This is a genomic window from Pseudomonas sp. TSO6 (genome assembly GCF_056098905.1).
Genome location: NZ_JBLZWV010000032.1, coordinates 1 through 55,407, shown reverse-complemented (window position 1 = coordinate 55,407; position 55,407 = coordinate 1). Strand labels below are relative to the sequence as shown.

Genomic DNA, 55,407 nt, shown 5'->3' with positions numbered 1-55,407 from the left:
TTGCTGACGCTGGATATCGGCCAGGCGCATCAACCCGCCCAAGCGCTGCGCCCGGCCCTGACCACGTACCCCAACCGCTACCCAGCCATCCTCACAGGAGGCACGGCGCACCACCACCGGTCGGCCGCTTGCCAGCACGTCCTGTGCCCACTGCGGCGCATCGGCGGGCAAGCCCGACACGGGCATCCCCCACAGCAGGTCGTGCGGCCTTGGCGCGTTCATCTCAAGCGCCCTGCCACTGGCGGCGCAGCTGTTCGCGTACCTGGCGCGAAGCGCTGCGGTTTTCACCCGCCAGCCGCGACGACAGGTCGGTGGTGCTACCAATATCGCGCACCGCTTCTGCCAGGCAGGCACGCACCTGGGCAATGTCGGCAGCGCTCGGTGCCTCGGCGTTATCCACTGTCAGCCGGCGCCACAGCAGGCCCAGCGAGGCGTAGCTGGCCAGGTCGTAGGCCATGGGGGGCACGTCGGCGGCCAGGGCCTCCAATTGCTCGACGCTGCGCAGGGTAATCCGCGCCGCAGCCGCCTTGCCCATGGCGTGCACCATGACCCCGGCATCGTCCAGGGCGATCAGGCGCTGGGCCTGGTAGCCGTGGGCAAGGAAGGCACCGGACATGGCCTTGCCGACCAGCAGACCGATCACCGGGTGCCCGGCCAACCGGGCCTGGGCGTAGGCTTGCACGGCACCGGCCAATGCCTGGTGAATGCCCAACGCCTCCTCGCGGCGGCCGTAGGCCTGACTGGGCACGTCGATAACCGCGACAATGGCCCGCTTCTGGCCGTTGCGGTCAGCCTCCACCGCCTCGCTCACCGCCTTGGCCAGGCCCCAGCCTTCAAGCAGGCCGACCTCGCCCGAGCGGGCACGGGGGAATGGGTTGTCGGCATCCGGCACCACGGCGATGAAGCGCGCCAGGCGGTTGTCCAGTTCGCCGTCGATCACCCGCAACGACGCGGGGTAACCTGGCAGGGCTTGCCCGCCGGCCAGGCCCGGCAGCCAGTTCAAGGCACGGTTCATTGGGCTTCTCCTTGGTAAAGGGCGCGCACGGCGGCGGCATCCAGTTGCGGGCAGTCTTCGCCCAGCCGGGCCAGCCGGTCGAGGAACCAGGCGTGCTGGCTGGCGCGGTCTTTGGAGGGTGTGTCGAGCAGTTGCAGCAAGCGTTCGCGCAGCGCATCGATATCATCGGCCACATAGCCGTCCACCAAGCCGCTGGCATGGCGTTGTTCGCCGCCGGTCAGGCTCCAGATGAAGGGGCGGTCCTTGGCGTCGTATTCGTCGATGCCGGCCTCCTGTTCGATCACTTGCGGGCCGTTCAGGCCCAGGCGTGCTTCGCGGGTAACCAGCAGGTGGCTGCACAGGCCCGCAGCAATGGACATGCCGCCAAAGCAGCCCACCGAACCTGCGATCAGGCCGATCACCGGCTGCAAGGCCCGCAGCTCGACAATGGCCGCCTGGATTTCGGCAATCGCCGCCAGGCCCAGGTTGGCTTCCTGCAGGCGCACACCACCGGTTTCCAGCAGCAACACGGCGCAAGTGGGGATGCCATGGCGGTTATCTTCGATGGCCAGTTCCAGCGCGCCTGCAATCTTGGCACCGCCCACCTCGCCCATGCTGCCCCCCTGGAAGCCACCTTCGATGGCCGCGACCACAGCATGGCGCCCATTCAGCCGGCCCTTGGCGATAACCACACCGTCATCGGCCTGAGGCACGATGCCCTGGCGCGGCAGCCAAGGCGACATCAGCCGGTCGAACGGGCCCAGCAACTCCCGGAAGCTACCTGGGTCTAGCACGGCACGCGCCCGCTGCCGGGCGCCCAGTTCGACAAAGCTGCGGCTGCGCAGCAAGCGTTCGGTGTCAGTCATGGGCAATCTCCTCGAAGCCTTGCTCAAGGCGCAGGCGCACAACGCCCGGGGTGGCGCCAAAGTCATGGATGTCGATGTTCACGGCCGGCCACGCACGGCCCTCGAACAGGCGCTGGAACAGCTGCGCCCAGCGGGCGCCACTGCCGTTGACCGAGGTCACCACCTGGATGTGCAGGCTGCCGGCAGTGCCAGGCTCAATCAGCACTTCGAGGTCGCCGGAGCTGACGCAGCCCACCAGCGTGCGGCCGCGGCCCGGTTCGGCGGCGGGGAATTGAAAATTCAGGGTTTCCATGTCACAGGCTCCCGGCTTTGTCGAGGAACAGGCAGGCGGCCAGCAAGTCGGCGGCGCCGCCCGGTGAGGCGTTCAGGTGCAGCAGTTGCCGGTCCAGCTGGCGCAGTTGCCGGCGCCCCGCCAGTGTGGCGCTGCCGCCTTCGGCAAGTACGGCGCGGGCACCTTGCTGGACGGCAGCCAGCCCGGCCGGGCCGCTGCGCCAGAGCACGCAGGTGTCGCTGAGCACGCCCATGATCGCCAGTAACGCGTCGAGCCGGGCGTGCTGCTCGCTGGCACCGGCGGCGCGGCTGCGCTGCAGCTGTGGCAGGCCGTGGCCGATGACGGCGGGGAAGCCTTGCTGTGCCTGTTCGCGGGCGCCGCCGCTGCCGTAGCGGTGGCGGACCTGCAAGCCATGGCTGTGCTGGTGCGGCATGGCCGGGTCGTCGAACAGCGCGATGCGCCCGGCGCGCACGGCCAGGGTAGTGGCGTCGACCTGAGGGGCCAGGGCCTTGGATGCAACCAGCAAGCCCAATGCCCAGATCGCGCCGCGGTGGGTGTTTACCCCGTGGGTGGCGGCAAGCATCGCGGCCTCGCCTTCACGGCCGAGCTGGCCCAGTGTGGCGCGCAGGGGTTGGCCAACCTGGCCGATGGACTGGGCGGCTTCAGCCATATTGCGCAGGCATGGCCACAGGGCCAGGGCCGATGCGTGCATCAAGGTCAGGGTCATGTCTTTGTGGGCGCCGTTGCTGCGGCGGTCGACCAGCCCGGGTTTGGGGGACAGGTCGGCTTCGTCGATCAGGGCTTCAACGGCCAGGTCGGCGAGGTGGTCGGCCAGGGAGATTTCGGTTGCCTGGGCTGGCCTCTTCGCGGGTGAACCCGCTCCCACAGGAACCTGGGGGAGCTCGAGAAAGAGTGCTTTCATCACCAGCTCCTGAACCGGGCAGGCGGGTTGTAGAGGCCGCCGGACCACTCGACCAGGTCGGCAATGCTGCGCGCGGCCAGCAGCTCGCGGCTGGCGTCGGTGCGGCGGATGCCCAGGTCCTCAGGCAACGCGATCAGGCCTTGCTGGCGCATGCGCAGGGTGTCTTTCGGGTCGTGGCGCAGGCCGATGGCGGTAACCCCGGCCACGGCGGCAATCATCTGCTGGCGTTCTTCCAGGCTGCGGGCCTTGTACAGGTAGGCAATGCCCTCCTCGGTCAGCAGGTGGGTGACGTCATCGCCGTAAATCATCACCGGCGCCAGCGGCATGCCGGCCTTCCTGGCCACTTCCACGGCATCGAGGGTTTCCACGAAAGTGGGCTTGCCGCCTTCCTGGTAGGTCTCGACCATTTGCACCACCAGCTTGCGCCCGCGCTCCAGCAGGGTTTCCGGCACGGTCATGTCGAGCCAGGCCGGGGTAGCGTGGCGCCGGCCACGCGGGTCGTGGCCCATGTTCGGCGCACCGCCAAAGCCGGCCAGGCGGCCGCGGGTCACGGTCGAGGAATGGCCATCGCCATCCACTTGCAAGGTGGCGCCGATGAACAGGTCGACGGCGTATTGCCCCGCCAGTTGGCACATCATGCGGTTGGAACGCAGCGAGCCATCGCGGCCGGTGAAGAACACATCCGGGCGCTGGGCGATGTAGTCCTCCATGCCCAGCTCGGTGCCGAAGCAATGCACGCTTTGCACCCAGCCGGTCTCGATGGCCGGGATCAGGGTCGGGTGCGGGTTGAGCGTCCAGTTACGGCAGATCTTGCCCTTCAGGCCCAGAGACTCGCCGTAGGTGGGCAAGATCAGCTCGATGGCGGCGGTATTGAAGCCGATGCCATGGTTCAGCGACTGCACCTGGTGTTTTTCGTAGATGCCGCGAATGGCCATCATCGCCATCAGCACATGCACCGGCTTGATGTGGCGCGGGTCGCGGGTGAACAGCGGTTCTATATAGAAAGGCTGGTCGGCGACCACCACGAAATCGACCCAGGACGCCGGGATATCGACCCGTGGCAGGTCATCCACGCGGTCCACCAGCTGGTTGACCTGGGCGATGACGATACCGTCGCTGAACGCGGCCGGCTCCACCAGTGCCGGGGTGTCTTCGGTGCTGGGGCCGGTGTACAGGTTACCGTCACGGTCGGCCATGAAGCCGGCCACCAGAGTGACGTTGGGGATCAGGTCGACCAGCAGCCGCGAGTACAGTTCGATATAGGTGTGGATGGCACCGACTTCGAGCAGGCCATCTTCCAGCAACTGGCTGATGCGCAGGCTCTGCGGGCCGGCGAAGGAGAAGTCGAGCTTGTGCGCGATGCCACGCTCGAACAGGTCCAGGTGCTCGGCGCGGCTGACGCTGGGCATGATCATGTGCAAGTCATGCAGGCGTTCGGGGTCGACCTTGGCCAGCGAGCGTGAAAGGAAGTCGGCCTGCTTCTGGTTGTTGCCCTCCAGCACCACCCGGTCGCCCGGGGCCAGCAGCAGTTCGAGGGCTTCGACGATACGCTCGGTGGGCAGCACCACGCCGTCGGCGAGGTGACGTACCCGATCAAGGCGGCGCTGCTTTTCGGCGCGCCGCCGCGACCATTGCGGCGGTGGATTCTGAGTTATTGTCATGGTGGCTCCACAGGTTCGCTGTCGTGGAAGCCACCTTAGGGCTGCGTTGCCTGGCGGATCAATCAAGCTGCCGGCGCTTTCGTTACGGTCAGGTTAATGAATTGCCTCGTGGGACAGTGGCCTAAAGCAAAAATGCACGATGCCCCTGCATAATTGTCGATTGTGCAAGGCAAATTCGCATGACAGGATCCTGCGATCCTCCAGCGAACTCCAGACTTCACTTGGAAAATCAATAACAAAGCAGGGAGAACGCAATGACTGCGCAAGCTATTACCTCGGCAACCGATCATGTACTGGCCGAGGTCCGCAACCAGGTCGGCCACCTGACCCTGAACCGCCCCGCCGGCCTCAACGCCCTGACCCTGGACATGGTCCGTAGCCTGCGCCAGCACCTCGACCAGTGGGCCGAAGACCCGCAAGTGCGCGCCGTGGTGCTGCGCGGCGAAGGGCCCAAAGGCTTTTGTGCCGGGGGCGATATCCGTTCGCTGCACGACAGTTTCAAAGCTGGCGACACGCTGCATGAAACCTTCTTCGTCGAGGAATACGCCCTCGACCTGGTCATCCACCGCTACCGCAAACCCGTGCTGGTGCTGATGGACGGCTTCACCCTTGGCGGCGGCATGGGCCTGGCCCAGGGTTGCGACCTGCGTGTGGTCACAGAGCGCAGCCGCCTGGGCATGCCCGAAGTCGGTATCGGCTACTTCCCCGATGTGGGCGGTAGCTACTTCCTGTCACGTATCCCCGGCGAACTGGGCATCTACCTGGGCGTCAGCGGCACCCAGATCCAGGCGGCCGACGCCTTGTACTGCGGCCTGGCCGACTGGTACCTGGCCAGTGACCAACTCGCCGCCCTTGACCAGGGCCTGAAGCAACTGAACTTTGGCGACAACCCGCTGAAGGACCTGCAGAACCTGCTGGCCACGCTCGGTACCCAGGCGCTGGAAGATGCACCGCTGGAAAAACTGCGCCCGGTCATCGACCACTTCTTCGCCCTGCCCAACCTGCAAGCCATTGTCGAGCAATTGCGTGCGGTCAGTATCGGTGACAGCCATGCCTGGGCCGTGGGCGTCGCCGACCAGCTGGAAAGCCGCTCACCGCTGGCCATGGCGGTTACCCTGGAGATGTTGCGCCGCGGTCGCCACCTTGGGCTGGAAGACTGCTTTGCCATGGAGCTGCACCTGGACCGCCAGTGGTTCCAGCACGGCGACATCATCGAAGGCGTGCGCGCCCTGATCATCGACAAGGACAAACAGCCTCGCTGGAACCCGCCGACCCTGGCCGCGCTGCAACCGCAGCGGGTTGACCAATTTTTCGAAGGCCTGTGAGCCCGGGAGTACACAGATGCAAGACCTGGAACTGAGCGAAGAGCAGATCATGATCCGCGACATGGCCCGGGACTTTGCCCGTGGCGAGATCGCCCCGCACGCCCAGGCCTGGGAAAAGGCCGGCTGGATCGATGACGGCGTGGTGCGCAAGATGGGCGAACTGGGCCTGCTGGGCATGGTGGTACCGGAGGACTTCGGCGGCAGCTACACCGACTACGTCGCCTACGCCTTGGCCGTGGAAGAAATCGCCGCTGGCTGCGGCGCCACCGGGGCAATGATGAGCATTCACAACTCGGTAGGCTGCGGGCCGCTGCTGGCCTACGGTACTGCCGAGCAACAACAGCAATGGCTACCGCGCCTGGCCAGCGGCGAGGTCATCGGCTGCTTCTGCCTGACCGAGCCGCAGGCCGGCTCCGAGGCGCACAACCTGCGCACCCGCGCCGAACTGGTCGATGGCGAGTGGGTAATCAATGGCGCCAAACAATTCGTCAGCAATGCCCGCCGCGCCGGCCTGGCCATCGTATTCGCGGTGACCGACCCGGAGCTGGGCAAGAAGGGCCTCTCGGCGTTTCTGGTGCCCACCGACAACCCGGGTTTCAAGGTGGACCGCAGCGAACACAAAATGGGGATCCGCGCCTCCGACACCTGCGCGGTCACCTTCGACAATTGCCGCATCCCCGCTGCCAACATCCTTGGCGAGCGTGGCAAGGGCCTGGCCATCGCCCTTTCGAACCTTGAAGGCGGCCGTATCGGCATTGCCGCCCAGGCGTTGGGCATCGCCCGCGCCGCGTTCGAGGCGGCGCTGGTCTACTCGCGCGACAGGGTGCAATTTGGCAAACCGATCAACGAGCACCAGAGCATCGCCAACCTGCTGGCCGACATGCAGGTACAGGTGAACGCCGCACGTTTGCTGATCCTGCATGCCGCCCGCCTGCGCAGCGCCGGCAAGCCGTGCCTGTCGGAGGCGTCGCAGGCCAAATTATTCGCTTCGGAAATGGCCGAGCGGGTGTGCTCGATGGCAATCCAGGTGCATGGCGGGTATGGCTACCTGGAAGATTACCCGGTGGAGCGCTATTACCGCGATGCGCGGATTACCCAAATCTATGAAGGGTCGAGCGAAATCCAGCGCATGCTGATTGCACGCGAGCTGAAGCACTATCCCCTGTAGTACGGCGGTCCCCGTCTGTGGGAGCGGCCTTGTGTCGCGATTGGGCCGCAACGCGGCCCCACGATCTGCTCCACACTCCGAAATCGCTGGGGCCGCTTTGCGGCCCAATCGCGACACAAGGCCGCCGATCTGCGATTCAGCGCCAGTACCGCGAATCATCCACCACCTGCGCATGCCCCTCGAACACCGCCGGCAGCTGCTCCTTGAGGTAATCGATCCACGTACGCACCTTGGCATCCAGGTAGTGCCGCGACGGGTACATCGCATACAGCGCACTTTCGCGCAGCCGGTATGGCGCCAGCAGCCTGCACAAACGCCCTTGCTCGATCGACTGGCTGGCCGTATAGAACGGTAGCAGGCCTATGCCCATGCCCAATTCACTGGCCACCAGCATGGCGTCGGCAACGTTGGTGGAGAAGTTGTCACTGGGTGCGATCACGCACTGGTCCACACCCTGGGGGAATACCCAGTCGCCTTCATACATGGGATACGCCATGCGCAGGCAGCGGTGCGCATGCAGGTCCTCGGGGCGCTCAGGCACGCCATGCCGCTCCAGATAGCTGGGCGCTGCGCAGGGGATACTGAAGATATTGCCAAGCGGGACGGCAATCAGCTGGGAGTCCGGTAGCGCACCGTCCACGGTGATCACCACGTCATGCCCTTCGGCCAGCGGGTCAGGATTGCGCTGGGACAGCGTCAACTCGATCACCACTTCCGGGCACAGCGCGTTGTAGCCGGCCACCAGCGGCATCAGCAACAGGCCCAGGCCGTGCGGGCAATGCAAGCGCAGATGGCCGCGAGGCGTGAGGTGCGCACCGCGCGCTTCACCCACCGCCTCTTCGGTCAGCAGCATGATCTGCCGCGCGCGCTCCAGAAACCGCTCACCCGCCTCGCTCATGCGCAGGCGCCGGGTGGTGCGGTGCAGCAGGCGGGTCTGCAGCTGGTTCTCCAGCTCGGCAACGATGCGCGAAACCTGGGCCGCGGAAATATCCAACGCATTGGCGGCCGCAGCGAAGCTGCCACATTCCACCACACGGGCGAAGGTACGCATGGCATGCAGCATGTCCATGAGGGTGTGCTCCTTGTTCAGTCTTATTCTTGCGTTACAGGCAGGAATCTATCACGGACTGGCCCATTTATTGTGGATGACCAATGAATACATCATTAGTCATACATTGAAGAAAAGGAGCCTGTCATGAAACGTTCGATCGCTGTCCTTGCTGTTGCCGCCACCCTCGCCTCGTTCGGTGCCTTTGCCGATGCGGGCAGTACGCAGCCAACCAGCAGCAATTATGAATACGGCATGCCGCTGGATGTGGCCAAAGTGATCTCCATCACCCCGGCCAGCAACGCTGCCGACTGCCAGGTTGGCACTGCGCACATGGTGTACGTCGACCACCAAGGCCAAAAACGCGAAATCGACTACCGCGAAATGGGCAACTGCTCGCAGCAGTGAGTCAGGCGAGTACCTGGGTGATCCAGCCCACCTGCTGATTGAAATCGTCGATTTTCGCCTGAGGCACCGCATCGCGGGCCCGTTGGAAATTGGCCAGGGTCTGCTGCTTCTGCCGCAGCATGCGCCGCCACTTGACCAGAAATGCCTCGCTTTTCTCCTGCATCAACACCGGGCCGAAGTACAGCTGTTCAGCGCTATACACCACCCTGCCCGGCTCGGCGACGATGATTTCGTAGTCGAAGCGGTTTTCCCGTAGCAGCTCTTCGCTGACGATCTGGTAACCATTGCCCGCCAGCCACTGGCGCAGCTCGCGCTCACCGCCATTGGGCTGCAGTACCAGGCGCGTGACGCCGCCAAGGCGCTGCTTGCCGGCCTCGAGGATCTCGCACATGGTGTCGCCGCCCATGCCGCAGATGCTCACCACCGAGATGCGGTCTTGCGGCTCCACCGCTGCCAGGCCATCGGCCAGGCGCACGGTTAACCGGTCTTGCAGGCCGTTTCTGCGCACGTTGCGCTGGGCCGAGGCAAACGGCGTCTGCGCCACCTCGCCCGCCACCCCCGCCTCGACCACACCCCGCAGCATCAACGCTACCGGCAGATAACCATGGTCCGAGCCGATGTCGGCCAAGCGGGCGCCCTGCGGCACATGTGCAGCCACGCGCTCCAGGCGCCTGGACAAAGTCTGTTCGTTCAAAATGTGCCCCTGGCTTTGCAATGGGGCGCGATTCTGACGGCGAACGCCGCGCATTTCAAACACCTGGGCGCCCTCGACCGGACCCGCCTGCTCGCGTAGGCTTGCCGTTTTCCTTCCGTAGCAAGGCAAAACACACCATGGCACATGCAGACATCATCTACACCCCGGACCCGGACGCCGAGTCGATTTCGTCCGACGTCGCCGAGTTCAACGGCGTGCTGGTCACCACCCAGATTCCGACCCACGCCGATGGCAGCCTGGAACTGGGCGGCATCGTCGAGCAAAGCGAATGCACCCTGCAGGCGCTGAAAGTGGCGCTGGAAAAGGCCGGCAGCGGCATGGACCGCGTGCTGCACCTGACCATCTACCTTACCGACATGGCCGACCGCGCCGCGTTCAACGAGGTGTACCAGCGCTTCTTCAGCAAGCCATGGCCGGTGCGTGCGGCCGTGGGTGTGGCTTCGTTGGCATTTGAAGGCATGCGCGTAGAAGTCACGGCGATGGCTGCCAAGCGCTGAGCTACCTGCAAGGGCCCTATCGCCGGCAAGCCAGCTCCCACCACGACCGCAACGGCCTCAAGCCCTATGCAATTTCTGTGGGAGCTGGCTTGCCGGCGATAGGGCCGGTAAAAGCAATACACCTCCCGGCACCCCGATGGTGCCGCCAGCCCGTTTCGCCGCTACAATGCCCGCCTAAACCGTGGCAGCCCGAAAATATAACGATATGTCCCTTCCAAAGAATCACCTGGAACTGCTCAGCCCTGCCCGTGACGTGGCCATCGCCCGTGAAGCGATCCTGCACGGCGCTGACGCCATCTACATCGGCGGCCCAAGCTTTGGCGCACGCCATAACGCCTGCAACGAAGTGGGCGAGATCGCCGAACTGGTCGAGTTCGCCCGCCGCTACCATGCGCGCGTGTTCACCACCATCAACACCATCCTGCACGACAACGAGCTGGAACCCGCGCGCAAGCTGATCCATCAGCTGTACGATGCCGGCGTCGACGCGCTGATCGTGCAAGACCTGGGGGTGATGGAGCTGGACATCCCGCCGATCGAGCTGCACGCCAGCACCCAGACCGACATCCGCACCCTGGAACGGGCCAAGTTCCTCGACCAGGCCGGTTTCTCCCAGCTGGTACTGGCCCGTGAACTGAACCTGCAGCAAATCCGCGCCATCGCCGCCGAAACCGACGCCGCCATCGAGTTCTTCATCCACGGTGCGCTGTGCGTGGCATTCTCCGGCCAGTGCAACATCTCCCACGCGCAGACTGGCCGAAGCGCCAACCGTGGCGACTGTTCGCAAGCCTGCCGCTTGCCCTACACCCTGAAGGATGACCAGGGTCGCGTGGTAGCGTTCGAGAAGCACCTGCTGTCGATGAAGGACAACAACCAGACCGCCAACCTGGCCGACCTGGTCGATGCTGGCGTGCGCTCGTTCAAGATCGAGGGCCGCTACAAGGACATGGGCTATGTGAAGAACATCACCGCCCACTACCGCAAAGAGCTCGACGCCATCCTCGAAGGCCGCCCGGAATATGCCCGTGCGTCCAGCGGCCGGACCGAACACTTCTTCTTGCCCGACCCGGACAAGACCTTCCACCGCGGCAGCACCGACTATTTCGTGACCGACCGCAAGGTCGACATCGGTGCCTTCGACTCGCCAACCTTCACCGGCCTGCCGGTGGGTGTGGTGGAAAAGGTCGGCAAGCGTGACATGCAAGTGGTGACCGAAGTGCCACTGACCAACGGCGACGGCCTGAACGTGCTGGTCAAACGCGAAGTGGTGGGTTTCCGCGCCAACATCGCCGAACCACGTGGCGAGTTCGAGGAAGACGGCCAGAAGCGCTACCGCTACCGCGTCGAGCCCAACGAAATGCCCGAAGGCCTGCACAAGCTGCGGCCCAACCACCCGCTGTCGCGCAACCTCGACCACAACTGGCAGCAGGCCCTGCAACGCACCTCTTCCGAGCGCCGTGTTGGTGTGGAATGGCATGCTGTACTGCGCGAGCAGCGCTTGATGCTTACCCTTAGCAGCGAGGAAGGCGTCAGCGTGCAGGTGGCCCTGGACGGCCCGTTCGGCGAGGCCAACAAGCCGCAGCAGGCCCTGGACCAGTTGCATGACCTGCTCGGCCAGCTGGGTACCACGATGTACCACGCCAGCAGCATCGAACTGGACGCGCCGCAGGCGTACTTCATCCCCAACTCGCAGCTCAAGGCCCTGCGCCGTGAAGCCATCGAGGCGCTGACCGAGGCGCGCATCAAGGCGCACCCGCGTGGCGGGCGCAAGGCCGAAACCACGCCGCCGCCGGTGTACCCCGAGTCGCACCTTTCCTTCCTGGCCAACGTGTACAACCAAAAGGCCCGCGACTTCTACCACCGCCACGGCGTGCAGCTGATAGACGCGGCCTACGAGGCCCATGAAGAGCACGGTGAAGTGCCGGTGATGATCACCAAGCACTGCCTGCGCTTCTCCTTCAACCTGTGCCCCAAGCAGGCCAAGGGCGTGACCGGCGTGCGCACCAAGGTGGCACCGATGCAGCTGATTCAGGGTGATGAAGTGCTGACCCTGAAGTTCGACTGCAAACCGTGCGAAATGCATGTGGTCGGCAAGATGAAAAGCCACATCATCGACCTGCCAACCCCAGGCAGTGCGGTGGCCCAGGTGGTGGGGCACATCAGCCCGGAAGACCTGCTGAAAACCATCGTGCGCGCGCCACACTGACCCTCGGACAGTTCAGTCAGCGTATCTGATGCTTGTGCAGCAAGCGGTAGAAGGTGGGCCGGGAGATCCCCAGCACCTTCGCCGCTACGCTCATGTTATCGCTGTGCCGGTTAAGCACATCGCACAAGGCCTGGCGCTCGGCCCGCTGCTTGTATTCCTCTAGCGTGCCCAGCGGCTGCTGCCCTTGGTCCAACATCTGCAGGCCCAGGTCCTGCGCCTCGATCTGCCGGCCTTCGGCGAGTACCAGGCCACGACGCACCCGGTTGGCCAGCTCGCGTACATTGCCCGGCCAGTCATGCCGGCCCATGGCCGCCAGGGCATGGTCGCTGAATGAACGCGGCCGGCGCCCGGTTTCCAGGCTGTAGAAATGGGCAAAATGGCTGGCCAGCATCGACAAGTCACCATGTCGGTCCCGCAGGGGCGCGGTCACCACCTGCAACACGTTCAGGCGGTAATACAGGTCTTCGCGAAAGCGCCCCTGTTCGATGGCTTTTTCCAGGTCCACGTGGGTGGCGGCCAATACCCGCGCATCCACCGGAATCGGCTGGCTGCCGCCCACCCGCTCGATGTGCTTTTCTTGTAGAAAACGCAGCAGATTGGCCTGCAATTCCAGCGGCAAGTCACCAATTTCATCCAGGAACAACGTGCCACCATGGGCGGCTTCAATGCGCCCGGTCTTGCGCTGATGGGCACCGGTGAAAGCGCCCTTCTCATGGCCGAACAGTTCGGACTGGATCAGGTGCTCGGGGATTGCCCCGCAGTTGATGGCGACGAACGGCTGGTCGCTGCGTTGCGACTGCCGATGCAGGGTGCGGGCCACCAGCTCTTTGCCCGTGCCGCTTTCACCACGGATCAGCACCGGCGACTCGGTGGGCGCCAACTTGCCCAGCAACTTGCGCAACTCGCGGATCGGCCGGCTTTCGCCAAGCAGTTCGTGGGTCGCGTCGTCCACCTTGGCGGCCCCTTTGCCACGCAGGCGGGCCATGCCGAACGCCCGGCCAAGGGTGACCTGCACGCGGGAGACATCGAATGGCAGGGTGTGGAAGTCGAAGAACCATTCGCAGACAAAATCGCCGACGGCCGGCATGCGCAACTGTTCGGCGCTTAACACCGCGATCCATTCGGTATTACTGCGCTTGATCATGTCCTTGACCGCGTCCGGGTGCCTGAGGTGCGAAGCCTGCAAGCGCAACAAGCCGACATCACAAGGGTGATCGAGCGCGGCACCGAGCACGCAACTGTCCACATCCCAGCCTGCGCTACTCAGGCCTGGCAACAATTGGTGGCAGTCGTCGCAGGGGTCGACGATGAGCAAACGACGTTGGGCGGCAGGCTGCAGCATGACCGTTCCTTGGCGCCAGTTTTTGGTTTTATGAAGTAAAACAGCAAGTTGTGGCGCCCGTTTAACAGTAGCAACGAAGTTGACGGTGCCCACTACCGTCTGTCTGCTGACGCATTTTTTTACAAAGTGCCACGGGAATTTTCGCACTTTATCGACATCACATGGCGGCGCAGGAAGAACGGATTCAAGCCTGACAAAAAATTTTACACCTAATGTGTGACTTGCCCAGGGACAACGAGCATCAGTACACATAACCCCGCGCTGCACTTCGCGACCATTGAGGCGACTTTAAAGCAACGCGGAATCACTTCGATGTTTGGGACCATAGAGAGACCGAACCATGAATGCCCCGCTCCGTGTCAACGAAGCACTGCTGATTGCCGACCACGCCTTCGAACCTTTCCAGTGCGTAGCCTGGGATGCACCCAACGGTACTGGTGAGCTGAGCCTGGCAGTGATCGACCGGACCAACACCCGCATCGGCAGCAAGCGAGTGTCTTCGAGCACCTACTCCGACCCTGCCCAGTGGGCCAGCCTGATCGAAGAAGTGCGCGCCGAACTGTGCGAAAAAGGTTACGACCTGCAACCGTGGTCAATGCCAAAGTAACATCGCCTGGCAAACCAAGTGCGTGCAATGCCACGCACTTGTTCAAATGCAAAGTTGCTGTTCTGGCAACTTCCACTATTGCGACACAGTGTCGCATCCATGCTGTTCAGTCCACCGCCTTGAACTGCTGCAAGTGCTGGTAATCGGCCTGCAGTTGTTCGGCCAGGCGTTGCGCGCGCCCAATACGCACCGGCGCCAACTCCATATCCACCACCAATGTTGTACAGGGCATGGGTTGTAAGGCGTTCCAGTGCTGAAGGCGACCATCGGTAAACACCAGGCAGCGTACCGCTTCATCCGGATGGGCGCGCTGGCGTGCCTGTAGCCAATTCCGCGCCTGTTCCAGTGCCGCGATCAGCGGCGTACCGCCCCCGGCGCCCAACGCCTGCAGCCACGGCTGCAAGGCCGCCGAAGCCTTCAGGCCATGGCGCTGCCACTGCGGTGTGCGCCCGCTGGCGGTCAGCAAGGCCAGGCGGGCGCGCTGGCGGTAGGCCTGGTCGAACAGTGCCGCCAGCAGCCCTTTGGTGTGTGCCAACGCCTGATGGCGGCGGGTCGAGGCCGAAGCGTCGACGATCACCAGCCACAACTCTGCCGGTTTGGCCCCGCGTTGTTGCCAGCACAGGTCCTGGCGTAGCCGTGGCCGCCCTTTTAGCAAGGTCGGCAGCCAGGCCACGCGGCCGCTTGCCGCACTGCGCGGGCGACCACGGCTGGCACCGTTCTGCTTGCCTGCGCCCGCTTTGGCATCCGCCCCTTTTGCAGGTGGCCGGGGGATGCTCAGGGCTTTTTTGCCCAGTTCGGTACCTCGCGGCGTGCGCCGCTGGCCACGGGTTGCGCCGGCAATGCCCCCCAGTCGCCCTGCCCGGCCTGTTCACCCGCGTTGCCTGCGCTTTGCTGGCCGGGCTGCTGGTCAGGCGGCTGCGGCGCCGACGGCGGGTTGGCCTGGGGCGCAACGCGGCGGCGATGGCGCAAGGCGAACTCGGCCACCGCCTCGACATCCACTTCTTCGATGGCCGCAGCACCGCGCCAGGCGCAGTGGGCGCGCGCAGCACGCAGCCACACAAGGTCGGCGCGCAAGCCATCGACACCGGCGGCGTAGCAGCGTTCGGTAATCCAGGCCAAGGCCTGGTCATCCAGGGCAATGCCGGCCAGGGCGTGGCGCGCCGCCTGGCAGCGCTCGCGCAATTGCGCCTGGGCTGCTGCCCATTGTGCGCAAAAGGCCTGCGGGTCACTGTCGAAGGCCAGGCGGCGGCGAATGATCTGCTGACGAGCTTCAGGCTCCGGCAGGCCTTCCAGGGCCACGTTCAAGCCAAAGCGGTCGAGCAACTGCGGACGCAGCTCGCCCTCTTCCGGGTTCATGGTGCCGATCAGCACGAAGCGCGCACTGTGCCGGTGCGAGATGCCGTCGCGCTCAACCCGGTTAGTGCCGCTGGCAGCCACGTCGAGCAACAGGTCGACCAAGGTGTCGGGCAGCAGGTTGACCTCATCGACATACAGCACGCCACCGTCGGCCTGGGCCAGCACGCCCGGGGAAAACTGCGCCTTGCCCTGCCCCAGCGCGGCATCCAGGTCGAGGGTGCCGACCAGCCGTTCCTCACTGGCACCCAGTGGCAAGGTGACAAACGGGCCTTCGCCAAGCAGGTCGGCCAGGCCACGGGCCAGGGTGCTCTTGGCCATGCCACGCGGCCCTTCGATCAGCACGCCGCCGATTTTCGGGTCGATGGCGGTCAGGCACAGTGCCAGCTTCAGGTAGTCGGCACCGACCACGGCGGCCAGCGGAAATTGCACGGGTTCACTCATTTCAAGCCTGTTCCTCGCCGTCGAGCAGTTGTTCCTCAAGGGCTTCGCGGTAGTCGCCCGGCGCCTGCCACAGCCCGCGCTGCTGGGCCTCCAGCAGGCGCTCGGTAAGGTCACGCAGGGCCTCGGGGTTGTGCTCGCGCATAAAATCGCGGGTAGCCGGGTCGAGCACGTAGGCATCGGCCAGCCCCTGGTAATGATGGTCGTCGATCAGGTGCGTGGTGGCATCGAAGGCGAACAGGTTGTCGACCGTCGCCGCCATCTCGAAGGCGCCCTTGTAGCCATGGCGCTTGACCCCGTCGATCCACTTGGGGTTGAGCGCACGGGCGCGGATCACCCGGTTCAGCTCTTCCTTGAGGGTACGGATGCGGGGTCGGTCTGCCTGGCTGTGGTCGCCGTGGTAGCTGGCCACCGGCGCCCCGGACAAGGTTTCTGACGCCGCCAGCATGCCACCCTGGAACTGGTAGTAATCGTTCGAATCGAGCAGGTCGTGTTCGTGGTTGTCCTGGTTCTGCAGCACCGCCTGCACCTTGGCCAGGCGCTGCGCGAACTGGGCGCGCGCCGGGGTGCCGTCGTCGCTGGCGCCGTAGGCGTAGCCGCCGTGGTTGAGGTAGACCTCGGCCAGATCGTCGCGGCTGTGCCACAGGCGCCCGTCGATAGCGTTCTGCACCCCGGCGCCATACGCACCAGGTTTGGCGCCGAACACCCGCCAGCCTGCCTGGCGCGCGGCCTGCTCGGCGCCTACGCCTTGCGCTTGCAGCGTGGCACGCTCGCTGCGTACACGGGCGGCCAACGGGTTGAGATCATCGGGCTCGTCCAGCGCGGCCACCGCCTGCACGGCCGCATCGAACAGGCGGATTAGGTTGCCGAAGGCATCGCGGAAAAAGCCCGAAACGCGCAATGTCACATCCACCCGCGGGCGGTCGAGCAGGCTCAGCGGCAGTATTTCAAAATCGTCAACGCGCTGGCTGCCTGTGGCCCACACCGGCCGCACGCCCATCAGCGCCATGGCCTGGGCGATGTCGTCGCCGCCAGTACGCATGGTCGCCGTGCCCCACACCGACAAGCCAAGCTGGCGCAGGTGATCGCCGTGGTCCTGCAGGTGGCGCTCGAGGATCAGGCTGGCCGAGGCGAAGCCCAGGCGCCAGGCCGTGGTAGTGGGCAGGTTGCGCACGTCCACGGTATAGAAGTTGCGGCCGGTGGGCAGCACGTCGAGGCGCCCACGGCTGGGCGCACCGCTGGGGCCGGCAGGCACGAATCGCCCGGCCAGCGCCGCCAGCAGGCCACTCATCTCAGCAGCGCCGCAGGCATCCAGGCTGGGCGCCACCGCTTCGCGCAAGGCCTGCACCACGTCACGCACCGGCTGCCATTCGCTCGATTCAGGCAGCTGCAGGGTGCCTCCCAGCGCTTGCTCGATCACCTGCTGCGCCAAAAGCTCCAGGCGCTCGCGGGTATCGCCACAGGTGCGCCAGGGCTCACTGCTCATGGCCAGAAGCTGCTGAGGGCGTGCGCCCTGCCAGGGCAGCCCAAGCTCGCAATCGAGCGGATCAAAGCCTGGCACCAGTGCCTTGGCCAGGGCCCGCAGCAGGCTGGCATTACCGCCACGACCGTCGCCACGCTCAACCCGCAACAGCGCCAGCAGCGTGTCCAGGCGCAGCCGCCCTTCTGGCGATTGGCCAAACACGTGCAGCCCATCGCGAATCTGCGATTCCTTCAGGTCGCACAGATAGGTGTCCAGGCGCGGCAGCCAGACGGCGGCATCGTCCAGCTGCCCTTCCAGTTGCAGCTCACGGTCGATGTGGTTGACCTTGACCAGCTCGAGGATATCGCGCTGCAACTCGCGGGCACGCCGCGGGTCGAGTAGCTGCGCTTCGTAGAACTCGTCGGCCAGTTGCTCCAGGTGGCGCAACGGGCCGTAGGTTTCGGCGCGGGTCAGCGGCGGCATCAAGTGGTCGATGATCACCGCCTGGGTACGGCGCTTGGCCTGGGCGCCCTCGCCCGGGTCGTTGACAATGAACGGGTAGATGTTCGGCAGCGGGCCAAGCAGCGCGTCTGGCCAGCACTGCGCCGACAAGCCGACGCCCTTACCGGGCAGCCACTCAAGGTTGCCGTGCTTGCCGACATGGATCACCGCGTCGGCGGCGAACGCGTGGCGCAGCCAGAAGTGGAACGCCAGGTAGCCGTGCGGCGGCACCAGGTCGGGGTCGTGATACACCGCGCTGGGGTCTACCTGGTAACCCCGGGCGGGCTGGATGCCGACGAAGGTCAGGCCAAAGCGCAAGCCGGCCACCATCAGCCGGCCGCTGCGGTACATCGGGTCCTGCTCGGGCGGCCCCCAGCGCTCCAGCACTGCCTGGCGATTGGCCTCGGGCAAGCGCTCGAAGGCGGCCTGGTAGTCGGCCAGGCTCAGGCTCTGGGCGCAAGGGCGCTGGTCGAGGTGGTCAAGGTCGTTGGTCACGCCGCCGAGCAGTTGGTGAATCAGTTGCGTGCCGCTGCCCGGCAAATCGGCCAGCGGATAGCTTTCGGTCTGCAGCGCCTTGAGAATGTTCAGTGCGGCAGCGGGCGTGTCCAGGCCAACGCCGTTGCCAATGCGGCCATCGCGGGTCGGGTAGTTGGCCATTACCAGGGCCACGCGCTTCTGGGCGTTGGGCAGGCGCGCCAGCTCGACCCAGCGGCGGGCCAGCTCGGCGACGAAGTCCATGCGCTCGGGGTGGGCGCGGTAGCACACCACGTCGGACTGGCTGCGCTCGCTGCGCCAGGCCATGTCCTTGAAACTGACCGGGCGGGTAATGATGCGCCCGTCCAGTTCGGGCAAGGCGATGTGCATGGCCAGGTCGCGCGCACCCAGCCCCTGCTCGCTGGCTTCCCAGCCGGGCTGGTTGTCCTGCGCGCAGATGGCCTGCAGCACCGGAATGTCACGGCGGAACGGGCGCAGGTTGGGCCGTTCGGGGCTGGACAGGGCAAAACCGGTGGTATTGACCAGCACTTCGGCACCGACTTCGTCCAGCCAGGCTTGGACCTGCTCCAGGCAGGCGCTTTCCTTGAGGCTGGCCACGGCAATCGGCAACGGGTTCAAGCCAGCGGCTTGCAGGCGCTGGCAGAACACGTCGATGAACGCGGTGTTGGCCGCCTGCAAGTGGGAGCGGTAGAACAGCAGCGGCGCCACCGGGTAGTCCGGGTGCCAGTGCGGGTACCAGTCTTCCAGTGCCACACTGCCCTTGGCCGGGTGATACACAGCGGTGCGCGGCAAGGGTTGCGGCTCGTCCCAGGCATAATCGCGGCCCAGCCACTGGTTGGCCAGGCAGTTGTACAGGTTGATGGCATTGGCCTTGCCGCCCTGGCGCAAGTAGTGCCAGAGGCGCTCGGCCTGGTCGCCCGTGACGGTGCCCAGGCGGGTCAGCTCCGGGTCCGGGCGATCATCGCCCGGCACCAGTATCAGCTGCACACCACGGGCGGCCAGCTCGACCAGTTGCTCGACACCATAGCGCCAGTAGCCGACGCCGCCGTGCAGCGACACCAGGATGACCTTGGCATGGCGCAGCACCTGGTCGACATACAGGTCGACCGAAGCGTGGTTCTGCACCTGCATCGGGTTGGCCAGGCGCAGGCTGGGGAAGCCTTCAGGCAATTGCTCGGCGGTATCGGCGAGCAACGCCAGGTGCGAATCGCCGCTGCAGAGAATCACCAGCTCGGCAGGTGTCTGGCCGAGGTCGGCAATACTGTCATCCGGCACGAAGCCGCCGGGCTGGGTCCGCAGCAGGTGCACGGGTCAGGCGCCCAAGGCCTGGCGCAGGCGCGCTTCCAGCTGGGCAGCGTCCAGTTCCTGGCCGATCAGCACCAGGCGGGTGATGCGCGGCTCGTCGGCACGCCAGGCGCGGTCGAAGTGCTTGTCGAAACGGGTACCCACGCCTTGTACCAGCAGGCGCATCGGCTTGCCCGGGATGGCCGCGAAGCCTTTGGCGCGCAGGATGCCGAACTCCACCACCAGCTGGGTGAGGGCGTCGAGCAGCAGGCTTTCGTCAGCCTCTGGCAGGTCGATGGAAATGGAATCGAAAGCGTCGTGATCATGGTCGTCATGATCATCGCCGTCGTGGTGCGAATCGTGGTGGGTGCGGCGGCCATCGATGTGTGCCTCGGACTCGGCGCCCACGCCCAGCAGCACCTCGAGTGGCAGCTTGCCGCTGCTGGCCTCGACCACCTTGACTGCCGGCGGTAGTTCTTCGGCCACTTCGGCGCGGACCTTGGCCAAGCCTTCGGCGTCGATCAGGTCGGCCTTGTTCAGTACCACCAGGTCGGCGCTGGCCAGCTGATCGGCGAACAGTTCGTGCAGTGGCGATTCGTGGTCCAAATTAGGGTCGAGCTTGCGCTGGGCATCGACCTGGTCCGGGTAGGCGGCGAACGTGCCGGCGGCCACGGCCGGGCTGTCGACCACGGTGATGACTGCGTCGACAGTGCAGGCGTTACGGATTTCCGGCCACTGGAAGGCTTGCACCAGCGGTTTGGGCAGGGCCAGGCCGCTGGTTTCGATCAGGATGTGGTCCAGGTCGCCACGGCGTGCCACCAGCTCGCGCATGACCGGGAAGAACTCTTCCTGCACGGTGCAGCACAGGCAGCCGTTGGCCAGTTCATAGACGCGGCCGCTGGCTTCTTCTTCGGTGCAACCGATGCTGCACTGCTTGAGGATTTCGCCGTCGATGCCCAGTTCGCCGAACTCGTTGACGATGACCGCAATGCGGCGGCCCTGGGCGTTGTCGAGCATGTGGCGCAGCAAGGTGGTCTTGCCCGAGCCGAGAAAGCCGGTGACGATGGTAACGGGGAGCTTGGCCAGTGTTTTCATGTCGCATTGCCCTTGGCAGAGTGGCGCGGGCATGCAGGACGACAGCCGCGGGCCAGGCCGGCCGGGCTTGTTCGCCACCGGATCACCCCGCCCGGTTGAAAGTCGAAAACGTTGCGAGGCAGGTCTCCTGGCTTGCACCGTTCCATCACCCCGTTCAGTTGAACGGCGGGCTGGCGGGATGACGCCTTCCCGCGCGTTGGCGCAGTGGCTGTGTCGATCCGTTGTCGGTGCTTACAGTTGCGGGGGCAGCCGCGGCTTTTACCGCGTTCCCGTCTTAGCTTCGGCCTGGCCGAAGAACCTCGAAGTGGCAAGGCTACGCAGTGGCTGGCGGGTGGTCAACCATTGCTGCGGGGCTTGCCGACAACTCTTGGCAGCACTGCGGTACAGTGGCGACTTTGCCCACTGTCAAGGACGCCCCATGCCCCTCGCCCCCGCCATCCCGGTACTGCGCATCTTCTCGGTCGACAAGGCCAGGGAGTTCTACATGGATTTCCTCGGTTTCAGCCTGGACTGGGAGCACCGCTTCAGCCCGGACCTGCCGTTCTACATGCAGATTCACCGCGATGGCCTGATCCTGCACCTTACCGAGCACCATGGCGATGCCTGCCCCGGCTCTACAGTGTTCGCACGCCTCGACGACTTGCGGGCGCTGGAGCATGAACTGCAAGGCAAACAGTACGGTTACGCCCGGCCCGAAGCCGAGCGCCTGGACTGGGGCCTGCAGATGCAGGTGTGCGACCCGTTCGGCAACCGCCTGCGCTTCTGCCAGCAGATCGATGAGGAGGCCAACCTGTGAAGGCGCTGGGCAAACGCGAAATGGCCCGCCTGGAGCGGGAGCTGGTAGCGTGCCTGACGGACGCCTGTGAAACCGCCAAGGCAGAAATCGTCGGGTTCACCTGGCTCACCCATCGCCTGGATCCTGAGAACTTTCCGGCCAGCCTGCGTATTACTTGGGTGTTTGAACAAGAGGCCGAGAAAGTCGCTGCTGTGGCGGGTGAAGCAAAGGCACGCATGCTTGCACTGACCCGTCAGGCGTTGGACCACGCCGGCATACAACTGGATCACCCGGCCTGGCATGTACGGTTTGACAGCGAAGAGGCCTGCAAACAGAGCCACGGAGGCGACTGGGCCAAGCGCTTGACGGGGCACTGAGCCCAGGGCCAGACAAGCTCGGGCGCCGCTCGCGCGGCGCATCGCCGGCAAGCCAGCTCCCACCCTGACCGCGCCGGCCTGACGCCCATGCGCAGTACCTGTAGCTCCACCCTGACCACGCCGACCTGCCGCCATGCGCAGTACCTGTGGGAGCTGGCTTGCCGGCGATGAGGCCAGTGCAGGAACCCCATACATGGCAGGCGGTACTTTACCCGCCCCCGACGCTCCGTTAGGCTACGCACTCCCCCATTACGAGGTGTTCGTCCAATGCGCCATTGATGCCGCCGTCCATTCGACGGCCAGTCTTCAGCCTCCGGTTTGCTCCGGAGATGTAGCGGCATTTGTGGAGTTGTGCATGACGAACACGTCGATCCTGACGCTGGACAGCGTCTCCTTGGCCTTGCCTGATGGCCGGCTACTGTTTACCGACCTTAACGAAACCTTCGACCAACGGCGTACCGGCCTGGTCGGGCGCAATGGCGTGGGCAAGAGCCTGCTAGGGCAGGTTCTTGCCGGCCAGCGTGCACCAAGCAGCGGCAAGTGCAGGCGCCGTGGGCCTGTCCATCTGCTGAACCAGCAGGTAATCGAGCGCAGCGCCACGCTTGCCGACCTGGCGCAGGTGGGGGCGGTGGTTGCGGCGCTCGAGCGCATCGAGCAAGGCAGCATCAACCCCCAGGATTTCGACGCCGTTGGCGACCGCTGGGATATCCGCGAGCAATTGCAGATGCACCTGCAGCGCAACGGCCTGGGTCACCTTGACTGGCGCCAGCCCGCACGCAGCCTGAGCGGCGGCCAGGCCATGCGCGTGGCGCTGGCAGGCGCATGGCTCAGCGGTGCCGACTACCTGATACTCGACGAACCAAGCAATCACCTGGACAGCAACGCCCGTGCCCAGCTGCTGAGCATGATCGAGGGCTGGGACCGAGGTTTGCTGGTAATCAGCCACGATCGCAGCCTGCTGGCGCACATGGCGCGCATTGTCGAACTGTCCAGCCTGGGGTTGCAGGCCTATGGCGGCAACTACAGCTTCTATGCAGCACAAAAAGCCAGCCAGGTGGCGCAGGCCCAGCAGCAACTTGCCCGGCTGAAGCAGGAGCAACAACGCCAGGCCCGTGAACTGCAGCGCCAGCGCGAAGAGCTGGAACGCCATCAGGCCCGGGCCGGGCGTCAAGCCAGGCATGCCAACCAGGCCAAGATCCTGGTCGACCGCCAGCAGGAACGCAGCCAGGCCACGGCGGGCAAGCAGCGGCGTGATCATCGCAATGCCCGGCAAGCACTGCTCGGCAAAGTGCATGACGCCGCCCGCGAGGTCGAGCAAGCCACTGCGATTACCTTGCATGCTCCCACGCCCCAGCGTCATTTCGGCCGCGAAGTGTTGGCGCTGCAGGCACTTCGCTTGCCCCATGGCACCCGCAAACCGCTTGACCTGCGCTTGTGCCTGGGCCAGCGGCTGGGCCTGGTCGGCGCCAATGGCAGTGGCAAGTCCACGCTGCTGAGGCTGCTGAACGGGGAATTACCGGCATCGCCCGACACGTTCCGCCTCAGTGGCGAAACCGCCCTGCTCGACCAACACTGCAGCACGCTGGCAGGCCACAGCAGCGTGCTTGAACACCTGCGCCAAGCCAACCCGGTGCTGGCCCAGGGCGAATTGCGCAGCCGCCTGGCACAACTGGGCCTGGATGCGGCCCGTATCGAGCTGCCTAGCAGCCTGCTCAGCGGCGGCGAACGGATGAAGGCAGCGCTGGCCGCCGTCCTATACCGCGAGCGCCCCCTCGACCTGTTGCTGCTGGATGAGCCCGGCAACCACCTTGACCTGCCGTCACTGGCAGCCCTGGAGCGCATGCTCGGGCAGTTTCGCGGGGCGCTGATGGTAGCGTCCCATGATTCGGTATTGCTGGAAAACCTGGCCCTGCATGGCTACCTGCACTTGTAGGAGCAGCCTTGTGCTGCGAAAGGGCCGGTACTGGCGACACAATTGCATCCAATGGACCGGCCTCTTCGCAGCACAAGGCTGCTCCTACAACGACCGCGGACCGAGAATAATGCATCGCAGGCTATCAATTCGTGACTGGCCGTTCCCGATCCGCGACGGATGTATTATGGTGGCGTGGTGCGCATATAACAGCAGCCCGAGCGATCGGGCACTTGCAAGACAATGAGGGTGTCATGAGCAACGAAAGCATTAACTGGGACAAGCTGGGTTTCGACTACATCAAAACCGACAAACGCTACCTGTCCGTATGGCGCAATGGCGAGTGGGACAAGGGCACCCTGACCGACGACAACGTGCTGCACATCAGTGAAGGCTCCACGGCCCTGCACTACGGCCAGCAATGCTTCGAAGGCCTCAAGGCCTACCGTTGCAAGGACGGCTCGATCAACCTGTTCCGCCCGGACCAGAACGCCGCCCGCATGCAGCGCAGCTGCGCGCGCCTGCTGATGCCGCATGTGCCGACCGATGTGTTCATCGAAGCGTGCAAACAAGTGGTCAAGGCCAACGAAAAGTTCGTGCCACCGCACGGCAAAGGCGCCCTGTACCTGCGCCCGTTCGTGATCGGCACCGGTGACAACATTGGCGTGCGCACCGCCCCCGAGTTCATCTTCTCGGTCTTCGCCATTCCGGTTGGCTCGTACTTCAAGGGCGGCATGAAGCCGCACAACTTCCAGATCTCCAGCTTCGACCGCGCCGCCCCACAAGGCACCGGCGCAGCCAAGGTCGGTGGCAACTACGCCGCCAGCCTGCAGCCAGGCGCTGAAGCCAAGAAGGCCAACTTCGCCGACGCCATTTACCTCGATCCGCTGACCCATACCAAGATCGAGGAAGTCGGTTCGGCCAACTTCTTCGGCATCACCGCCAACAACGAATTCGTTACCCCGAAATCGGCCTCGGTGCTGCCAGGCATCACCCGCCTGTCGCTGATGGAACTGGCGCAATCGCGTCTGGGCCTGACCGTGATCGAAGGCGATGTCGAAATCAGCAAGCTGGACCGCTTCATCGAAGCCGGCGCTTGCGGTACTGCCGCGGTGATCACCCCGATCGGCGGTATCGAGTACAACGGCAAGCTGCACGTGTTCCACGACCTGGAAAAAGTCGGCCCGGTTACCCAGAAGCTCTACAACGAGCTGACCGGCATCCAGAGCGGTGATGTTGAAGCACCGGCAGGCTGGATCGTCAAGGTCGCCTGAGGCGCATCAGCTGTATGAAAACGGGGCATGCCAGCGATGGCATGCCCCGTTTTTTGTTGGATGACTCACGGTCCCTGTGGGAGCGGGTTTACCCGCGAAGCAGGCGCCGCGGTGGTTGGCACCGGCTATGCCGGTGTTCGCGGCTAAAGCCGCTCCTACAGGGAACGCGCTAGGCGACGCTGCATCAGCAGATGCCGGGCTTTGTCGAACGCCCAGTTGTACAGCACGGTGTAGGGCAGGATGATCACGAAGAAACCCAGCTCCACCATGAACGCCTGCAGCAGCGAAATATCCAGCATCCACGCCGCCACCGGCAGGCACCACACCACCAGCCCGGCCTCGAAGCCCAGGCCGTGCACAAAGCGCGCACTGGCCTTCCAGTGGATGCGTTCAGTCTGCACCCAGCGATCGACCAGCGCGTTGTAGACCATGTTCCACAACATGGCGATCACCGATAGGGTTATTGCCAATGCCCCCGCCGTCGCCAGCGATTTGCCCATCACCCAGGACAACAGTGGTGCGCACAGCAGCACCGCGAATACTTCATAGCCTACGGCGTGTACCAGGCGTTCGGTGAAAGAGACCGTTTTCATTGCAAAATCCATCCATTGCGTGAGTCGTGCTTCCTATTTTCTTTGATAGAACTGATACTCGCGACATAGCTACCATCGGTTTTATCAATACCATGCGCTACTCACCCGAAGCTCTGGTCGCCTTTGTCGAAGCCGCATCGCTGGGTTCATTTTCTGCGGCGGCACGCAAATTGCGCAAAAGCCAGTCCACGGTCAGCATCGCCATCGCCAATTTCGAGGCCGATATCGGCTGCCCGCTGTTTGATCGCGGTGGCCGCCACCCCACGCTGAACGAAGCGGGCCGACAGGTGCTAAGCCATGTCGAAGCGATCCTGGACGCCAGCGCCCAGCTCGATGCCCTGGCGGTAAGGCTGGCGCAAAACGTCGAGGCGCTGGTCTCGGTGGTGATGTCGGACAGCTACAGCGTCACCTTCCAGGGCGCGGTGATGGCCCGCTTTGCCCAGCACTACCCGCACACCGAATTGCGCTGCGGCCCGGCGGAAGACGCTGATGTGATCGATATGATCCAGCAGGGCCTGGCCCACGTCGGCATTCTGGCCACACAGCCCAGCTACCCCGCCGACGTTGCCGTAGCGCGCTTGCCCGAGCAGGCTGAGTTCGGTGTGTATGTGGCCAGCGAGCACCCGTTGGCGGGGCTGAAAACGGTGCAAACGCAACACCTTGAAAACGCGCGACAGCTGTACATCAAGACCTATGCCCCCAGCCTGCACCGCGGCCGCGGCCAGGCCTGGTCAGCACCGGATTACCTCACCCTGCTGGAATTTGCCGTGCGCGGGTTTGGCTGGGCCGAACTGCCCAGGGCGCTGGTGGCGCGGTTTGGCAACGAGCTGGTGGAGTTGCAGATAGCGGGTTACCCGCGCCGGGTGGATATGGATGTGGCCTGGTCGAGCCGGCGGGCGCTTGGGCCGGCGGGGCAGTGGTTGGTGCGGCAGATGTTGGGGGAGTAGGCTTCGTGCAGCCGCTTTCCCGAAGCTATAATTCCTCCCCAACAAACAAGACAGTTTACTTTTGACGGACAGCCATCATCTTTACTTTCCGAGCTTTAAGAGCGCTTTTTAAACCAACCCAGACAGTATTGGCCTGGCTGTAATTTAAGGAAAATTGGCTACGCCTAAGAGCGCCGTGCACATTCCTGCCATCAGCCAGAGCGTTTATTGCAATATTGCTCACTTCTCTAGAGTCAGGAACATTAAGACCCAAGATACGACGATTTGTTTCATCGTTAAATTTCCTGAGGATATCCACATCACCGGCATCCATAGGCCGACGCCGAAGAGAGTCAGCCCACGAAAAACTCTGCACACGTACTGCTGGCTCCGCTGATTGCGCGCCCTCTGAAGCAGCAGAACTTGCACCAGCCACCTGCAGACCTTGAGCAGAGTCTGATGCCTGGCCGCTTTGTACGGGGGAGCCAGGGGGAGTCCGACCCTTTTGGCTATTCAGTGCCTCAAGCACTATTCTTTCTTCGCTCGCTGCCGACCGTCTGAACGGCTTCCCACCAACGGCTCTCCAGCCAGATTGGGCATACAATAGGTCCAATACTATCCGGTCCTGAGTCGTCGCAGGCAACATTCTCCCGGTCGGGCTGGGCGACCTCGATGTGGGGCCATGCCCACTGGGATCAGCGTAATTGATCGGATCACCCGTACAGTAGGCGTAACAGTTCAAACCACCCACAGTAAAGGGACTTAGGCTGTCTGGACTCTGAAAGCGCATCAAGACAGAATTATAGGCACGGTAGCCATTACCGAGTAAATACAGGTGACACACCAGCAAGTGCCCATTGAATGCAGGACGCTGCGGAGGAATCTCACCGTGGCTGTGTAAGCCATATACATTGTAGGTAACCGACTCTGTCTGTGCCTGAGTGTTCACTCGTACCACTGAGTCCCCTGTGTCCACAGCCAGTAACGCTGACTGGGTTGTTTCTTTCGTTAGCCTGGTTTCTGCCAGGTCACATGATTGAGCTCTCAGGTACACCACGGCAATACTGTCGGACAACGCGACATGAACCCTTTCGTGCTGCATGAAAAAGCGCATTGTGTTCATCGGATTGGTCATACTCTGGCTCCAGTCTGTCCAGTTCGAAGGTTTACGCACTGAAGCAGCTTGAGCAACTGATAAAAATGACAGGTCACTGCCGTGTCGAAACGGCTCAAGATCAATTTTCCTGCACGATAGCCGGGGCTGCTTTACGCCCAGGCTTGCGGCTCAACACCAAGAGTGCGCCCAGACACAACAACCAGTACACCCAGCGACAAGCCTTCCCCCGCCCTGCCCCGTAGCCTGTCACCACGCGCCGCCCCGCCGCGGCACGCACCTAAAGCACAAGAACAAACGTTGGTGACCTATGCAGACAGTAGATCCGATCACCCTTGCGGTTGTCCGGGGTGCGCTGGAGACAGCGCAACGCGAAATGACCCTGACCCTGGAAAAGACCGGGCGCTCCAGTGTGTTCAACCTCGCCCACGATTACTCCAACTCGCTGTTCGACCACCTGCCGGAAATGATCCTGCAAGGCCAGGACATACCCATCCATCTGGGCTCGCTTATCCCGGCCATGAAATGCGTGGCCGAATTCTTTGGCGACGACATTGCCGAAGGCGACGTGATCTACCACAACGACCCCGCCTACAAGGGCAGCCATATTCTCGACTGCTGCATGTACAAGCCGGTGTACTACCAGGGCGAACTGGTGTTCTGGACCGTGTGCAAAGGCCACCTGACCGACATCGGCGGCCCTGTACCCGCCGGTTACAACCCCGACGCCAAGGAAATCTACGCCGAAGGGCTGCGCATTCCACCGGTCAAGCTGTGGGAAAAGGGCAAGCGCCGCGAAGACGTGATCAACTTCATGCTCACCAACATGCGCGCCCGCCCCTATCAAGAAGGCGACCTTAATGCCCAGTACGGCGCCTGCAAGGTCGGCGAGCGGCACTTGCTGGAGCTGCTGGACAAGTACGGCGTAGCCCAGGTGCGGGCCTGCATTGCCGAGCTGAAGAACATGGCCGACCGGCACATGCGCGCGCTGTTGCGGGATGTACCAGATGGTGACTACAGCGGTACCGCCGTGCTCGAAGATGCCGGCCACGGCCTGGGCGAGCTGGCCATCACCGCCCATGTGCAGATCCGTGGTGACCAGGCCCATGTGCGCATCGACAGCCCGCCGCAAGTGCCCTACTTCATCAACTCCTACGAGGGCAACTCGGTGTCAGGCGTATACCTGGGGCTGATGATGTTCGCCCAGGTGGCGCCGCCCTATAACGAAGGCCTGTACCGCTGCGTCACGGTCGATGTCGGGCCCAGGCGTACCTTGTGCAACGCTGAAGAACCGGCGCCCCACGTCAACTGCACCACCACGCCAATGGAAACCTTGGCCGATGCTGTGCGCACCGCGCTGGAACAGGCCTCACCACAGCGGGTAACGGCCTCCTGGGGGCACACCAGCGGCATCAACATCGCCGGCCACGACCCGCGCAACGGCAACAGCGAGTACGTGACGATGGTACTGGCCTCGATCATTTCCGGCGCCGGTGCCAACCAGGTGATGGATGGCTGGCACGCCTGCGGCCCGCTGTGCTGCTTCGGGGCGCTGATGAGCGGTGATATCGAGCTGCTCGAACACGCCTACCCGGTGCTGATCCACCGCTACAGCCTGATGGCCGACAGTGGTGGCGCCGGTGAATTCCGCGGTGGTTCGGGCACCCGCCTGGAGATCGAGCCGCTGGACCACGCCATGACCGTGGTCGGTTTCGGCGAGGGCCGCCAGTTGCCCACTGCGGGCGCGGCCGGGGCACGCAACGCCCTGCTCGAGCCCAAACTGGGCCGGCTGATCCATCGCCACGCCGACGGTAGCGAAGACCACTACACGCAGAACCCGATGCTTACTCTGCAGCCCGGTGAGCGGATCATCAACATCAACCCGGGTGGCGGTGGCTACGGCGACCCGCTGCGCCGTCCGGTCGCAGCAGTGCTCGAGGATGTGCGCAACGGCCTGGTCTCGCCACAAGGGGCAGCCCTAGAGTATGGCGTCGTCGTCGATGACGATGGCCGCCTCGACGAAACCGCAACCCGCCTTGCCCGCGCCCCGCACTGCCCGGAGAACCATCATGCGTAATCAATATCGCCTGGGCATCGATGCCGGCGGCACCTTCACCGATTTCATCCTGGCCGACCGCGACGGCGGCGTGCAGCTGTTCAAGGCCCCGTCCACGCCGCAGGATGGCACCTTGGCCATTCGCGCCGGCCTGGCGCAGATCGCCGACGCCACCGGGCGCAGCCCGGCCGAGCTGATCGCCAACTGCGACCTGTGCATCAACGGCACCACGGTGGCCCTCAACGCGCTGATCGAGCGCACCGGGGTCAAGGTGGGCCTGCTGTGCACCCAGGGGCACGAGGACAGCCTGGAAATCCGCCTGGGTCACAAGGAGGAAGGCCACCGCTACGACGCTCATTATCCGCCGGCACACATGCTTGCCCCGCGCCATCTGCGCCGCCCGGTAGGTGGCCGCATCCTCGGCGATGGCCGTGAGCACAGCCCGCTGGACGAGCGCGCCATTCATGACGCCATCGACTACTTCCGTGCCGAAGGCGTGCAGGCCGTGGCTATTTCCTTCCTGTGGTCGGTGCGTAACCCCAGCCACGAGCACCGGGCCGCCGAGCTGGTACGGGCCGCCCTGCCCGGGGTGTTCGTCTGCACCGGCTGCGAGGTGTTCCCACAGATTCGCGAGTACACCCGCACCTCCACCACCGTGGTCAACGCCTACCTCAGCCCCGTGATGGGGCGCTATGTGGCGCGCATCGACAGCCTGTTCCAGGAGCTTGGCGCGCAGCAGCCAGTGCGCTATTTCCAGTCCAACGGTGGCCTGGCGCCCGGGCACCTGATGCGCGAGCGCGCCGTCAATGCGATCAACTCCGGCCCCGCCTCGGCGCCACAGGCGGGGCTGGCGGTGGCGAGGCCGTTCGGTATCGATAACGTCATCACCGTGGACATGGGCGGCACCTCGTTCGACATCACCCTGACCAACGCCGGCCGTACCAACTTCAGCAAGGACGTCGACTTCCTGCGCCAGCGCATCGGCGTGCCGATGATCCAGGTGGAAACCCTGGGCGCCGGCGGCGGCTCCATCGCCCACCTGGACGAGTTCGGCATGCTTCAGGTCGGCCCACGCAGCGCCGGTGCCATGCCTGGCCCGGTCTGCTATGGCAAAGGCGGTAGCGAACCCACGGTAACCGACGCCAACCTGGCCCTGGGCTACCTGCCCGACGGCGCACTCCTGGGCGGCAGCATCCGCCTGAACCGCCAAGCCGCACTGGACGCTATCCGCAGCAAGATCGCCGAACCGTTAGGCATCAGCGTGGAACGCGCAGCTTTCGGCATCACCACCCTGGTCAACCTGAACATGGTCAATGGCATCCGCCGCGTGTCCATCGAACGCGGCCACGACCCGCGCGACTTCGCCCTGATCGGCGCGGGTGGCGCAGCGGGTATGCACGTCGTGCGCCTGGCCGAGGAAATCGGCATGCAGACCGTGTTGATCCCCAAGGTGGCCTCAGGCCTGTGCGCGTTCGGCCAGATCCTGTCCGACGTGCGCTACGACCAGCTCACCAGCCTGTCCATGCGACTGGACGGCGGGCACGTGAACCTTGTGCAGCTCAACCAGGCGCTGGCCGAACTGCGCCAGCAAGGCCTGGCAAACTTGCGCGAAGACGGTTTTGGCGACCAGGCCAGCAGCTGCCACTACACCCTGGAAATGCGCTATCTGGGGCAAATCCATGAATGCAGCGTGGAGCTGCAGCAGCATGTACTGGATGACGCGGGCCTGGCCGCACTGATCAGCCGCTTCCACAGCCGCCACCAGACCCTGTACTCGTACAGCGAGCCCGAGAGCCCCGTGGAGCTGGTGAACCTGGAGTGTTCGGTAATTGGTCACCTGCCGCGTCCGCCACAGCCCGAGTTGCAGGGCCCGGCCCAACCACCCGCGCCGGCCGCGGAAGGTGTCCGCCCGATGCTGTTCAGTGCCGAGGGCGAATGGCAGCCCACGCCGGTGTTCAACGGCAACCGCCTGCTGCCGGGGCAGACCGTGCATGGCCCCTGCGTCATCGAGGAAGACACCACCAACATCGTCCTGCCCCCTGGCTGGCAGGCGCGCCTGGAGCCTTCGGCCACCTACCGGGTGACACGCGGGGCTTGATCAAACGGTCGGCGTGCGCCGATCATGGGCCTGAAGCCGCCCGGCAGCCTTGCGCTGCCGGGCGGTTTGCACAATAACAAGAGCTGCTTGAGTAGCTTGCCTGCAGTTCCTTTTTTCAATGCTGCCCTCTTTGAAAAAGGACCCACCATGCCCACAGAAATCTCGACCCACGGCTGGGCACAGCCGGAACGCCAGGCGCGCTGGGCCGAAGCCATCAGTGAAACCTATTTCCCGCTGAGCCTGGAGTTTGCCAGCGAGCAGCCATTCGATGGCCACCTGCAGCGCTGGAGCACGCCCAGCACGCCACTCAGCCTTTCCCGCCTGCGCTCCAGCCCGCTGGGCTACTCGCGCAGCAAGGCGCACGTTGGCAAGGACCATGAGGCGTTCTACCTGGTGACCGTGCCGCGCAGCAGCGAAGTGCACTTCGAACAGGAAGGCCACCCGCTCAGTTGCAGCCCGGGCGGGTTCATCGTCGAGCGCGGCGATGCGCCTTACCGCTTCCATTACGGCACGCAGAACGACCTGTGGGTGCTCAAGCTGCCCGAGCGGGCACTCAAGGCCAACCTGCTCGGGCACAAGCGCTATACCCGGCATTGCTTCGATGCCAGCCAGGGCCTGGGGCGCATCTTTGTAGAGCAACTGGACCTGTGTGCCCGCCATTTCGACGCCAGCCCGGCCGCTGCCCGGCATTTACTGCTGGAACAGGCTTCGGCCACGCTGCTGCTGGCCCTGCAGCAGGATGAGCGAGTACTGGGCAGTGAAGGCAATAACCTCAGCACCCTGCACCTGACGAGGGTCGAGCAGTATGTGCAGCAACATCTGGGCGACCCCGAACTGTCGCCACAAACCATCGCCAGCGCCTGCGGGCTGTCGTTGCGCTACCTGCACAAGCTGTTCGCGATCACGCCCTACACCCTTGGCGAGTGGGTGCGCCAACAGCGGCTGGAAGCCGTGCACCGCCAACTGCGCGACCCGCATTGCCACCTGGCCATCGGTGAGTTGGCATTCCGTTGGGGTTTTACCGACCAGGCGCAATTCACCCGGGCGTTTCGCCAGCACTACGGGTGCACGGCGCGAGAAGTCAGGGCTGCGCGATTGCAGTGATTTGCGAGCTCAATCCCCCGCTGCCACATCCACCACCTTCCAGCTGTCATCCGGGTCGAAGCGCTTCATTTCCTTGGCCAGCCTGTCGCCGTGCGGCCCGAGGTCTTTTTCGAACACCTGGCCGTCATGGCTGATCATGAAGCTCATCACCCCGGTGTCGTCGTACCTGGCCGGCCAGGCGACCATGGCGAAGCCACGGCTCATCTGGTTGCCGATCAGGTAGCTGTAGGCGCCACCGGGGGCGGACGGCCCTTGTGCGTCGAGGATGCGGAAGTGGTAGCCATACCAGTCATCACCCACCACATCCTGGCCAAACAACGGCCCCAGCGGGCTGACCTGGCCATCGCCGTCGTCATCCCAATACAGCCCGTCATGCTTGCCGGGCTCGCTGAAAATCTTCTGCGCGTACTCCAGCGCACCGTTGCCGTTGCGGTCCTGGCTGGCATAGTCCATCTGCGCGTCGTGGTAAGCCAACAACGCCTGCATGGCACCCAGTTCGTTGCGGCCGATGCGCCGGGTGCGGATTTCGGTGCTGCCGGCCTTGAGGTCGAAGCGCCAGCCCTGGCTGCTTCTGGTCAACGGTATGGGCAATGTCCAGTGACCACTGCCGACCGCCAGGATGGCCTTGCCCTCGCCTGCCATGTCGAGACTGTGCTGCGCGTGATACTGCTGCAAAAAGGTGTCCACGTCGCTGCGTTGCACACCGCCACGCGGTATGTAGGTGCGCCAGTCATCACCCAGCAACTGGGCCAGGCGGGCTTCATCGGCCTTTTCCGTGCCCAGCGCCGCAATGAAGGACTCCACGGCCTTCTCCGGCGTCGGGAATGCTTCCTGTGCAGCCGCCAGGGAAGCCCATGCCAAGCCTGTCGCAAGCAGCATTGCTGCAAATACTGGACGTTTCATCGACGGCCTCCTCCGCCACGACGCACTGGCGCACTGGGCCGGGAGATCTGGTGGCCGGCAGCACGGGATGCATTGGGCCGCTGGGCAAACGACTGGCTGGTACGACCGCGGTTGGCCTGCAGGTTGGTGCGTGACGGCGAACGTACGCCATCAAAGGCATTGTTACGCGCCCGGCCGGCGCTGTTGGCCGGCCGGTTCTGTGCCACCTGCCGGCCTTGGGTATTGCGTGTTTCCTGGCGACGGTCGGTTGCTCTGGCAGTGTCGCCACGGGATTGCATGCGGTTGCCCACCGAATTACCCGCCTGCGCCTCACGCATTTGCTGGCGTGCCTGGCGGTTGTCGGTGGCCGGCCGTTCCATACCCGCGCGATCCATCGAGGCCCGGGCCTTGTCCCGGGCCTGCGCCCGCTGGGCGTCGTCGCCACGGAAGGCGGTGCGCTGGGAGGCGCCGTCCAGTTGGCGGCCATACTGCTGGCGGCTGCGGGCATCGCGGTAAGGCACCCCTTCGCGGTTGGCGGCATTGTGCCGCCATTTGTTCTGGTTGTTGGTGATGCGGTTGTTGGCGTTGATGTTGTTGTATCGGTTGACGTCGATGTCGATGTCGTTGTTGCCCCAGTCGCAGTCGCCCCACAACGAGGCGACGACCGCCACGCCGGTACCGAAGGCCAGGCCGGCCACCAGCGCGGAACCGGCGTAGTACATCGGCGGCGGCGGGTAGTACACGGGCGGCGAGGCCGGGTAGGCCCAAGTACCATAGGTGGTGGTGGGGTTGTAACTGGGCACGTACACCACTTGCGGCTCGGCCGGCTGGATGATGATGGTGGAGGGCGGGCTGCTGGCGGCCTGTGTCGCCGGTGCGGCTTGCACGGTCACGTTCTGGTACTGGTTGCTTTGCAGGTTGCCGGCCGCCTGTGCCTGGTGACGCAAGCGCTGCACCGCGCCCATGACATCGTCGGGCTGCGCCAGGAAGGCATCACCCAGTCGCTGCACCCACACCGGGTCCTGGCCCAGGGTCGCCAGCAACTGCGGGAAGGCCACCAGCGCTTGCACGCTGGGGTCCCACGGCTGCTTCGCTACCTGTTTGACTGCAGCATCGCCCGACGCCTTGGGGTTGGCCTTGGACCAGGCCACCGCTTCGCTCACCTGCCCTGGGTAAGTGGCCGCCATCAATACCTGGGCCAGCAGCGGATCGGGGTATAACGCTACCGGCGCCAGCATCTGGTCCAGCTGCTCTTGCGTGAACACCGGGGTCTTGGCCGCGACCGTGTCGGCTTGCGGGGCTGGGTCGGGGGCTGGTACGTCTTGCGCCAGCGCCAGGCCGGGCGCCGCGTTCAGGCACATCAGCGCCGACAGCAAAGCAAACAATGGCATGCGCATCGCTTATCCCCAACAGGTCAGATTGCGTGGGTTAAGGGTAGCAATGGCGATGCGTTTGGCCAGATGCGGGGGCGCAAACTTTTAGCACTGATGCTTGCGTCAATAGTGACTATCGAACAAGGCAATTTCTACTGAGCGGCCCGGCTTAATAACCTAGCTCCATCGATTCGAACCTGGCGAATCCCCTGCATTCCGGAGCTGCTCGATGAACACCAAGGTCCGCCTCCTCCTCACTGCCCTGACCGCTGCCAGCATTGCTGTACTGGCCGGTTGCGCCAGCCACCCTGAACTGCGTGCGTACAGCGCCGAAGAAACCCGCCAATTGCAACTGGAAGCGTTGCAGCGCCGCGGCCTGTCGCTGGACGACTACGAGCAGCAACGCCGCGTGATACAACGTGCCGGCAACCTGCCCGTGGTGACCGAAGCCGCCGACGCAAACCCTTCGACCAAAGGCTGAGCGGGCCAGGCAAAGGTTCCCTCCTTTCACCTGCGCAGGTATCCTCTACCGCTCAACCGCAAGCCTTCCAGGACGGAGACCATGACCAGGCCCTTTCTGTTGCTGAGTGCTGCACTGCTGTTCAGCCCTGTGTTGATGGCCCAGCAGATAAAACGCGAACTGGGCGACTTCGACTTCACACTCGGCACCACACCCTCGCGCAGCATGGCCCAAGGCCTTATCTCACCCAGTGCCGTCGGCGCATTCCACGGTGGTCTCGACTTCAGCCACCCCAGTGGCTGGTACCTGGGCCAGTACGCCCCGAGCATGGGCGTCACCCCCAACTCGACCCTGCGCCTGGACAGCTACCTGGGCTACAAGCACCAATTCGACAGCAGCCTGGGCTACGAAGTGGGGTTGATCCATTACAGCCAGCCAACTATCGCAGGCCCCGACAGCTATGCCCTGTACGGTGGCATCTCGCTGTTGGGCAATCGCTTCGGTGGCGCGCTGCGCGACAACCCGGATAACCGCACCGGCACCCTGTTCGCCGACTTCGGCCAACTGCCCCTGTTCGATGTCGACCTCACCGTCAAGCTAGCCCATCATCGCCTGGGCACGCCGTTCACCATTGGCGACGGCAGCCAGGTAAATGCCTTTTCCGACTGGTCGCTGGAGCTGTCGCGACCCTGGCTGGGCATCGACCTTAACCTGATCTACAGCAACTCCAATCTCAGTGGAGGCGGTTGCGATGCCTATTCGGGCATCAACATCTATTGCGACAGTGTGGTCACGCTCAAGGCGCAGCGCAGTTTCTTCTAACGCCGTGGTGCCAGCGCCAGGGCTATACCGCCCAGCACCACCACACACGCGATCAGCAAGCGCAACGACAACGGTTCGCCAATCAGGACAACACCGCCCAGTGCGGCAATCACAGGCACACTAAGCTGCATGGTCGCTGCTTGCTGCGCACTGACCTGCCTGACCACCCCGTACCACACGGCGTAGCCCGCACCTGAGGCCAGCACGCCGGAGCCCAAGGCATACAACAAACCCAGCGGCGTGAGGTGCGGGCCGGCGCCCAGCAACAGCACCGGTAGCAGCAGCGCCAGGCAAGGCAGGCTGCGCGCAAAATTGCCTGCAGTATCGGCCAGCGGCCTGGGCGAGCCCCTGCCCAGCAACGTGTATACGCCCCAGGCCACACCAGACAGGGCCATCAGCAAGGCACTGGACAAGGGTGGCGCCGCTGCACCGGGCAACAACAGCACCAACAGGCCGGCAAAAGCAATCAACATGCCCAGCAGCATACGTGCGGTGATGCGCTCACCTTTGTACCAGGCAAAGCCGAACATGGTGATCTGCACTGCACCGAACAGCAGCAATGCCCCGGCACCTGCACCCAGCTGCAGGTATGCCGCAGAAAAAAGGAAGGCGTAGAGGAACAGGGCCAAGCCACCGCGCCAGCTGCCGCCAATGCCCAGCGCAGGTTTACGCAGGCGGATCAACAGCAGCAGAAACAACGCCCCACTGGCCAGGCGCACCACGGTAAACAAAGCCGGGTCGATGGCCCCGTCCTTCAGCGCCAGCCGGCAGAACACCGAGTTGGCGGCGAAGGCCATGAGGCTGAAGAGCGCCGGCCAGAACCAGGCCTTGGCCTTGCGGTCGGTCAGTGTGGTGGTGCCGGTGCTCATGGTGTGGTCACCTCTGAGGGAACATTGTTGTTATAGCGGCCATGCGTGTACCGATATACAACAAAGTGTTTCCAAGGCGCCACCACCGCATCACTCAGCGCTAAAGCGCTGCCACCGCTTCGATTTCCACTAGCATGCCATCCAGCGCCAGCCGGGGTACCGGGATCAACGTGCAGGTCGGTTTCATGTGCGGCCCCCAGGCCCTGTCGGCCTCAGCCACCCATTGGCGCAGGCGCGTTTCGGAGTGCTCGACAACCAGCAGTGTCAGCTTGAACACCTGGGCCAGGCTGGCGCCTTTGGACGCCAGGGCCAGTTCAAGGTTGGCCAGCGCCTGGCGGGCCTGTTCGGCGAACTGTGGGGGCAACTGGCCGTTGCTGTCTTCCCCGCCCTGGCCGGCGATGAACAGCAAGCGGCTGTCCGCGCGCACTTCAGCGACATGGGAATAGGCATTGCCACTGGGGTCGTACAGGCCTTCAGGGTTGCTCAACTGGAATGCGGTTGATTGGGTCACGACGAGCCCTCACTCGGTTGGAAGAGTGGCGCAGTATCAGACCTTAAGTTAACTCGAGGTCAAGCGCGGGGTAGGACATTTCGCACAGTCCATTGCCATGCTTGAACCACGCGTATGTTTGCGCCGCGGCCGTCAGGCAGTAGATTGCAAGACCCGGCATGGAGGCCTGTACGTCACAAGGAAAAGCGTATGAGCAAATATGATTTTCAGCTGGCCTATACCATCAAGCCGCACCACCCTGCCCACGATGAAGCCGATGCCGCGCAGGCACGCCTGCACCTGCGCGAGAAGCTCGGCCTGGACACCGTCGAGCAAATCGAAACCACCCTGCTCGGCATGATCACGCTTAAAAGCACCACCCTCGCAGACCGCAAGCGCGAAGCTGAAAAACTGCTGCACGATTACATCCACGAAGCGCTCAAACAGCTGCAGGTATTGTCGACCGTGAAATTCTACGGCTGCCTGATGGTTGATGGGCTGGGCCCAGCCATTCGCTTCCAGATCCTGCCCAAGTGAACATCGACGGCATCAGGCGCCCCCACGCCTGATGCCGGAAACCCTCATTTCTCCTGCAGGACCGCCCTGCCCTTCACCGCCCGCGGCCCGCGCCAGGCCCAGAACAACAACCCGGGGAATGGGGCGTAGACGACGAACACGACCCACAGCATCTTGCGCTCGGCGCGCCGGTCGCTGCCGATGATGTGCCAGATGGCCCAGATTTCCAGCAGGATGACCAAGGCGGCGATGATGATCCAGATCGTTCCTATTTCCATGAGCGCTCTCCCGTTTGGCATGTAATGCATTGGGTTACCGACAGCGTTGAGGGTTCAGATTGATTTGGCTAACAGTATGGCATTGCGAACCGTTGTAGGAGCGGCGTCATGCCATCAATGCTGTGGGGCGCGCTCGAGCGCTGCCAGCAACGCTGCCGCATCGGCAAACGCCCGCTGGCTCACCAGCACGCCCTGTTCTAGCTGCAACCACTGAACTTGACCTTCCTGCCCGGGGTAGCGGCTGGCCACCTGCCCCTCACGATCGAGCAGCACCCGGTAGTTGTAATCGCGCATGGCCGGAATGGCGAATAGCTTGCTGATCAGCGCCGGCATGCGCTGGATGTCGGCAACGAACACCGCATCACGCGCTTCCAGGTAGCCCCGGGGCTGCTCGCCCAGCGCCGCCTTGACCAGCTTGGCACCGTCCATGTCGCGGGCTACCAGCAGGATGTGCGTGCGGGTATCGAGGCTGTAGGCCTGGTCGTGCTGGTCGAGCAGCGTCCACGGGGCCAGCTTCTCGCCAGGTTCCAGGGCATTGGCCAGCAGCGGCAGCAGGCTGAACAACAGGGGAATGGCGTACTTCATCAAGGGCGTCCTCAGTGACAGGGGGCAACATGGCGGCAATAGGCCAAGCCAGACAGGTTGCCTGAACACGACCTGAAATACGACACACCCACCCGGAACATTGTCTTTCCCCCGGCCACCCGCCACACTCTGCGAGCCAGCCAGGAAGCGGAGTCCAGAGTGCCCACGCCACGTCAGTTCAGCAAGAAGACCAGCACCAGCAACATGCTGCGGCTGAAATCCACCAGCGCCAATGCCCAGGCCCCCTATCGGGTTGATTTCGTCCTGCTCGAACATTTCTCGATGGCCAGCTTCACCGTGGCCATGGACGTGCTGGTCACGGCCAACCTGCTGCGCGCCGACAGTTTCCAGTTCACCCCGCTGTCGATGGATGGCGACCGGGTGACCAGCGACCTGGGTTTGGAACTGGTGGCCACCGAGCTGTCCGCCGGGGCGCTGAAAGAACTGGACCTGCTAGTGATCTGCGGCGGCTTGCGCACCCCACTGAAGTACCCTGAACTCGACCGCATGCTGGACGACTGCGCCGCCCACGGCATGGCCTTGGGCGGCCTGTGGAACGGTGCCTGGTTCCTTGGCCGCGCCGGGGTGCTGGACGACTATGGCTGCAGTATCCACCCCGAGCAGCGCGCCAGCCTGTCCGAGCGCAGCCCGCAAACCCGCATCACCCCGGCCAGCTTCACCCTCGACCGCGACCGCCTCAGCGCCGCCAGCCCCAATGGTGCCATGGAGCTGATGCTGGGCCTGGTACGCCGGCTGTATGGCGATGGGCTGGCCGAAGGCGTGGAGGAAATCCTGTCGTTCTCCGGGGCCCGCTACCGCCAGGTTGGCCCAGGGGCGAAGAAGTCCATGAGCCTGCACCTGCGCACCATCGTCGAGCTGATGGAGAACAACCTGGAGGAAACCCTCAGCCTCGACCAGCTGGCCGCCTACAGCGGGCGCTCGCGCCGGCAGATCGACCGCCTGTTCCAGGCTCAGCTGGGCACCTCGCCACGGCGCTACTACATGGAGCTGCGCATCACCAAAAGCCGCCGGCTGCTGCAGTATTCGGACTTGTCAGTGATGGAAGTGGCAGTGGCCTGCGGGTTTGTTTCGGTGTCGCACTTCAGCAAGTGCTATGCGGCGTACTTCGGCTACCCGCCGTCACGCGAGCAACGGCTGGGCGAGTAAGCGGGGTTCAGGCGCAGATATAGCGCAATACGGCGTCACAGATCATGGCTTTGTGGCGCAGTTTGACCTGGTCGTCAGACAGGTCGATCTGGAAGATCTCGCCAAAGGTGTGGCGGTTCGACACCCGGTAGAAGCAGAACGAGCTCATCAGCATGTGCAGGTCGATCACCTCGATACCGGCGCGGAACACGCCTTCCTGCACGCCACGGCGCAGGGTGTTGCCCAGGGCTTCGAGCACCAGGCTGCTCATTTCGCGGATCGCCGGCGACTGCTTGACGTACTCGCCATAATGGATGTTTTCGGTGCAGATGATCCGCACGAAATCGACGTTGCGGTCATGGTGATCGAAGGTGAACTCGACCAGCCGGCGGATCGCCTGCTCAGCCGGTAACGACTCCAGGTCCAGGCTTTGCTCGGTCTTGCGGATATCGCCGTACAACTTCACCAGGCATTCGCAGTACAGCTGCTCCTTGCTGCCGAAGTAGTAGTAGATCATGCGCTTGGAGGTTGCCGTGCGCTCGGCGATGGCGTCGACGCGCGCGCCGGCCAGCCCTTGCTGGACGAACTCGTTGATGGCTGCCTGGAGGATGTCCTCGCGTGTTTTCTCGGGGTTGTTCTTGCGCGTTTTGCGCCCCCCCTCGGTTTCAGGCTGGCCAAGGCTCACTACGGAATCACTCATACCCACTCACAGGCTATTTATTGGAATACGGGGGATTATCCGCGAGCGCAGCCATGCAGGGAAGCACGCTGTTGGTCGGATAGCCATAATGCATTGCGGGTGGCCGGCCTTGATATCGCGCCGTGCAACCCGCTAGCCTGCCTGCCCCTGCCCTGGATGGACCCTGCCTCATGCAACCGCGCGACCTCGCCGCCTATATGTTCCTGGCCATCGCCTGGGGCTTTTCGTTCCTGGTGTTGCTCAAGGTGGTGCATGCCTTTGGCTGGGTGGGCGCGGTCAGCCTGCGGGCACTGATTGCCAGCGGCACCCTGGCGATCCTTGCAGCCCTGCTGCGCCGCCCGCTGCGCCTGCGGCCGCTGCTGGTACCCTTGCTGGTGGTGGGTGCGACCACCGTGGCCGGGCAACTGATCGGCATGTCGTACGCCACCCCACGCATCGGCACAGCGATGGCGGCCATTTTTGTCGCCACCATTCCGCTGTTCTCGATGCTGATCGGGCGGGTCTGGGGGCTAGAGAAAATCACCCCGCAAGGCCTGGCCGGGCTGGTACTGGGCATTGCAGGCATCGCCATGTTGGTCGGTTTTCCGGCCCGCGCGGTCGATGACGACTTCATCCACGGCTGCATCGCCTCGCTGCTTGGCGCCATCAGCGCCGCCTACGGCAGCAACTACGCCAGCCTGCACCTGCGCGGCCAGGACCCGTGGACGGTCACCTGCGGCGCGTTCCTGGCTGGCGGGCTGCTGACCCTGCCGCTATTGCTGGTGGTACCGGTGCCCAGCATGCCAAAAGCAGGCGACTGGCTTTACCTGTTGATTAGCGGCGCAGTGATGAGCGCCACCACCTACGTGTTGTACTTCGGCCTGGTGGCACGGATCGGCGCCACCCGCGCCATTAGCGTGGAATTCGTGGTCACGCTGGTAGCGGTACTGGTGGGCGCCTTGTTTCTCAATGAAGCCCTCAGCCTGTTACAGGCGGCGGGTGGCGTGGTGATTCTGCTCGGCTGCATGCTGGTGCTGGGCCTGCTGCCAGCGCGCAAGCGGCGCCTGCCCAGCTAACGCTGGGCGGTGTCGTGCGCGGGTGGCGGGGTCAGGTGCAGCACGCGGTTACGCCCGCCTTCGGCCAACAGGTAGCCGCCCTTGCCGTCCGCCACGATCGACTGCGGCGCCTTGAGGAAGGTCAGCATGGCGTGCTGGACGCCGTCAGCGTCGATAAGCAACAAGCGTGCGCGGTGGGTGTTGTCTTCGCTGACCCACAGGCCACGCTGGTCACAGAACAGGAAGGTGGGGTTGCGCAGCCCATCGACCACCACCGGGCCCTTGCCATCGTCAGACAGGGCGCGAACCTTGCCATTGGCTTTTTCGGTGTACAGCAAGCGGCCGTCGTTGCAGCGGGTGAGGCCTTCGGTTTCGGTCAGGCCGGAACGCAGCACATCAAGCTGGCCGCTGGCCCAGTCATAACGCATCAGGCGGCCATTGCCCTTGCGGTCTTCGATGGCATACAAGTGGTCACCGTCATTCCACAGGCCCTGCACGCTTTCACCGTCGAACAGGTGGGTAACCTGGCCATCGCGGGCCAGGCTTACAGGCGCCTGACCGCCTTCCTGGCTGAACACCCATCCGCCTTGTGCCGCGACCATGCCATCGGGCTTGGAAAGATTGTCGACCACCACGACACGGTCGCCGGTCGCGGTGATCTTGAGGATGCTGCCGCGGCCATCATCCAGCTCGCGGCTGACCAGCAGGCTGCCATCCGCTTGCGGCAAAAGCGATGCGGCCTTGGCCACATCACGATGCAGCACCTCGACATCCCAGCCGGAGGCGGCCTGGACCGGGTAGAAGCTCTGCCATGCAAAGAAACCCAAGGTGGCGGTGAGCACGCCGGTAGTGGCGGTCAGGGCGATGCGGGTGCTGCGCTTGCGCAGGAATTGCGGCATGTAGGGCTCCTTGGGAATGCCGGCGATGCTAGCAAGCGAATGTGAAAAAAATGTCGAAGAATGCAAAGCATTACAAAACAAAAGGATATAAAAATAACAAAAAAATCTAACGAAACGGAATATAAAAATTGAAAGCCAAACGCCATCTCCTTAGTCTGGGCGCATCGCTTCCCACCCGGTTTCAAGGAGCAAACCCATGCCAATCCGTGCCTTCTCCCCCCTTCGTCGCCTGCTGATTGGCGGCCTGCTGGCCAGTGTCGCCAGTGCCCTGCTGCCTTGGTCCGAAGCCTTGGCCGACGACGCCAAGACCCTGCGCATCGGTTACCAGAAGTTCAACAGCATCAATATCCTCAAAGGCAGCGGCGCCCTGGAAAAGGCGCTGGCCCCGCAAGGCGTGAAGGTCAGCTGGCACGAATTTGCCGCCGGCCCGCAGTTGCTCGAAGCCCTGAGCACCGGCGCCATCGACCTCGGCCACGCCGCAGACGCGCCTTCGGTGTTCGCCCAGGCGGCCGGCAAACCGGTGGTGTACCTGGCCGCCGAGCAGCCTTATCCACGCGGCATCGGCCTGGTGGTGCGCGAGCAGGACCATGTGGCCGGCGTGAAGGACCTGCAAGGCAAACGCGTGGCCACAGGCCGTGGCTGGAACGCCCAGTACCTGCTGGCCGTCGCACTGGAGCAGGCCGGCTTGAGTTACCAGGACATCACCCCCGCCTACGTCAACAATGCCGCTGATGCCGTGGCCGCTCTGCAGTCGGGTAGCGTGCAGGCCGTGACCCTGTGGGACCCGTTCCTCGCCGCAGCAGAAAGCCAGCCAGGCCTGAAAAACCTGCGTGATGGCAGCGGCCTGTCCAACAACCGCACCTTCTACCTGTCCACCGCCAGCTATGCCGACCAGCACCGTGCGCTGCTCAAGACCTTCTTTAGCGAACTGGGCAAGGTCAGCCAGTGGGCCAACGCCAAGCCTGCAGAGGTTGCCGCACTGCTGGCACCGCAGCTAGGCATCAGCGCCAACGTGCTGGAAGTGGCCAGCGAGCGCCGCAACTACAACGCCGTGGCCATCACCCCGCAGATCGTCGCCGAACAACAAAAACTGGCTGACACCTTCCAGGGCCTGGGCCTGATTCCACACAAGCTGCAGGTGGCCGACGCGGTCTACCCGGCTTCCGTGTTGCCTTGAGCGGAGCGCACCTGACATGCCCCGCCCGATCCGCTTCAACGCGTTCAGCATGAACGCCGCCAGCCACCAGTCCCCTGGCCTGTGGCGCCACCCACGCAATACCAGTGTGGCCTTCAACCGCCTGAGCTACTGGACCGACCTGGCCCGCCTGCTGGAACGCGGCCTGTTTGACGCACTGTTCATTGCCGATGTGCTGGGCATCTACGACGTCTACCAGGGCGGCCCTGAAGCCGCCCTGCGCGGTGGCGTGCAGGTACCGGTCAACGACCCTCTGCTGCTGGTGCCAGCCATGGCCGGGGTCACTGAGCACCTGGGGTTTGGCGTCACTTTTTCGCTCACCTACGAGCACCCCTACCCGTTCGCCCGGCGCATGTCCACACTCGACCACCTGAGCAATGGCCGGGTCGGCTGGAACATCGTCACCGGCTACCTCGACAGCGCCGCGCGCAACCTCGGCCTGGCGCGTCAGCTGGGCCACGACCAGCGCTACGACCTGGCCGAGGAATACCTGCAGGTGTTGTACAAGCTGTGGGAGAAGAGCTGGGACGATGACGCGGTGCTGCTGGAGCGCGACAGCGGGCGCTACATCGAGCCAACCCGGGTGCACCCTATCAACCATGTGGGCGAGCACTTCCAGGTACCCGGCATGCACCTGTGCCAGCCGTCGCCGCAGCGCACGCCGGTGCTTTTCCAGGCCGGCGCCTCAGCACGCGGCCAGCAGTTTGCCGCGCGCCACGCCGAATGCGTGTTCATCAGCGGCCCGACCCCCACCGTGTTGCGCCGCTACGCCGACGGCATTCGCCAGGCCAGCGAGGCCGCCGGGCGGGATCGTGATGAGGTGCTGATCTATGCCCAGGCGTTGTTGATCGTCGCCCCTACAAAGGAAGAGGCCGAGGCCCGCTTCGCCGAATACCGTCGCTATGTCGACCTGGATGCCGCCCTGGCGCTGCTGTCGGGCTGGACCGGCATCGATTTTGCCGGCCTCGACCCCGATGCGCCGATCGAATACGTCGAAAACGACGCCGGCCGCACCGCCCTGGCCGCGTTTACCGCCGCCGACCCGAACCGCCGCTGGACCGTACGCGAGGCCGCCGAGTTCGTTGGCCTGGGTGGTCGCGGCCCGGTACTGGTAGGCGCCGCCAGCGAGGTCGCCGACCAGCTGGAAAGCTGGCTGGACCAGACCGGCATCGACGGTTTCAACCTGACCTACGCCGTGCAGCCGGACGACCTGGCCAACGTGGTCGAGTTGCTGGTGCCCGAGCTGCAACGCCGCGGCCGCTACCCGTCGGGCTACGCCGAAGGCACCCTGCGCCACAAACTGTTCGGCCAAGGTGATCGGCTGCCGGAACAGCACGCCGGACGCCAGGTCGACATTCAGCGATCAAATACCGGGTATTCCAACATTTAATTTGTGGATGGCATGTGCTCGACCCTATTCTGTTGCCACATCCCCTGCGCCGCACCGGCCGGTGCGGTTCACGGCATGGGGAGAGAACAACAAGTCGAGATTGTCCATGTCGAACCATTCGTACTTCGCCCCCCACGGTGGGCACCCGGCTCAAACCGAGCTGCTGACTGACCGTGCCATGTTCACCGAAGCCTATGCCGTCATCCCCAAGGGCGTGATGCGTGACATCGTCACCAGCCACCTGCCGTTCTGGGACAAGATGCGCATGTGGGTCATCGCCCGCCCGCTGACCGGTTTTGCCGAAACCTTCTCCCAGTACATCGTCGAGCTGGCCCCGGAAGGCGGCAGCGAGCGTCCTGAGCTGGACCCTAACGCCGAAGCCGTGGTGTTCATTGTCGAAGGCGAGCTGGACATCACCGTTGAAGGCAAACACCACACCCTGGTACCAGGCGGCTACGCCTTCCTGGCCCCGGGCGCCGAGTGGAGCCTGCGCAACAACAGCAAGTCCAACGTCACCTTCCACTGGCTGCGCAAGCACTACCAGAAAGTTGAAGGCCTGGACGTACCGGAGTCGTTCGTCACCCACCGCGACAACGCCACCGTCATCGAGATGCCGGGCACCGAAGGCCGCTGGAAAACCACCCGTTTCGTCGACATGGCCGACATGCGCCACGACATGCACGTGAACATCGTCACCTTCCAGCCGGGCGGCGTGATCCCGTTCGCTGAAACCCACGTGATGGAACACGGCCTGTACGTGCTGGAAGGCAAGGCGGTGTACCGCCTGAACCAGGACTGGGTCGAAGTGGAAGCCGGCGACTTCATGTGGCTGCGCGCCTTCTGCCCGCAAGCCTGCTACGCCGGCGGCCCAGGCAACTTCAGCTACCTGCTGTACAAAGACGTGAACCGTCACGTGCACCTGACGCTGAACCCTAAGCGCTAAGCCCAGGCTGATGCCCGCAAGCCCGCCAACCTGGCGGGCTTTCTGTTTGCCGCGCATACTCAAACACCCATCCCCCGCGCGGTACCGGCCATGAACCGCTGCCTGCTGCTCACTGCCCTGCTGCTGTGTGGCCCTGCCCCGGCCGCCGATGACTGGAACCTGGCCTACGACCGCGAAGGCATCCGCGTGTACCTCAGTGGCGCGGCTGACTCGTCCTACCAGCAGTTTCGTGGTGTGAGCACCATGAAAGCCAGCGTGCGCACCCTCACCGACCTGCAAGAGAACCTGCGGGTAGCCTGCAAATGGCTATACGCCTGTGACCAGATGCGTTTGCTGGAAGTAGATGGCGCCAATACCTGGGTGTACCTGACCACCAACCTGCCGTGGCCGACGATGCCGCGGGACATTGTGCTGAAAGTGACCAGCGAACGCCTGGATGACGGCACCCTGCTGCGGCGCCTGAGTGCCGAGCCCGACAGGATCCCCAAGGTGGACGGCCTGATCCGGGTGGAGCATCTGAGCGGTGAGTGGCGGATGAAACCACTGGGCGAGCGCGAGACGGAGGTGACCTACCAGTTGCAGGCCGACCCTGCCGGCGATGTGCCCGGCTGGCTGGCCAACCGGTTCGTGGTGGATGCACCGGTGGTGACGTTGCGGACGTTGCGGGCGGTTGCTGAACGCCAGCCTTGAGGTGTCTCGCCGGCAAGCCAGCGCCCACAGGTACAGCGCGAATCTTGCGACTCGCGCAGTCCAAGTGGGAGCTGGCTTGCCAACGATGGGCTGCGCAGCAGCCCCATGGTGCTATGTAGCAGTCGCTGTCTGCGGTTGCGCAGAGGCCTTGGTCCTGCGTCGATAGGCCAGCAACAGGCCCGCATACCACAACGGCATCACGTACAACGCCGTGCGGGTGTCCGGTTCCAGCGCCAGCAGGCACAGCACGAAAATCAGGAACAGCTGCGCCAGCGCGGCGGTGACCTTGCCGCCGGGCAGCTTGAACCTGGACTGCTCATGCGCCTGCGGATTCTGTCGGCGGTAAGCGAAATAGGACAGCAGGATCAGCGACCAGGTAACGATGATCATCACCGCGGAAATGGTCGACACCAGGGTGAACACGGTCATCACTTCCGGGATCACGAACAGCAGCGTCAGTGCAATCGCCATGCACACCCCGGAAAACACCAGCGCCCGCACCGGCGTACCCGAGCCGGACAGGCGCCCGAACGCCGTCGGCGCCTGTTGTTGGTGCGACAGGCCGTAGAGCATGCGCGAGCCCGAGTACACGCCACTGTTGGCCGACGAGGCCGCAGAGGTCAGCACCACGAAGTTGATGATGCCAGCAGCAGCGGGCAACCCGCCAAGCAGGAACAATTCAACGAACGGGCTACGGTTGGCCGGCACATTGGCCCAGGACACCACACTGATGATGCACACCAGCGAACAGATGTAGAAAAGCAGGATACGCACGGGGATGGTATTGATTGCCTTGGGCAGGGTCTTCTCGGGGTCTTTGGCCTCTGCCGCTGCGGTGCCGATCAGCTCGGTGCCGACGAAGGAGAAAATCGCGATCTGGAACCCGGCGAGGAAGCCAAGGATGCCATGCGGCATGACCACGCCAGGCGCCACCAGGTGGCTGAACGACGCCGTCACCCCGCCCGGCGAGGTATAGGAGGTGGCGACCATCACCAGGCCGGTTACCACCAGCAGCACGATGGCGACGATCTTGATCAGGCCGAACCAGAACTCCACTTCACCAAAGGCCTTCACCGCCAGCATGTTCAGGCCCAGCAACAGGAACATGGTGGCGAAAGCCGGTAGCCAGGTAGGCACATCGGGGTACCAGTACTGCACGAACCCTGCGACCACCACCACGTCGCCCACCGCCGCCACCACCCAGCTGAGCCAGTACGACCAGCTGAGAATGTAACCGGCCCGTGGCCCCAGGTAGTTGTGCACCAGATCGGCGAACGATTCCATCTGCAGGTTGGCCAGCAGCATTTCGCCCATGGCGCGCATGATGCAGAACACAAAAAAACCGATGATGGCGTAGACGAGGATGATTGAAGTGCCAGACAGCGCAATGATCTTGCCCGAGCCCATGAACAAACCGGTACCAATGGCGCCACTGATCGAAATAAGCTGTATGTGTCGGTTTTCCAGCCGTCGCTTGAGCACTCGGCCCTCTTGCGGAGCAGCGCTTTGCGCATTGCACGTTTGATGCATAGTCGACCTCTTATTCTTTTTTGGTAAAACTTCAGCGCCCCGCGCCGCACCATTTAATTGGCACTAAGGTGCAAGTTCCCTGTCATTGAAAATGATAAAAGCGCAGGTAATATCGAAAACGGACACTCACGCCCGACGCAACTTCGCTGCGGGCTTTTTTATTGTTTGAAACGCACCCTGGGTGGTGCGCCTTGTACCGTTGCACGAAAACAGTTTCATTCTGCCAGTGCCCCGGGCCAAGCGGAACGCTACAGAATGCGCACAGCCAAAGGGATTTTTTGCACTGTGGAAAGCCTGGGTGACAGTTTGCGCAATGCGCCTGTCAAAAGGCCTGACCCAGCGGTCACATCTTGTAGGTGGAGAGCAGGATGCTGGTCTCGGTATTCTCGATGTGGGGGATGGAGCGAATGGTGTTCAGCGCCCGGTCGAACGCTTCAAGGGTGTCTGCGCGCAGCTCTGCCATCAGGTCCCAGCGGCCATTGGTGGTGTGAATGGCCACCACGTTGGGGTGCCCACGCAGCGCGTGCTTGACCTCTGCGGCGTGGTGGCCGCTGATGCCGATGCTGGTGATCGCCCGCACGCCCTGGTCCAGCGCGTCAGAGCGCAAGCGTACCGTGTAGCCGATGATCACGCCCTGCTCTTCGAGCCGGGTGATGCGGTTTTGCACCGTTGCCCTGGCCACCTTGAGTTTTTTTGCCAAGGTCAGCACGGGGGTACGTGCATTGTCCCGCAACAGCGCAATCAGTTCCCGATCGATAGTGTCCATATGCCTGCCAAATAATCAGATTGCTACTTTGGGGTGGCAGATTGTCTAGAAAGTTGGCGAAACTGGCAACCTGCATTCTTCCTGTTGACGCAACCTTTCATCAAAATGTTCGAGCCGGCGACACTTCGATAATCCTAAGCGCTCACCCTGCAATATCCAGAGGGCAGCGCATAATAACAAGGTGCAAGAGCATGACGTATTTCATTGATGTTCCAACCATGTCGGACTTGGTGCACGACATCGGCGTAGCGCCGTTCATAGGTGAACTGGCTGCGGCCATTCGTGAAGACTTCAAACGCTGGCAGGAGTTTGATAAATCCGCACGGGTTGCCAGCCATTCGGAAGTGGGTGTGATCGAACTGATGCCGGTCGCCGACAACAGCCGCTACGCCTTCAAATACGTCAACGGCCACCCCGCCAACACCGCGCGTGACCTGCATACCGTGATGGCCTTCGGCGTATTGGCCGATGTCGAGACCGGCTACCCGGTGTTGCTGTCGGAACTGACCATTGCCACCGCCCTGCGCACTGCGGCTACCTCGCTGATGGCAGCCCAGGCACTGGCCCGACCGAACTCGCGCAAGATGGCGCTGATCGGCAACGGCGCGCAAAGCGAGTTCCAGGCGCTGGCCTTTCACAAGCATCTGGGCATCGAAGAAATCGTCGCCTACGACACCGACCCGCTGGCCACCGCCAAGCTGATTGCCAACCTCAAGGAATACAGCGGCCTCACCATTCGCCGGGCCGGCTCGGTGGCCGAAGCGGTGAAAGGCGTAGACATCATCACCACGGTCACTGCCGACAAGGCCTACGCCACCATCATCACCCCCGACATGCTCGAACCCGGCATGCACCTGAATGCCGTGGGGGGTGACTGCCCGGGCAAGACCGAACTGCACGCCGATGTGCTGCGCAACGCCCGGGTGTTCGTCGAGTACGAGCCGCAAACCCGTATCGAAGGTGACATCCAGCAGTTGCCCGCTGACTTCCCGGTGGTTGACCTGTGGCGTGTGCTGCGCGGCGAGACCGAGGGGCGCCAGAGCGACAGCCAGGTCACGGTATTCGACTCGGTGGGCTTCGCCCTGGAGGACTACACCGTACTACGTTACGTACTACAGCAGGCGGAAAAGCGCGGCATGGGCACGAAGATCGACCTGGTGCCATGGGTGGAAGACGACCCGAAAGACCTGTTCAGCCACACCCGCGGCCGCGCTGCCAAAAGCCGCATCCGACGCGTTGCCTAACCCTGCTCTTAACCCGGTATTCCACATGGCATTTCCAACGCGTTCGATTCAAGCACCTGCAGCAGTGGTCATGGTCAGGCCACATGCGTTCACCCCCAACCCGGAAACCGCAGCCGACAACTCATTCCAGCGCAGCAGCCCCGGCCTCGCCGCACAGGCGCTCGCCGAGGTTGCCCGTGATGAAGTCACCCAGGCCGTCGGCCGCCTCGAGGCCGAAGGCGTGCGCGTACACCTGTTCGACGATTTTGGCGAGCACAACACCCCGGACTCGGTGTTCCCCAACAACTGGTTCTCGACCCACCCCGGTGGACACATCGCGATCTACTCGATGTACTCGCGCAACCGCCGCCGCGAACGGCGCGCCGATGTGATCGAGATGCTCAAGCATGAGTACCGCGTGCAGGATGTAATCGATTATTCAGGGCTGGAGCAGGACGAGCTGTTCCTCGAAGGGACCGGCGCCATGGTATTCGACCACCTGTCGCGGGTGGCTTACACCGCGCGCTCCAACCGCGCCGACCCGATAGCCCTGGAGCGCTTCAGCACCCACTTCAACTTCGAGCCGATGGTATTCGACACTGCCGACGAGCAAGGCACGCCGATCTACCACACCAACGTACTGATGTGCGTGGCGACCGAGTTTGCCCTGGTGGGTTTTGGCACGTTCACCAACAAGGCGCGGGCCGAGGAAGTGCGCATGCGGCTGATCGAATCGGGCCGCGACGTGATTGACCTGAGCAACCAGCAGATCAGCCAGTTTGCCGGCAACGCCATCGAACTGTCCGGGCGCGACGGGCGTATTCTGGCGCTGTCACGCAAGGCCTTCGACAGCCTGACCAGCGAGCAACGCCGGCGCATCGAGCGCTCGGCGCGGCTGGTGCCGCTGGACGTGCCGACCATCGAAATGGCTGGGGGCTCGGTGCGCTGCATGATTGCCGGCATTCACCTGTCGCCACGCCTGGCGGCGGCTTGAGCCTGAGCTGATCATCTCAGTCGGCCGACGCACGCCCTTGGTACGGGTTGACGCTCCTACACCGACCGCGTCAAGGCGTGTCAGATCCCACCACCCGCCAGCAGTTGTGTCATGACCTCGGCTAACGCCTTGACCATCACATCTGCCGTCGGCCGGTGGACGATGACGATTTCATAGCTGTCGACCTCAGGCAGCCCTTGCCCTGCCCCCAGCACCCGATGCTCAGCCGTTGCCGCCCTTGGCGGCAGCAGGCTGATGCCCATGCCATCGGCAACTGCCGCCTGGATACCGCTGAGGCTGGAACTGGTGAAACTGATGCGCCAGCGCCGGCCCATGCTTTCGATAGCGTTGATCATGTCCTCGCGGTACAAGCCGCGCGGCGGGAAGGTCACCAGCGGGATCGGGTCCAGCTCAAAGGCGGGGGTGCGCGCACTGTCGATCCATTGCAGGCGCTCGGGCCAGCAAGCCACGCCCTCCCGGGTGTTGCGCCGCTGCTTGAGCAGCACCAGGTCGAGTTCACCGTTGTCGTAGGCCTGGCTGAGGTCGCGGCACAGGCCGCTGGTCACTTCCAGTTTCACTTGCGGGTGCAGCCGGCTGAACGCCGACAGCGCATTGGTGGTGCGCCCGCCAACGAAGTCCTCGGGCACACCAAGGCGTACGGTGGTGCCCACCATCGCCCCGGCCAGGGCCTCGAGCATCTGGTCATTCAGCGCCAGCATGTGCCGGGCATAGCCGAGCAAGGTCTGCCCGGCGTCGGTCGGTAGCACATCGCGGTTACCTCGCACCAGCAAGCGGTGGCCGACCATGTCTTCCAGGCGGCGCACCTTTTGGCTGATGGTCGATTGGGTCGAGTGCAGGCGCGCCGCCGCTGTGGTGAAGCTGCCGCAATCGGCCACCACCACAATGGCGCGTAGCAGGTCGAGGTCGAACAGGGCTCTATTCGATTTCACGCTGATAGACATCTTGGTATTCAACTGCTGAATGGCAAGACTGCGTTCTACCACGGCTAGTCGCCAAGGGCCACACCTTCCCGCCGAGGGTCGGCGCCACCGGACCAGCCATCGCCGCTGCGCTGGATGATCTGCATGCCGCTGGTCATGGTCATCGGCGTGACCTCATGGCCCCAGGCTGCCAATTGGCGGATCAGCGATTGGCTGGCCAGCCCGGCTTCCACTTCAGTGCCGGCATTGCGGCTGCCGAAGTTGGGCAGGCCGGCCGCCTGCTGCGGGTCGAGCTGCCAATCCAGCAAGCCGATCAGCGCCTTGTTCACGTAGCCAATGATCTGCGAGCCCCCTGGCGAACCAAGGCTGGCCACAAGCTCGCCAGAGGCCCGCGAAAACACCAGCGTCGGCGCCATCGCTGACAGTGGCCGCTTGCCCGGCTGCACCCGATTGGCCACGGGCTTGCCGTGTTCCCGGGGGAGGAACGAGAAGTCCGTCAGATGATTGTTGAGCAGGAAGCCCTTGACCATCAGGTGCGAACCGAACGCGGCCTCCACCGAGGTGGTCATGGCCAGTGCCTGACCATTGTCATCCACTGCGCTGAGGTGCGAAGTGGAAATGCGCAAAGGCGAGCGATCGGGTGCCAGGGCCAGGTCGGCGCCTTGCGGCTGGCCAGGGCGAGCGCGCTTCATGCTGTGCTCGCCGATCTGCGCTGCTCGGCGGGCCAGGTAGGCGGGGTCGGTCAGGGCCTTGACCGGGACCGGCACGTAATCACTGTCGGCCAGGTACTGAGCGCGGTCGGCGTAGGCCAGGCGCTCGGCCTCGGCGATCAGGTGCACGGCCAGCGGCGGTGCCTCCAGGCCTGCCGGGGACGCGCTCGCCAACGGCCGCAGCGCCGCCAGGTCGCGTTGTGGCGTGGCGCGCTGCACGGCTTCAAGCATGCCCAGCGTCTGCAACACCGTCACCCCACCCGACGAGGGCGGCGGCATGCCGCAGACGCGCCAGGCCTTGTAGGTGCCGCACACCGGCTCGCGCTCTTTGGCGGTGTACTGCTCAAGGTCCTGCAACGACAGGTAACCGGCATTGGTATGGCTGCGCACCTTGGCCACGATGGCCCCGGCGATTTCACCGGTGTAAAACGCCTGGGGCCCGTGCGCGGCAATCTGCTCGAACGTTTGCGCAAGTTCAGGGTTGCGCAACCTCGTGCCCACCGGCAGCGGCTTGCCGTTTTTATCCAGGAAGTAGCGCGCCATGGCCGGTGACCGGGCGATATACGGGTCGCCCGCCACCAGGGTGTGGAGGCGTTCGGAAACGGGGAAACCGTTACGTGCCAACGCGATGGCCGGGGCAAAGAGTTGCTGCCAAGGCAGCTTGCCGTGCTGCTCGTGAGCCAGTTTCAGCGCGCGCAGTACCCCCGGCACACCCACTGAGCGCCCGCCGATCTGCGCCGACCTGAACGGCATCGGTGAACCATTGGCTTGCAAGAACAGTTGTTCCGTTACCTGCGCCGGGGCTGCCTCGCGGCCGTCGAAAGCCTGAACACGTTTGCCGTCCCAGTAGAGGATAAAAGCCCCACCACCGATGCCGCTGGATTGCGGCTCTACCAAGGTCAGCACCATTTGCATGGCGATGGCCGCGTCGATGGCGCTGCCACCGTCACGCAGCATCGCCCGCCCCGCTTCGGTGGCCAGCGGGTTGGCAGCGGCGGCCATATGCCGGCTGGCGTGCACCGGCTGCAGGCCAGGGCGGTAGCCGGAGGCCAGTTCGGGTGGCGCGGGCAACACTTGCTCGGCACAGGCCCACCCACTCGCGATCGCCAGGCACAGCGCGCTCATCAGCGGTGTGGAGAACTTCATCGTTTTGCTTCCTGCTTTGTCTATTCAGCAGACCACTGTCGGTCATGCGCAAACTTAACTTCAAGACTTTGTGCGATTTTTCTAGGATGCAGGCAGGTCAATCAGGAGCCACCCCATGTGTAGATCACTCACAACCATGCTGTTCGCCCTGCTCACCAGCCTTGCCGCCCACGCCGAGAACAGCACCATGGACAACCGCCTGCACAACGCCGCCCGCCAGGACGACGTGCGCACCGTGCAACAGTTGCTGACAGAAGGTGCCCGGCTGGAAAGCCGTGATGAGCAGGGGCGCACTGCCCTGCTGGTGGCCACCCACGGCAACCAGGTGGCGGCGGCGCAAGCACTGATCCAGGCCGGTGCCGACGTGAACGCCAAAGACAATATCGATGACAGCCCTTATCTGTATGCCGGCGCCCGAGGCCTGAACGATATCCTGCGGCTGACCCTGAGCCACGGTGCCAACCTCAAGAGCACCAACCGCTACGGGGGGACTGCGTTGATCCCTGCGGCCGAGCGCGGCCATGTCGAGACGGTGCAGATGCTGATCGATGCCGGGGTGGACGTGAACCACCTGAACCGCCTGCACTGGACCGCGCTTATGGAGGCAGTGATCCTGGGGGATGGCGGACCGCGGCATGTGGAGATTGTGCGCCGGCTGCTGGCGGCGGGGGCGGACCGGCAGATTGCCGACAAGGATAGGGTCACCGCGCTGGAGCATGCGCGCCAGCGAGGGTATCGGGAGATGGAGGCGCTGCTGGCCCAGTAGGCAAGGTTTGCATGGCACGGGCTTCGCCCGTGATCGCCGGCAAGCCAGCTCCCACATTGACCACATCGCATTCAAGCCTTGTGCAGTACCTGTAGGAGCTGGCTTGCCGGCGATGGGGCCAGGACAGGCAGCACAGAACCTCAGATCACTTCTTCGTACGGCAGCCCCG

General features: G+C 64.0%; 53 protein-coding genes, 1 pseudogene and 1 riboswitch (1 of these 55 only partly in view). Of the genes and pseudogenes, 26 read left to right on the top strand and 28 right to left on the bottom strand.

Annotated elements, in window-relative coordinates:
• The 6 genes in view from ACN6NG_RS12795 to mdcA are tightly spaced (at most 1 nt apart) and all read right to left on the bottom strand, a layout consistent with a single transcriptional unit that may run on beyond the window.
• Positions 1-222, bottom strand: partial view of a malonate decarboxylase holo-ACP synthase gene (locus tag ACN6NG_RS12795; RefSeq protein ID WP_279923757.1) — the 5' portion only. 393 nt of this gene lie to the left of the window's left edge; the window shows 222 of its 615 coding nt (coding positions 1-222); it begins with the start codon at positions 220-222; the stop codon falls past the left edge of the window.
• Between the two features lies 1 nt (position 223).
• On the bottom strand, positions 224-1,015 hold the full coding sequence (mdcE, locus tag ACN6NG_RS12790; protein ID WP_063423800.1) for a biotin-independent malonate decarboxylase subunit gamma: 792 nt from the start codon (positions 1,013-1,015) through the stop codon (positions 224-226).
• The gene (locus tag ACN6NG_RS12785) at positions 1,012-1,860 is read right to left on the bottom strand and encodes a biotin-independent malonate decarboxylase subunit beta (protein WP_063423801.1); all 849 of its coding nucleotides are present in this window, start codon (positions 1,858-1,860) and stop codon (positions 1,012-1,014) included. The genes mdcE and ACN6NG_RS12785 overlap by 4 nt, the downstream gene beginning before the upstream one ends.
• The gene (locus ACN6NG_RS12780) at positions 1,853-2,152 is read right to left on the bottom strand and encodes a malonate decarboxylase subunit delta (protein WP_028613842.1); all 300 of its coding nucleotides are present in this window, start codon (positions 2,150-2,152) and stop codon (positions 1,853-1,855) included. The genes ACN6NG_RS12785 and ACN6NG_RS12780 overlap by 8 nt, the downstream gene beginning before the upstream one ends.
• A 1-nt stretch (position 2,153) precedes the next feature.
• A complete protein-coding gene (locus tag ACN6NG_RS12775) occupies positions 2,154-3,053 on the bottom strand; it encodes a triphosphoribosyl-dephospho-CoA synthase (RefSeq protein ID WP_474314265.1) in 900 nt (299 codons plus the stop codon).
• Positions 3,053-4,714 (bottom strand): malonate decarboxylase subunit alpha, encoded by a 1,662-nt coding sequence (mdcA, locus tag ACN6NG_RS12770; RefSeq protein ID WP_063423803.1) that lies wholly within the window; start codon positions 4,712-4,714, stop codon positions 3,053-3,055. Before mdcA ends, ACN6NG_RS12775 begins: the two co-directional genes overlap by 1 nt.
• 254 nt (positions 4,715-4,968) lie before the next feature.
• On the opposite strand from mdcA, the gene ACN6NG_RS12765 reads away from it, so the two are divergent.
• The gene (locus ACN6NG_RS12765; protein ID WP_474314262.1) at positions 4,969-6,039 is read left to right on the top strand and encodes an enoyl-CoA hydratase/isomerase family protein; all 1,071 of its coding nucleotides are present in this window, start codon (positions 4,969-4,971) and stop codon (positions 6,037-6,039) included.
• A gap of 16 nt (positions 6,040-6,055) precedes the next feature.
• Positions 6,056-7,207 (top strand): acyl-CoA dehydrogenase family protein, encoded by a 1,152-nt coding sequence (locus ACN6NG_RS12760; protein ID WP_063423805.1) that lies wholly within the window; start codon positions 6,056-6,058, stop codon positions 7,205-7,207.
• A 136-nt stretch (positions 7,208-7,343) separates the two neighbouring features.
• Here the strand turns inward: ACN6NG_RS12760 and ACN6NG_RS12755 are convergent, their stop codons facing one another.
• Positions 7,344-8,276 (bottom strand): LysR family transcriptional regulator, encoded by a 933-nt coding sequence (locus ACN6NG_RS12755; RefSeq protein ID WP_016499436.1) that lies wholly within the window; start codon positions 8,274-8,276, stop codon positions 7,344-7,346.
• Positions 8,277-8,402: 126 nt separating this feature from the next.
• On the opposite strand from ACN6NG_RS12755, the gene ACN6NG_RS12750 reads away from it, so the two are divergent.
• Positions 8,403-8,663 (top strand): DUF2790 domain-containing protein, encoded by a 261-nt coding sequence (locus ACN6NG_RS12750; RefSeq protein ID WP_016499435.1) that lies wholly within the window; start codon positions 8,403-8,405, stop codon positions 8,661-8,663.
• Position 8,664: 1 nt separating this feature from the next.
• On the opposite strand, the gene ACN6NG_RS12745 is transcribed toward ACN6NG_RS12750, so the two are convergent.
• Positions 8,665-9,357 carry a tRNA (adenine(22)-N(1))-methyltransferase gene (locus ACN6NG_RS12745; protein WP_474314259.1) on the bottom strand — a complete coding sequence of 231 codons (693 nt, stop codon included), beginning with the start codon at positions 9,355-9,357 and terminating at the stop codon, positions 8,665-8,667.
• Positions 9,358-9,494: 137 nt separating this feature from the next.
• On the opposite strand from ACN6NG_RS12745, the gene ACN6NG_RS12740 reads away from it, so the two are divergent.
• The gene (locus ACN6NG_RS12740) at positions 9,495-9,875 is read left to right on the top strand and encodes a RidA family protein (protein ID WP_016499416.1); all 381 of its coding nucleotides are present in this window, start codon (positions 9,495-9,497) and stop codon (positions 9,873-9,875) included.
• 205 nt (positions 9,876-10,080) lie between these two features.
• Complete coding sequence (locus tag ACN6NG_RS12735; RefSeq protein ID WP_016499415.1) at positions 10,081-12,081, top strand: peptidase U32 family protein; 2,001 nt, start codon at positions 10,081-10,083, stop codon at positions 12,079-12,081.
• Positions 12,082-12,097: 16 nt separating this feature from the next.
• Here the strand turns inward: ACN6NG_RS12735 and ACN6NG_RS12730 are convergent, their stop codons facing one another.
• A complete protein-coding gene (locus ACN6NG_RS12730; protein ID WP_063423807.1) occupies positions 12,098-13,423 on the bottom strand; it encodes a sigma-54 dependent transcriptional regulator in 1,326 nt (441 codons plus the stop codon).
• Between the two features lie 340 nt (positions 13,424-13,763).
• On the opposite strand from ACN6NG_RS12730, the gene ACN6NG_RS12725 reads away from it, so the two are divergent.
• Positions 13,764-14,030: a hypothetical protein gene (locus ACN6NG_RS12725; RefSeq protein WP_016499413.1), complete on the top strand. Its 267-nt coding sequence runs from the start codon at positions 13,764-13,766 to the stop codon at positions 14,028-14,030.
• Positions 14,031-14,136: 106 nt separating this feature from the next.
• On the opposite strand, the gene ACN6NG_RS12720 is transcribed toward ACN6NG_RS12725, so the two are convergent.
• From ACN6NG_RS12720 to cobW, 4 genes are all read right to left on the bottom strand, one after another.
• On the bottom strand, positions 14,137-14,703 hold the full coding sequence (locus ACN6NG_RS12720) for a vWA domain-containing protein (RefSeq protein WP_474314256.1): 567 nt from the start codon (positions 14,701-14,703) through the stop codon (positions 14,137-14,139).
• Positions 14,704-14,804: 101 nt separating this feature from the next.
• Entirely contained in the window at positions 14,805-15,827 is a 1,023-nt protein-coding gene (locus ACN6NG_RS12715; protein WP_474314254.1) for a magnesium chelatase ATPase subunit I, read from the bottom strand.
• A 1-nt stretch (position 15,828) separates the two neighbouring features.
• Complete coding sequence (gene cobN / locus ACN6NG_RS12710; protein ID WP_474314253.1) at positions 15,829-19,590, bottom strand: cobaltochelatase subunit CobN; 3,762 nt, start codon at positions 19,588-19,590, stop codon at positions 15,829-15,831.
• 3 nt (positions 19,591-19,593) lie between these two features.
• Positions 19,594-20,661: a cobalamin biosynthesis protein CobW gene (gene cobW / locus ACN6NG_RS12705; RefSeq protein ID WP_016487376.1), complete on the bottom strand. Its 1,068-nt coding sequence runs from the start codon at positions 20,659-20,661 to the stop codon at positions 19,594-19,596.
• A gap of 100 nt (positions 20,662-20,761) precedes the next feature.
• A riboswitch (cobalamin riboswitch) is annotated at positions 20,762-20,978 on the bottom strand.
• A gap of 101 nt (positions 20,979-21,079) precedes the next feature.
• Between cobW and ACN6NG_RS12700 the strand changes: the two genes are divergently transcribed.
• The 4 genes from ACN6NG_RS12700 to ACN6NG_RS12685 all read left to right on the top strand — a co-directional run bounded on the left by ACN6NG_RS12700 (position 21,080) and on the right by ACN6NG_RS12685 (position 24,999).
• On the top strand, positions 21,080-21,457 hold the full coding sequence (locus ACN6NG_RS12700) for a glyoxalase superfamily protein (RefSeq protein ID WP_474314250.1): 378 nt from the start codon (positions 21,080-21,082) through the stop codon (positions 21,455-21,457).
• A complete protein-coding gene (locus ACN6NG_RS12695) occupies positions 21,454-21,813 on the top strand; it encodes a hypothetical protein (protein ID WP_063423812.1) in 360 nt (119 codons plus the stop codon). Before ACN6NG_RS12700 ends, ACN6NG_RS12695 begins: the two co-directional genes overlap by 4 nt.
• 355 nt (positions 21,814-22,168) lie before the next feature.
• A complete protein-coding gene (locus ACN6NG_RS12690; protein ID WP_474314248.1) occupies positions 22,169-23,746 on the top strand; it encodes an ATP-binding cassette domain-containing protein in 1,578 nt (525 codons plus the stop codon).
• Between the two features lie 233 nt (positions 23,747-23,979).
• Complete coding sequence (locus ACN6NG_RS12685; RefSeq protein WP_016487380.1) at positions 23,980-24,999, top strand: branched-chain amino acid aminotransferase; 1,020 nt, start codon at positions 23,980-23,982, stop codon at positions 24,997-24,999.
• Positions 25,000-25,154: 155 nt separating this feature from the next.
• Here ACN6NG_RS12685 and ACN6NG_RS12680 read toward each other — a convergent pair whose 3' ends face one another.
• Positions 25,155-25,592: a multidrug/biocide efflux PACE transporter gene (locus ACN6NG_RS12680; protein ID WP_059395376.1), complete on the bottom strand. Its 438-nt coding sequence runs from the start codon at positions 25,590-25,592 to the stop codon at positions 25,155-25,157.
• A gap of 92 nt (positions 25,593-25,684) precedes the next feature.
• On the opposite strand from ACN6NG_RS12680, the gene ACN6NG_RS12675 reads away from it, so the two are divergent.
• Positions 25,685-26,539: a LysR family transcriptional regulator gene (locus tag ACN6NG_RS12675; RefSeq protein ID WP_474314244.1), complete on the top strand. Its 855-nt coding sequence runs from the start codon at positions 25,685-25,687 to the stop codon at positions 26,537-26,539.
• 55 nt (positions 26,540-26,594) lie between these two features.
• Here the strand turns inward: ACN6NG_RS12675 and ACN6NG_RS12670 are convergent, their stop codons facing one another.
• Together ACN6NG_RS12670 and ACN6NG_RS12665 are read right to left on the bottom strand one after the other, a co-directional pair.
• Complete coding sequence (locus ACN6NG_RS12670; protein WP_474314294.1) at positions 26,595-26,852, bottom strand: hypothetical protein; 258 nt, start codon at positions 26,850-26,852, stop codon at positions 26,595-26,597.
• A 408-nt stretch (positions 26,853-27,260) separates the two neighbouring features.
• A pseudogene (locus ACN6NG_RS12665) lies at positions 27,261-27,620 on the bottom strand (RHS repeat-associated core domain-containing protein); the annotation flags it as partial.
• A 322-nt stretch (positions 27,621-27,942) separates the two neighbouring features.
• Between ACN6NG_RS12665 and capB the strand changes: the two are divergent.
• From capB to ACN6NG_RS12650, 3 genes are all read left to right on the top strand, one after another.
• Positions 27,943-29,709 (top strand): caprolactamase subunit beta, encoded by a 1,767-nt coding sequence (gene capB, locus ACN6NG_RS12660; protein ID WP_474314241.1) that lies wholly within the window; start codon positions 27,943-27,945, stop codon positions 29,707-29,709.
• Positions 29,702-31,786: a caprolactamase subunit alpha gene (gene capA / locus ACN6NG_RS12655; RefSeq protein ID WP_474314238.1), complete on the top strand. Its 2,085-nt coding sequence runs from the start codon at positions 29,702-29,704 to the stop codon at positions 31,784-31,786. The genes capB and capA overlap by 8 nt, the downstream gene beginning before the upstream one ends.
• A gap of 147 nt (positions 31,787-31,933) precedes the next feature.
• A complete protein-coding gene (locus tag ACN6NG_RS12650; protein WP_063423818.1) occupies positions 31,934-32,890 on the top strand; it encodes an AraC-like ligand-binding domain-containing protein in 957 nt (318 codons plus the stop codon).
• 9 nt (positions 32,891-32,899) lie between these two features.
• Here the strand turns inward: ACN6NG_RS12650 and ACN6NG_RS12645 are convergent, their stop codons facing one another.
• Together ACN6NG_RS12645 and ACN6NG_RS12640 are read right to left on the bottom strand one after the other, a co-directional pair.
• Positions 32,900-33,793 (bottom strand): DUF2950 domain-containing protein, encoded by an 894-nt coding sequence (locus ACN6NG_RS12645; RefSeq protein WP_474314237.1) that lies wholly within the window; start codon positions 33,791-33,793, stop codon positions 32,900-32,902.
• On the bottom strand, positions 33,790-35,169 hold the full coding sequence (locus ACN6NG_RS12640) for a DUF3300 domain-containing protein (protein ID WP_474314234.1): 1,380 nt from the start codon (positions 35,167-35,169) through the stop codon (positions 33,790-33,792). The genes ACN6NG_RS12645 and ACN6NG_RS12640 overlap by 4 nt, the downstream gene beginning before the upstream one ends.
• 205 nt (positions 35,170-35,374) lie before the next feature.
• Between ACN6NG_RS12640 and ACN6NG_RS12635 the strand changes: the two genes are divergently transcribed.
• Both ACN6NG_RS12635 and ACN6NG_RS12630 read left to right on the top strand, forming a co-directional pair.
• Complete coding sequence (locus tag ACN6NG_RS12635) at positions 35,375-35,626, top strand: hypothetical protein (protein WP_474314231.1); 252 nt, start codon at positions 35,375-35,377, stop codon at positions 35,624-35,626.
• A gap of 81 nt (positions 35,627-35,707) precedes the next feature.
• On the top strand, positions 35,708-36,427 hold the full coding sequence (locus ACN6NG_RS12630) for a TorF family putative porin (protein WP_474314228.1): 720 nt from the start codon (positions 35,708-35,710) through the stop codon (positions 36,425-36,427).
• Here the strand turns inward: ACN6NG_RS12630 and ACN6NG_RS12625 are convergent.
• Positions 36,424-37,296, bottom strand: coding sequence for a DMT family transporter (locus ACN6NG_RS12625; RefSeq protein ID WP_063423823.1), 873 nt, complete (start codon positions 37,294-37,296; stop codon positions 36,424-36,426). The two genes, ACN6NG_RS12630 and ACN6NG_RS12625, sit on opposite strands and share 4 nt — an antisense overlap.
• Before the next feature lie 100 nt (positions 37,297-37,396).
• Complete coding sequence (locus ACN6NG_RS12620; RefSeq protein ID WP_474314226.1) at positions 37,397-37,807, bottom strand: RidA family protein; 411 nt, start codon at positions 37,805-37,807, stop codon at positions 37,397-37,399.
• 189 nt (positions 37,808-37,996) lie between these two features.
• Here ACN6NG_RS12620 and ACN6NG_RS12615 point away from each other — a divergent pair, with 189 nt between their 5' ends.
• Positions 37,997-38,323, top strand: a complete 327-nt coding sequence (locus ACN6NG_RS12615; protein ID WP_049277484.1) for a hypothetical protein — start codon at positions 37,997-37,999, stop codon at positions 38,321-38,323.
• Positions 38,324-38,367: 44 nt separating this feature from the next.
• Here ACN6NG_RS12615 and ACN6NG_RS12610 read toward each other — a convergent pair whose 3' ends face one another.
• A complete protein-coding gene (locus ACN6NG_RS12610; protein WP_028613816.1) occupies positions 38,368-38,580 on the bottom strand; it encodes a PLDc N-terminal domain-containing protein in 213 nt (70 codons plus the stop codon).
• Between the two features lie 114 nt (positions 38,581-38,694).
• Positions 38,695-39,165 (bottom strand): hypothetical protein, encoded by a 471-nt coding sequence (locus ACN6NG_RS12605; protein WP_063423825.1) that lies wholly within the window; start codon positions 39,163-39,165, stop codon positions 38,695-38,697.
• Positions 39,166-39,324: 159 nt separating this feature from the next.
• Between ACN6NG_RS12605 and ACN6NG_RS12600 the strand changes: the two genes are divergently transcribed.
• Positions 39,325-40,332 (top strand): GlxA family transcriptional regulator, encoded by a 1,008-nt coding sequence (locus ACN6NG_RS12600; RefSeq protein WP_063423826.1) that lies wholly within the window; start codon positions 39,325-39,327, stop codon positions 40,330-40,332.
• A gap of 7 nt (positions 40,333-40,339) precedes the next feature.
• Here the strand turns inward: ACN6NG_RS12600 and ACN6NG_RS12595 are convergent, their stop codons facing one another.
• On the bottom strand, positions 40,340-41,011 hold the full coding sequence (locus ACN6NG_RS12595; protein ID WP_016499391.1) for a TetR/AcrR family transcriptional regulator: 672 nt from the start codon (positions 41,009-41,011) through the stop codon (positions 40,340-40,342).
• A gap of 170 nt (positions 41,012-41,181) precedes the next feature.
• On the opposite strand from ACN6NG_RS12595, the gene ACN6NG_RS12590 reads away from it, so the two are divergent.
• The gene (locus ACN6NG_RS12590) at positions 41,182-42,066 is read left to right on the top strand and encodes a DMT family transporter (protein ID WP_474314222.1); all 885 of its coding nucleotides are present in this window, start codon (positions 41,182-41,184) and stop codon (positions 42,064-42,066) included.
• Here the strand turns inward: ACN6NG_RS12590 and ACN6NG_RS12585 are convergent.
• Complete coding sequence (locus tag ACN6NG_RS12585; RefSeq protein ID WP_474314220.1) at positions 42,063-42,944, bottom strand: NHL repeat-containing protein; 882 nt, start codon at positions 42,942-42,944, stop codon at positions 42,063-42,065. The two genes, ACN6NG_RS12590 and ACN6NG_RS12585, sit on opposite strands and share 4 nt — an antisense overlap.
• Before the next feature lie 196 nt (positions 42,945-43,140).
• Between ACN6NG_RS12585 and ACN6NG_RS12580 the strand changes: the two genes are divergently transcribed.
• The 4 genes from ACN6NG_RS12580 (at position 43,141) to ACN6NG_RS12565 (ending at position 47,162) form a co-directional block, all read left to right on the top strand.
• The gene (locus ACN6NG_RS12580; protein ID WP_353455230.1) at positions 43,141-44,121 is read left to right on the top strand and encodes an aliphatic sulfonate ABC transporter substrate-binding protein; all 981 of its coding nucleotides are present in this window, start codon (positions 43,141-43,143) and stop codon (positions 44,119-44,121) included.
• Positions 44,122-44,137: 16 nt separating this feature from the next.
• A complete protein-coding gene (locus ACN6NG_RS12575) occupies positions 44,138-45,529 on the top strand; it encodes an LLM class flavin-dependent oxidoreductase (protein WP_474314217.1) in 1,392 nt (463 codons plus the stop codon).
• A 106-nt stretch (positions 45,530-45,635) separates the two neighbouring features.
• Positions 45,636-46,472: a bifunctional allantoicase/(S)-ureidoglycine aminohydrolase gene (locus tag ACN6NG_RS12570; RefSeq protein WP_016499386.1), complete on the top strand. Its 837-nt coding sequence runs from the start codon at positions 45,636-45,638 to the stop codon at positions 46,470-46,472.
• Positions 46,473-46,562: 90 nt separating this feature from the next.
• Positions 46,563-47,162 carry an START domain-containing protein gene (locus tag ACN6NG_RS12565; RefSeq protein WP_063423831.1) on the top strand — a complete coding sequence of 200 codons (600 nt, stop codon included), beginning with the start codon at positions 46,563-46,565 and terminating at the stop codon, positions 47,160-47,162.
• Positions 47,163-47,273: 111 nt separating this feature from the next.
• On the opposite strand, the gene ACN6NG_RS12560 is transcribed toward ACN6NG_RS12565, so the two are convergent.
• Entirely contained in the window at positions 47,274-48,692 is a 1,419-nt protein-coding gene (locus tag ACN6NG_RS12560; protein ID WP_353455226.1) for an amino acid permease, read from the bottom strand.
• A 343-nt stretch (positions 48,693-49,035) separates the two neighbouring features.
• Positions 49,036-49,458, bottom strand: a complete 423-nt coding sequence (locus ACN6NG_RS12555; protein WP_016499380.1) for an Lrp/AsnC family transcriptional regulator — start codon at positions 49,456-49,458, stop codon at positions 49,036-49,038.
• A 191-nt stretch (positions 49,459-49,649) separates the two neighbouring features.
• On the opposite strand from ACN6NG_RS12555, the gene ACN6NG_RS12550 reads away from it, so the two are divergent.
• Together ACN6NG_RS12550 and ctlX are read left to right on the top strand one after the other, a co-directional pair.
• On the top strand, positions 49,650-50,702 hold the full coding sequence (locus ACN6NG_RS12550) for an ornithine cyclodeaminase (protein ID WP_049276789.1): 1,053 nt from the start codon (positions 49,650-49,652) through the stop codon (positions 50,700-50,702).
• A gap of 25 nt (positions 50,703-50,727) precedes the next feature.
• The gene (gene ctlX, locus ACN6NG_RS12545; protein WP_474314212.1) at positions 50,728-51,675 is read left to right on the top strand and encodes a citrulline utilization hydrolase CtlX; all 948 of its coding nucleotides are present in this window, start codon (positions 50,728-50,730) and stop codon (positions 51,673-51,675) included.
• Positions 51,676-51,755: 80 nt separating this feature from the next.
• Here the strand turns inward: ctlX and ACN6NG_RS12540 are convergent, their stop codons facing one another.
• Together ACN6NG_RS12540 and ggt are read right to left on the bottom strand one after the other, a co-directional pair.
• Positions 51,756-52,637: a LysR substrate-binding domain-containing protein gene (locus ACN6NG_RS12540; protein WP_028613050.1), complete on the bottom strand. Its 882-nt coding sequence runs from the start codon at positions 52,635-52,637 to the stop codon at positions 51,756-51,758.
• Positions 52,638-52,681: 44 nt separating this feature from the next.
• Positions 52,682-54,472 carry a gamma-glutamyltransferase gene (ggt, locus tag ACN6NG_RS12535; protein ID WP_474314209.1) on the bottom strand — a complete coding sequence of 597 codons (1,791 nt, stop codon included), beginning with the start codon at positions 54,470-54,472 and terminating at the stop codon, positions 52,682-52,684.
• Between the two features lie 115 nt (positions 54,473-54,587).
• On the opposite strand from ggt, the gene ACN6NG_RS12530 reads away from it, so the two are divergent.
• Positions 54,588-55,238: an ankyrin repeat domain-containing protein gene (locus ACN6NG_RS12530; protein WP_474314205.1), complete on the top strand. Its 651-nt coding sequence runs from the start codon at positions 54,588-54,590 to the stop codon at positions 55,236-55,238.
• Positions 55,239-55,407 lie beyond the last annotated feature (169 nt).

What these genes read in the sequence shown, in the direction of transcription:
- ACN6NG_RS12570 (WP_016499386.1), top strand. Translation starts at nt 45,636, where the DNA reads ATGTCGAACCATTCGTACTTCGCCCCCCACGGTGGGCACCCGGCTCAA.
- ACN6NG_RS12575 (WP_474314217.1), top strand. Translation starts at nt 44,138, where the DNA reads ATGCCCCGCCCGATCCGCTTCAACGCGTTCAGCATGAACGCCGCCAGC.
- ACN6NG_RS12640 (WP_474314234.1), bottom strand. Translation starts at nt 35,169, where the DNA reads ATGCGCATGCCATTGTTTGCTTTGCTGTCGGCGCTGATGTGCCTGAAC.
- cobW (WP_016487376.1), bottom strand. Translation starts at nt 20,661, where the DNA reads ATGAAAACACTGGCCAAGCTCCCCGTTACCATCGTCACCGGCTTTCTC.
- ACN6NG_RS12680 (WP_059395376.1), bottom strand. Translation starts at nt 25,592, where the DNA reads ATGAAAACGGTCTCTTTCACCGAACGCCTGGTACACGCCGTAGGCTAT.
- ACN6NG_RS12595 (WP_016499391.1), bottom strand. Translation starts at nt 41,011, where the DNA reads ATGAGTGATTCCGTAGTGAGCCTTGGCCAGCCTGAAACCGAGGGGGGG.
- mdcE (WP_063423800.1), bottom strand. Translation starts at nt 1,015, where the DNA reads ATGAACCGTGCCTTGAACTGGCTGCCGGGCCTGGCCGGCGGGCAAGCC.
- ACN6NG_RS12755 (WP_016499436.1), bottom strand. Translation starts at nt 8,276, where the DNA reads ATGGACATGCTGCATGCCATGCGTACCTTCGCCCGTGTGGTGGAATGT.
- ACN6NG_RS12580 (WP_353455230.1), top strand. Translation starts at nt 43,141, where the DNA reads ATGCCAATCCGTGCCTTCTCCCCCCTTCGTCGCCTGCTGATTGGCGGC.
- ACN6NG_RS12725 (WP_016499413.1), top strand. Translation starts at nt 13,764, where the DNA reads ATGAATGCCCCGCTCCGTGTCAACGAAGCACTGCTGATTGCCGACCAC.
- ACN6NG_RS12785 (WP_063423801.1), bottom strand. Translation starts at nt 1,860, where the DNA reads ATGACTGACACCGAACGCTTGCTGCGCAGCCGCAGCTTTGTCGAACTG.
- ACN6NG_RS12760 (WP_063423805.1), top strand. Translation starts at nt 6,056, where the DNA reads ATGCAAGACCTGGAACTGAGCGAAGAGCAGATCATGATCCGCGACATG.
- ACN6NG_RS12540 (WP_028613050.1), bottom strand. Translation starts at nt 52,637, where the DNA reads ATGTCTATCAGCGTGAAATCGAATAGAGCCCTGTTCGACCTCGACCTG.
- ACN6NG_RS12715 (WP_474314254.1), bottom strand. Translation starts at nt 15,827, where the DNA reads ATGAGTGAACCCGTGCAATTTCCGCTGGCCGCCGTGGTCGGTGCCGAC.
- ACN6NG_RS12735 (WP_016499415.1), top strand. Translation starts at nt 10,081, where the DNA reads ATGTCCCTTCCAAAGAATCACCTGGAACTGCTCAGCCCTGCCCGTGAC.
- ACN6NG_RS12550 (WP_049276789.1), top strand. Translation starts at nt 49,650, where the DNA reads ATGACGTATTTCATTGATGTTCCAACCATGTCGGACTTGGTGCACGAC.
- ACN6NG_RS12685 (WP_016487380.1), top strand. Translation starts at nt 23,980, where the DNA reads ATGAGCAACGAAAGCATTAACTGGGACAAGCTGGGTTTCGACTACATC.
- ACN6NG_RS12750 (WP_016499435.1), top strand. Translation starts at nt 8,403, where the DNA reads ATGAAACGTTCGATCGCTGTCCTTGCTGTTGCCGCCACCCTCGCCTCG.
- ACN6NG_RS12775 (WP_474314265.1), bottom strand. Translation starts at nt 3,053, where the DNA reads ATGAAAGCACTCTTTCTCGAGCTCCCCCAGGTTCCTGTGGGAGCGGGT.
- ggt (WP_474314209.1), bottom strand. Translation starts at nt 54,472, where the DNA reads ATGAAGTTCTCCACACCGCTGATGAGCGCGCTGTGCCTGGCGATCGCG.
- ACN6NG_RS12675 (WP_474314244.1), top strand. Translation starts at nt 25,685, where the DNA reads ATGCGCTACTCACCCGAAGCTCTGGTCGCCTTTGTCGAAGCCGCATCG.
- ACN6NG_RS12615 (WP_049277484.1), top strand. Translation starts at nt 37,997, where the DNA reads ATGAGCAAATATGATTTTCAGCTGGCCTATACCATCAAGCCGCACCAC.
- ACN6NG_RS12590 (WP_474314222.1), top strand. Translation starts at nt 41,182, where the DNA reads ATGCAACCGCGCGACCTCGCCGCCTATATGTTCCTGGCCATCGCCTGG.
- ACN6NG_RS12730 (WP_063423807.1), bottom strand. Translation starts at nt 13,423, where the DNA reads ATGCTGCAGCCTGCCGCCCAACGTCGTTTGCTCATCGTCGACCCCTGC.
- ctlX (WP_474314212.1), top strand. Translation starts at nt 50,728, where the DNA reads ATGGCATTTCCAACGCGTTCGATTCAAGCACCTGCAGCAGTGGTCATG.
- ACN6NG_RS12630 (WP_474314228.1), top strand. Translation starts at nt 35,708, where the DNA reads ATGACCAGGCCCTTTCTGTTGCTGAGTGCTGCACTGCTGTTCAGCCCT.
- ACN6NG_RS12635 (WP_474314231.1), top strand. Translation starts at nt 35,375, where the DNA reads ATGAACACCAAGGTCCGCCTCCTCCTCACTGCCCTGACCGCTGCCAGC.
- ACN6NG_RS12530 (WP_474314205.1), top strand. Translation starts at nt 54,588, where the DNA reads ATGTGTAGATCACTCACAACCATGCTGTTCGCCCTGCTCACCAGCCTT.
- ACN6NG_RS12585 (WP_474314220.1), bottom strand. Translation starts at nt 42,944, where the DNA reads ATGCCGCAATTCCTGCGCAAGCGCAGCACCCGCATCGCCCTGACCGCC.
- ACN6NG_RS12605 (WP_063423825.1), bottom strand. Translation starts at nt 39,165, where the DNA reads ATGAAGTACGCCATTCCCCTGTTGTTCAGCCTGCTGCCGCTGCTGGCC.
- ACN6NG_RS12650 (WP_063423818.1), top strand. Translation starts at nt 31,934, where the DNA reads ATGCCCACAGAAATCTCGACCCACGGCTGGGCACAGCCGGAACGCCAG.
- ACN6NG_RS12700 (WP_474314250.1), top strand. Translation starts at nt 21,080, where the DNA reads ATGCCCCTCGCCCCCGCCATCCCGGTACTGCGCATCTTCTCGGTCGAC.
- capA (WP_474314238.1), top strand. Translation starts at nt 29,702, where the DNA reads ATGCGTAATCAATATCGCCTGGGCATCGATGCCGGCGGCACCTTCACC.
- ACN6NG_RS12610 (WP_028613816.1), bottom strand. Translation starts at nt 38,580, where the DNA reads ATGGAAATAGGAACGATCTGGATCATCATCGCCGCCTTGGTCATCCTG.
- ACN6NG_RS12740 (WP_016499416.1), top strand. Translation starts at nt 9,495, where the DNA reads ATGGCACATGCAGACATCATCTACACCCCGGACCCGGACGCCGAGTCG.
- ACN6NG_RS12555 (WP_016499380.1), bottom strand. Translation starts at nt 49,458, where the DNA reads ATGGACACTATCGATCGGGAACTGATTGCGCTGTTGCGGGACAATGCA.
- ACN6NG_RS12560 (WP_353455226.1), bottom strand. Translation starts at nt 48,692, where the DNA reads ATGCATCAAACGTGCAATGCGCAAAGCGCTGCTCCGCAAGAGGGCCGA.
- ACN6NG_RS12670 (WP_474314294.1), bottom strand. Translation starts at nt 26,852, where the DNA reads ATGGATGCCGGTGATGTGGATATCCTCAGGAAATTTAACGATGAAACA.
- ACN6NG_RS12625 (WP_063423823.1), bottom strand. Translation starts at nt 37,296, where the DNA reads ATGAGCACCGGCACCACCACACTGACCGACCGCAAGGCCAAGGCCTGG.
- ACN6NG_RS12780 (WP_028613842.1), bottom strand. Translation starts at nt 2,152, where the DNA reads ATGGAAACCCTGAATTTTCAATTCCCCGCCGCCGAACCGGGCCGCGGC.
- ACN6NG_RS12765 (WP_474314262.1), top strand. Translation starts at nt 4,969, where the DNA reads ATGACTGCGCAAGCTATTACCTCGGCAACCGATCATGTACTGGCCGAG.
- mdcA (WP_063423803.1), bottom strand. Translation starts at nt 4,714, where the DNA reads ATGACAATAACTCAGAATCCACCGCCGCAATGGTCGCGGCGGCGCGCC.
- ACN6NG_RS12565 (WP_063423831.1), top strand. Translation starts at nt 46,563, where the DNA reads ATGAACCGCTGCCTGCTGCTCACTGCCCTGCTGCTGTGTGGCCCTGCC.
- capB (WP_474314241.1), top strand. Translation starts at nt 27,943, where the DNA reads ATGCAGACAGTAGATCCGATCACCCTTGCGGTTGTCCGGGGTGCGCTG.
- ACN6NG_RS12690 (WP_474314248.1), top strand. Translation starts at nt 22,169, where the DNA reads ATGACGAACACGTCGATCCTGACGCTGGACAGCGTCTCCTTGGCCTTG.
- ACN6NG_RS12645 (WP_474314237.1), bottom strand. Translation starts at nt 33,793, where the DNA reads ATGAAACGTCCAGTATTTGCAGCAATGCTGCTTGCGACAGGCTTGGCA.